This window comes from Actinomyces sp. HMT897 (genome assembly GCF_016626125.1).
Taxonomy (GTDB): Bacteria; Actinomycetota; Actinomycetes; order Actinomycetales; family Actinomycetaceae; genus Actinomyces.
The window spans coordinates 2,876,143-2,933,813 of record NZ_CP067336.1; the positions used below are offsets into that span (position 1 = coordinate 2,876,143).

Sequence of the window (57,671 nt, forward strand, 5' to 3'; positions counted from 1 at the left end):
CCCGACCCCGGAGTGCCCCACGAGGACCGATACCCTGCCCGTCAGGGTGGAACGGACCGCCTCGATGCCGGTCGGGTCGGCCGGTCCGCTGCCAGCTGCCCCGGTGGTCCCCTCCGGGCCGGGGCCCGGGGCCGCCGGGTCCTCGATACCGGGTCCCGTGGTGCCGGTTCCTGTGGTGCCGGTTCCTGTGGTGCCGGTTCCTGTGGCACCGGGCCTGACGCCGTCGTCCTCGTCGCCGGCTCGGCCCCCTGGCCCGGTAGGCCCGTCGGGCCTGCCGCCGGGGGTTCCCGCGCCCTGGGCTCCCAGGCGGGTGGCCAGTGAGCGTACCCCCAGCGGCTCGTAGAGGCGCAGCAGCGGGGCGGCGTCGGCCAGGTCAGACTTGGTCAGCACCAGCAGCGGCTCCATCCCGGCGTCATAGGCCGCCACGAGGTAGCGGTCGATCATACGGGGGCGCGGCTGGGGGTCGGCCACCGCGGTGACAATGACCAGGAGGTCGGCGTTGGCCACCACGGGTCTCTCGGTGCCCGCGGCGTCGCCGTCCTCGGCGGAGCGACGCAGCAGGGTGCGACGCGGCAGGGTGCGCACCAGACGGGCCAGGGTGTCCTTGCGTCCGGACACGTCACCGACCACGGACACCTGGTCGCCCACCACCACCTTGCCCCGGCCCAGCTCGCGCGCCTTGACGGCGGTGATGTCCCCGCTGCCGTCCTGGGTGAGGCCGGTCTCCTCCAGGCGGACACGGTAGTGCCCGCGGTCGATGCGGGTCACCGTGCCCAGGTGCGCGTCCTCGTGCGCGGGGCGCTGCTTGGTGCGTGGGCGTGAGCCCCGGCCCGGGCGGACGCGCACCCGGGGGTCGTCGGTGCCGGTGTCCCGGCTGCCTCGGCGTGTCACTCAGCCGACCCCTCCGCACCCCGGGGCGTTAAGGCCGCTGGAGCGTCTGCCGGGGCGGGTGCTGCGGCCGCACCTGACGCCCCGGCGGATGAGAGCATGTGTGACCACATGGTGGGAAAGCCCGGCAGGGTCTTGGACGTCGCGGACACGTCCTCCACCTCCACCCCCGCCACCCCCAGGCCGACGACGGCGGCGAAGGTGGCCATACGGTGGTCGGCGTAGGTGCGCAGGCGGGCCGGATGCACGGGGGAGGGGTCAATGGCCAGCCCGTCGGCGACCTCGTAGGCGCTCCCGCCCAGCCGCCTGGTCTCCGCCACCAGGGCCGCCAGGCGGTCCGTCTCGTGCCCGCGCAGGTGGGCCAGCCCCCGTAGGCGGGAGGCCCGCCCCTGGGCGCCCGCGAGCACGGTCAGGGCAGCGACGGTGGTGGCCAGCTCCCCGACCTCACCCAGGTCCACGTCCACGCCCCGGAGCCTGCCGTCGCCGCGGACCGTGAGGGTCAGTGACCCGTCGGGCTGCCGCCTGGTGGTGACGTGCCCACCCATGCGGGGCAGGAGGCGGCGCCAGGCGTCACCGGCCTGGGTGGTGGCGGCGGGCCAGCGGGGGACGCTCACCCGTCCTCCCGCCACCAGGGCGGCCGCCAGGAAGGGGCCCGCGTTGGACAGGTCCGGCTCGATCACCACCCTCCCGCCCGACGGCGCCCCCGGGTGCACGCGCCAGGTGCGCTGCCCTGGGACCTGGGCGGGGTCGGGCTCGTCCACCACCACGCCACGGTCACGCAGGCAGGCCACCGTCATGGCGACGTGGGGCAGGGAGGGCACCGGGCCGGTGGGGGTGACCTCCAGGCCGTCCGGCAGGAGCGAGCCGACCAGGAGCAGCGCGGACAGCATCTGGGAGGAGTCCGAGGCGTCCACGTGGACCCGGGCCGGGCCCGCTATGGTACGCACCGCCGTCGGAGCGGTCCTGACGGCGGGCGCCACCGTGCCCGCTGCGGGTGCCGCACCGGGCGCGTGCGGTCCCTCGGATCCCGTGCGGACCGTTCTCGCGGCGAACAAGTACCGTTCTCGCGGCGAACAAGTACCGTTCTCGCGGCGAGGGCGGGGGGCGGAGCGGGGGGTCACCTGTACCGGCAGGTGACCGGCCTCACCCAGGTAGTCGATGCCAGCCCCCAGGTGCTCCAGGGCCTCCAGGAGGGGACCCAGGGGGCGCCGGCGGGCGGCGGCGTCGCCGTCAAAGGTCACGGGGGCGTTGGCCAGGACCGCCAGGGGCGGGACGAAGCGCATGACCGTCCCTGCCAGGCCGCAGTCCACCCGCGCCCCGCTCCCTACCGCAAAGGGGCGGGGCGCGGGCGTGACCCGCAGGTGCGTGCCCGCCTGGTCCAGGGGCTCCACCCGTGCCCCCAGGGTGGTCAGGGCGGCCACCATGAGGTCGGTGTCACGGCTGCGCAGGACACCGACCAGCTCACTGGGGCCGCTGGCCACCGCCGCCAGGAGCAGGGCACGGGCCGTCAGGGACTTGGAGCCCGGCAGCTCCACCACCGCGTCCAGGGGGCCACGGGCCTGCGGGGCCGGCCACGGTACCGGCGCCCCGGTAGCTCCGGGTGCGCGCCCCACCGGCAGGGCCCCTGGCCCGCGGCGCACCGGTGCCCCCTGCCGTCTGTCAGCGGCGCTGACGCCTTCCTTTGGCCCGCGGCGCATCGGCGCGCTGTCGCCGGGCAGCCACCTGCCGGTACCGCTACCGGTGGTCGGGGTGCCTCCCACCACGTCCTCCGCGCCGTTCACAGGGCGTCAATGAGGGTGTTGAGGGTGGTGCTGGGACGCATGACCGCGGCCGTGGCGACCGGGTCGGGCCGGTAGTAGCCGCCGATGTCCACCGGGTGGCCCTGGACGGCGAGCAGCTCGGCCTGCACCTGGGCGCTGGTCGTCTCCAGGGCGTCGGCCAGGGGCGCGAAGGCCCGGGCCAGGTCGGCGTCGGCGTCCTGTGCCGCCAGGGCGCGCGCCCAGTACAGGGCCAGCCAGGCGTGCGACCCGCGGTTGTCGATCCCGCCCAGGCGGCGGGCCGGGGAGCGGTTCTCCTCCAGGAGCCTGCCCGTGGCGGCGTCCAGGGCGTCGGCCAGCACGGTGGCGCGGGCGTTGCCGCTCACCTCGGCCACGTGCCGCAGGGCCTCGGCCAGGGCCAGGAACTCGCCCAGGGAGTCCCAGCGCAGGTAGTCCTCCTGGAGGAGCTGACGCACGTGCTTGGGGGCGCTGCCGCCCGCGCCCGTCTCGTACAGGCCCCCGCCGTTCATCAGCGGCACCACCGAGAGCATCTTGGCGCTGGTACCCACCTCCAGGATGGGGAACAGGTCGGTGAGGTAGTCGCGCAGCACGTTGCCGGTCACCGAGATGGTGTCCTGCCCGCGCCGGGCCCGTTCCAGGGACAGGCGGGTGGCCGCCACCGGGTCGAGGAACCGGATGTCCAGGCCGGTGGTGTCCTCATCGGCCAGGTAGCGCTCCGCCAGGGTGCGGATGACGGCGTCGTGGGCCCGGGCGGGGTCGAGCCAGAACACCGCCGGCGCACCGGTGGCCCGGGCCCGGGACACAGCCAGGCGCACCCAGTCGCGTACGGCGTCGTCCTGGGTGGTGCAGGCCCGCCAGATGTCACCGGCGCCGACCGTGCTGGACAGCAGGACGCTGCCCGGGCGCGCCCCGGCGCCGTGGAGCACCACGACCTCCACGGTGCCCGGGGCGGGGACGACGAAGGTCTTGTCGTGGCTGCCGTACTCCTCGGCCCTGCGGGCCATGAGACCCACGTTGGGCACCGAGCCCATGGTGGCCGGGTCCAGGGCCCCGTGCTCCTTGCAGTCCTCGATGACGGCGGCGTAGACGCCCGCGTAGGAGGAGTCGGGGATGACGGCCAGGGTGTCCGCCTGCTGCCCGTCCGGCCCCCACAGCCTGCCGCCGGCCCTGATCATGGCCGGCATGGAGGCGTCGATAATGACGTCATTGGGGGCGTGCAGGTTGGTGACGCCGTGGTCGGAGTCCACCATGGACAGGCGCGGGCCCGCGGCCAGCTCCGCGGCGACGGCGGCGCGGATCTCCTCACCCTGCTCCAGGGCGTCCAGCCCCGCCAGGATCGAGGCCAGCCCGTCCTCGGCGCGCAGGCCCGCGGCGGCCAGGACGTCGCCGTAGGAGGAGAAGACGCCCGGCAGGGCGGCGCGCACCGCGTGGCCGAAGATGACCGGGTCGGAGACCTTCATCATGGTGGCCTTCAGGTGCAGGGAGAGCAGGAGCCCCTCGTCCCTGGCGGCGCGCAGCTGGTCGGCCAGGAAGGCGTCCAGGGCGGCGGCCCCCAGGTGCGTGGCGTCCACCACCTCCCCGGCGGTCACCGGCAGGGACTCCCGCAGGACGACCGTCTCGCCGCCCCCTTCCGGGCGCAGCCGGATCTGCAGCGTGCCCGCCTCGGGGACGATGACGCTGTGCTCGTTGTGACGGAAGTCGTCGGCTCCCATGGTGGCCACCCGGGTGCGGGAGGTGGGGGACCAGGCGCCCATGGGGTGCGGGTGGGAGCGGGCGTAGGCCTTGACGGCCGCCGGGGCGCGCCGGTCGGAGTTGCCCTCACGCAGTACCGGGTTGACGGCGCTGCCCTTGACGGAGTCGTAGCGGGCGCGGACCTCGCGCTCGGCCTCGGTGGCGGGGGAGTCGGGGTAGTCGGGCACGGCCACGCCCTGGGAGCGCAGCTCGGTAATGGCGGCCTTGAGCTGGGGCAGGGAGGCGGAGATATTGGGGAGCTTGACAATGGTGGCCCGGGGGGAGCGGGTCAGGGCCCCCAGGCGCCCCAGGTCGTCGTCAGCCAGGTCGAAGGCCGCCTGGATCCGTCCCGCCAGGGAGATGTCCGCCGTCCCCACGCTCACGCCGGCGACCTTGGCAAACCCTCGCACAATGGGCAGGAGGGAGTGGCTGGCGAGCATGGGAGCCTCGTCGGTCCAGGTCCACACAATGTCGCTGGGGCTGTCTGAGGGGGTTACGGTCATGGCTGGTCTCCCATCCTGTGGCGTACGGGTAGCCTGAGCGTATCGCGAGGGCGGGCTGGGCGTGCGGCGACAGGGCGCCCAGCTCGCGCACGGGGGCGGCCCCAGGCACAGGGTGGGAGCCAGGGCGGCCAAGAGCCCGCCCACTCCAACCCGGCGTCCGCCACGGGGTACGGGGCTGCGCGTGCGCGGCCAAGAGGTCCATAAGGAAGGCCCAGCTCGCGCACGGGGGTGGCCAGCGTCCTGGCCAGGACCCGACGGGTGGTCCCGGGCCCTGCCGGGGCGGCTCAGCGGGGCTGTGCGCTTGGGCCGTCCGGCGTCGGGCCGTCGGCCTGCGCCCCCAGGAGCCCGCCCTCCCGGTCCACGGCGGCCAGGAGCAGGCCCGCCCCGAGCGTGGCCCGACGTACCCAGCCCAGGACCGCCTCGCGCCACTCCTCCTGGTCGCGGGACAGCCACAGCGGGTGGTTGACGAGGGTGAGGGGGACATTGAGGGCGGCCAGGGCCAGGGCGCAGCTGCGTGGTGCCCGCCCGCTGGCCAGCCCCAGGCCCGCCGCGACGCTCACGACCCCCGCGGCCCGGGTCATCATGCGCACGTCGGCGTTCAGGAGCGGGGGCAGCCCCAGGCGCTCCCAGGGGGAGTAGACCCGCTGGAACCTGCGCACGTGGCCTGCGGGGCGGGTGACGGCGTCGACGCCCTCGACGACAAAGGTCGCTGCGAGGACGGGGCGGGCGAAGGTGCGCAGGAGGTCCATGGACCAATCCTGGCCCACGCGCCCCCCGGCAGGAGGGTACTTCAGCCAGTCCCCGCCGTTCGTGTCGCCGGCACCCGCGGGGCCCGTGGCGCCGCCGCCGGAGGCGGGGGCCCCACGGTGGTCGCTCTGGCGTGCGCGGGGGACCGTGGCGCCCAGGACGGGGCCAGACCGTGAGCGCCCTGGTGTCGCCAGCGCCCGTGGGGGCCCGGCGTCCGATGGCCCCGCGGGCCGCATCCGCCCTGGTGGCCTCTCGCCGCCCCTGCGCCTGGTCCGTCCCGGCACCGCCGGCGTCCTGCGCTGCCGGGACGGCGGGCGGCACCAGGCCTCTGCGGGCACCCAGGACGAGGGGCACCCAGGACGAGTCCCGTCAAGGGCTTGACATCGTATAGGTGGTACCTCTACACTCGCCTCGTCCGAGCGGGCCGGAAGTGACCGGTTACCGTCGAAAGGACCAGCAGGTCCGGGGTTCGAGTCCCCGTCGGCGCTCGCGCCGGTAGCTCAGTAGGCAGAGCGGCTGGCAGTCCGGTCACGCCCACCATGACCGCCCGGGCCTCACCCCGTCCTCTGAGCCCTTTCTGGCGGGTTGCGTCCTTGATCCACGGCAGGTGCTGGCCTATAATGGTCCCTGCCCGGGCGGGACGAACGAGGGATGGTTATCGTCTCTTAAACGAAACCCAGCTTTCGGGGTTCAAGTCCCTGACACCAGGCTCGTAGCAGAGCGGCTGGTCTCCGCCCCTCAATTTCCACGACCGTCCGGGCCCCACCCCCAGGACACGCCGGGCTTTGACGCCCGCCAGGCGGAGGGGATACACTTGGGCGGTGTCCGGGCGGGCCGGAGATGGCCAGTTATCGCTGCAGGTTGAATCAGTTCAGGTCAGGGGTTCGAGTCCCCTGCGGCGTTACTGCTGTACTCACCGGTACCGCCGTGACCGGTAGTTCAGGCGCAGACGCTTACGTCTTATTCGTCGTTAGCTTAACGGTAGAGCGTTCTGATTCAGTTAGGTGGCCTCGGCCAGCTACCTTTAACGGTCATCACCTTACACGACCGCCCGGACACCACCCTTCTTCTTATCCCCCGGGCCGCACGTCCTGAGCTGATGCTGCCACTGCCCACACGCTCCTCGGCTCCTCCCTGACTCCAGACGTGCAGGGGCTTGCCCGTCAGGAAGGCTGTCGCGGTGAGGCTTGCCCTGCAGGTGTGTAGGGGTCTACACTCCTTGCCGTCGGCACAGACCGGCACCTGCGCGGGTGGCGGCGGGCCGGAGGCTCCCCGGTTATCGACTGGCACAGCTGGGTTCGATTCCCGGCCCTCTTCGGAGGAACTCGGGGACCACACCCACGCCCGCCACCACCCGCGCAGGTCCGCACGGCCGCCGTGCGGTGGGCCAGCTGGCTGCCGGGTGGCGCGCCTGCCGCGGCAGGTACGCAGCCCGGCAGCCGCCCAGGAACAAGTCGTCCGGAAGGGGAGGACGTGGACGTACTGAGGAAGATCAACATCCGGATTACGCCGCAGCAGCAGAAGGCCACCGCCAAGCAGGTGGCCAACTCAGCCGGCGGCTACGTCTTCGCCCTCGACGACGTCGCGCGCCTGCGACGCTTCCTCATCCTGGGCGTGGACGGCGGCACCTACTACACCAGCGCCCAGAGTCTGGCCGTTGACAACGTCAAGGTCCTGGAGCGCCTGGCCTCCGAGGACCCGCGCACCCTGGTCGACACGATCGTGCAGGTCTCGACCAGCGGCGCGGCGCCAAGGCAGAACCCGGCCCTGTTCGCCCTGGCCTACGCCACCTCCGTGCCGCAGTCCCGCGACGCCGCCCTGGCCGCGCTGCCCCAGGTCGCCCGCACCGGCTCGCACCTGTTCACCTTCGCCCGCTACGTCGAGCAGTTCCGCGGCTGGGGGCGCGGCCTGCGCCGTGCCGTCGGCTCCTGGTACACCGGCCGCGACGCCGACAGCCTCGCCTACCAGGCGGTCAAGTACCGTCAGCGCGAGGGCTGGAGCCACCGCGACCTGCTGCGCCTGGCGCACCCGCGCACCGACGACGCCGGCCTGCGCGCCACCTTCGACTGGATCGCCCACGCCGGCCTCGGGGAGGCGACCCCCGCCCTCATTGAGGGCTTCGTCAAGGCGCAGCAGGCCACCGACGCCGACGCCTGGGCGCGGATCGTCCGCGACTACCGCCTGACCTGGGAGATGCTGCCCACCGCCGCGCTGACCCAGCCCGTGGTGTGGGAGGCCCTGCTCGACGTCGGCGTGCCCATGACCGCCCTCATACGCCAGCTGCCGCGCCTGACCCGCCTGGGACTGCTGCCCGCGATCGGCGGGCGCACCCAGGAGGTCTGCGCGCAGCTGACCGACGCCAAGCGCCTGCGGGCCGCTCGTGTGCACCCGGTGAACGTGCTGGTCGCCCAGCGCACCTACGCCTCAGGTACCTCCTACCGCGGCACCACGAAGTGGACCCCCACGACCAAGGTCACCGACGCCCTGGACGCGGCCTTCTACGCGGCCTTCGGCGCGGTGGAGCCCTCAGGCAAGCGCACCATGCTGGCCCTGGACGTCTCCTGGTCCATGGGCATGTCGATCTCGGGTATGAGGATCAGCGCCCGGGAGGCCTCAGCGGCCCTGGCCCTGGTGCAGCTGGCCACCGAGCCGGAGGCGGTGGCCTACGGCTTCTCCGACGCCGGTAGCGGCATGTGGAGCGATTCCGCCCTGACCCAGCTGGACATCTCCCCGCGGCGCCGTCTCGACGACGCCCTGGCCGCGGTGGACGCCATGGACTTCGGCGGCACCGACTGCGCGCTGCCCATGCTGTACGCCATCAAGCAGGAGCTGGAGGTGGAGACCTTCGTGGTCTACACCGACAACGAGACGTGGGACGGCGAGGTGCACCCCTACCAGGCGCTGCAGCGCTACCGGGAGCGCAGCGGCATTGACGCGCGGCTCATTGTGGTCGGCATGACCTCCACGGGCTTCTCCATCGCCGACCCGGACGACCCGGGCATGCTCGACGTCGTCGGCTTCGACGCGGCGGTACCGAGCCTCATCGCGGAGTTCGCCCGTGGCCTCTGACCCGCTGAGTGGTGTACGTACCAGGGGGGTGGCCGTCCTGGTAGAGGACGGCCACCCCCCTGGCGCCCGGCGTGCTGCCTCAACGGTCCGCGGCCACGCCGACGTGGATGGTCCCGGCCGTGCCCGGGGCGGCGGTCAGGGCATCCTGCGGGACCGTGCGCCCCGCAGGGTGGGCAGCTCTGACCCCCTGGCGGCACGCGCTGCCGAGCTGCATACCAGGGCCCTCGAGGCCGACGCCCTCGCCGCCCGGTACCGGAGTGAGCGTGACGCGCTCATCTGGCGGCTGCGGGCCGACGAGCCGGGGCGCTGGTCCTACACGGCCCTCGCCCGGGCCCTGGGCTGCAGCCGCGAGCTCATTGCCCAGATCGTGCGCCGGGCCCAGTAGGGCAGGCGGCCAGGCGGCGCCAGGACCGACGCCGGTCGCAGCGGTGAGGGGCGACCAGCTGAGCAGGTCCCGTGGTCGGTGCGCGCCGGAGCCGGGCTCGGTACACGGACGGGGAATGAAACCGGGGTGAGTGCCGGTTGGCCAGGGTATGAGCGTGAACCACCCCTCCGGGCCGCCAGCGCCCCCGCGGCCTGCCACCTCCCGCCCCGCCTCCGGGACCCGGGCGGGGCGACCGGGGCAGCCAGGCAGGCGTCCGGGCCGACGCGCCACCCGCAGGGGGCGGTACGGCGGGTGCGGCCGACCAGGGCCGGGACCGCTAGGCTCGTGGGTGATGATGCCTACCAAGGACCAGACAGACCAGACCACCCCCGACGAGGTGGTCGATCCCCGGGACCCCGACGCCCCTGCCACCATGGGCGGGGACGTCACCGGCGGGGCCGACGCCCTGGTCGGTGCCCAGGGGGACGCCGGTGGCGCCGCGGACGCCGCCACCCACCAGGACGCTGACGTCCTGGACCGGGCCCCGGCCGACGAGGACGAGGCCGCCCGCGCAGCCAGGTTCGAGGTCGAGGCCATGCCCTACCTCGACCAGCTCTACGGCGCCGCCATGCGCATGACCCGCAACCCGGCCGACGCCGAGGACCTGGTCCAGGACACCTACGTGCGGGCCTTCGCCTCCTTCCACCAGTACCGCCCGGGAACCAACCTCAAGGCCTGGCTGTACCGGATCCTGACCAACACCTTTATTAACTCCTACCGCAGGAGGCAGCGTCAGCCGCTCCAGACCGACGCCGACGCGGTGGAGGACTGGCAGCTGCACCGGGCCGCCTCCCACGACTCGGTGGGCCTGCCCAGCGCCGAGTCCCTGGCCCTGGACGCCCTGCCGGACTCCGACATCAAGGACGCGCTGGGCCAGCTCAGCGAGGACCGTCGCCTGGCGGTCTACCTGGCGGACGTCGAGGGCTTCTCCTACAAGGAGATCGCCGAGATTATGGACACCCCGATCGGTACCGTCATGTCACGCCTGCACCGGGGGCGCCGCCAGCTGCGCGGGCTCCTGGCTGACTACGCGCGCGAGTACGGCTACGGGCAGACGGAGGGCAAGTGATGGCACAGGACATGGACCGGCCCGGCAGGACGGCAGGCACGGGCGCCGACCCCGGCTGCTCCTGTGCGGAGGCGCGCGCCCACCTGGAGGCGTTCCTGGACCAGGAGTGCACCGCCGACCTCACCGAGCGCCTGGCCCGGCACGTGGACACCTGCCCGCACTGCTCACAGGTGGCCGACGCCGAGCGGCACCTGCGTGAGATCCTGCGCTCGCGGTGCGCCGAGCAGGCCCCGGCGGCCCTGCGCGAGCGGGTCCGCTGGAGCCTGTCGGTCATGCGCAGCGAGTCGGTGACGGTCTCAGCGGTCAGGACCACTGGCACTAAGGGAGTGGTGGGTACGACGGTGACCGCCGTGGAGAGCGTCACCTACCGGCACCCCTAAAGCGCGGGGCCGCGCTCTCGCGGCCACCAGCCGCGGGCCGCACCCCGCCCCCGCCGCGGGCCCCGCCCCCAGGGTGCCAGGACGAGGGACCAGGCGGAGCCGGTCTGTGCCCTTAGCGGTGACTGGGGCAGGCGGCGGGCCGTGTCACCTTAACGGGCTGGCCCCGCCCGGGGCCGGGGGCGTCCGGACCAGGTGTGCCTTGGGGAAGACCTGGACGCACCCGACCCGGGGGAGGGCGCTGAACCTGACCCCCGGAGGCCCCGGACGTCAGTCTGCGACGAATACTCCGTCCTGGACCACGGTAAAGGCCCCGGACTCGTCAGTGCGCAGGAGGAAAGAGCTCTCCGAGTAACTACCATCCGTCGGGTTGGGGCTATTGTCTACTAGACAGATGAAATCCCCTGGCTGCACCTTGTTGCTGTATGTGATCGTGGTGACTTTGCGAGATACACCATTCACCTTCATGGGTGTTGTGTAGTCTGTGAATGCTTTGGTGTTGTCTAGGGGCGGGAATATGGTACAACCGGTGATATACCTGCCCGGCTTGGCGATGACAAAACGTGCCGAATAAGGAGTGGGACCGAAGTGCGGCAACTGAATAGTCTTGAGGAGCTCGGGATCCGTTATATCCGCCACGGCGTCGTCCTCCCCGGCGGCGACGTGGTCGTACCAGGTCTGGACGGCCTTGGTGCTGGGCGGACGCACGGTGCCGCGCGGCACCGTATAGGACAGGTCGATCCGGGTGAACGCGGTGCCGTCCCAGATGTAGGCCAGGTGCGCCGTGGCGCTGCGGGCGGCGGAGTGGGTGATGGAGTCGTCCCCGTAGATACCGAGGCCCGGCAGGTCGAAGGTGACCGTGGAGCCAATGACCTCCAGGTTCTGGACCAGGGCGTCGGGCAGGCGCCCGCCGACGTTGTAGCCGTCCTGGTCGATGCTGGCCAGCAGGGACAGGGAGGAGTCGTACAGGCCGATGGAGTTGTACGTGTAGGGGCTCCCCGTGTTGCAGCTCATGGCCACCAGGTTGAGGGTCCGGCCCTGGTGCACCAGGGGCAGGACCGTCTTGATCGTGGCAAAGGGCGGGATATTGGGGTTGCGGCTGGCGCTCCCGTCGCTGAAGGTGACCTGTCCTGAGCTGGGGACGCCGCTGAGGCCGTTCAGCCACGTCCGGCAGTACCCGGGCAGCTCCAGGGTGGCGTCCTTAATGTCCTCCATGGTCAGGCCCGGGTCCGGGGTGGAGACGGGGCCCGGGGTGGGCGTCGCGGCGTCGGCGCCAAAGACCGCCGAGGTCAGCCGGGAGCCGTCCTCCACCAGCAGGGTGTCGCCGTCCATGGCCCAGCTGGCCACCTGAGCCGGGACGTTCCAGGTGGTCTGGCCGGTGCGGGCGTCCACCCCGTAGACGCCGTCGGCCCGGGCCAGCACCAGTGTGCTCCCGCGCAGCTGGAGCAGGGGGGCGCTGTCCGTCCCCATGGCGTTGAGATCGGCCTCCGTGGACGACAATGACAGGGACCACAGGGTCTTGGAGCCCTCGGTGGCGGTGATGTCGGTGCCCTGGGAGCACAGCTGGACGGTGGTGGTGTCCACGGTCCGGCCCGCCAGGAGGGTGTCGACCTGGGCCTGCGCGCACCAGGCGGGCCTGCTGGAGGAGCCTGCGGCTCTGGTGAAGACGGTGTCCTGGTCCGCGGGCTGGTCCGAGGTGTCGGTGACCGGCTCCTGGTCGGCGGTGACCGTGCCGTCGGACACGGAGATACGCAGGGTGCCGCAGGTCAGGGAGGAGCCGTCAACGGCGCAGCTGGTGGTCGCCGGCGGCAGGGGCACGGCCCACTGCAGCGAGCTGCCCTCAGGCGGCAGGGCCACCACGACGTCCCGGGAGCCGTTGGTCATCCGGGCCACGGTGGTGCCCTCGACGGTGGCCAGCGTCTGGGAGGAGTCGCCGTCGTTGAGACGGCGCAGGTGGTAGTCGTGCAGCGCCTCCAGGCTGGCGGAGGCCCTGACCGCGGGCACGAGGCCGGAGGACCGGGAGGCGGTCGGCAGGGACAGGAACCAGCCGCCGCCGACACCCAGTGCCAGGCAGAGCACCATGCTGCAGGCGATGACCGCGATACGCCTGCGGCTGTAACGCCCCCGGCGACGTCCTGACCGCCTGCCCGGCGTCAGCGTGCCGGTCAGTGCGGCGTTCAGGGCCGGGTCCGTGCTGGCGGGCACCGCGCTGACCGGGGCGCCGGCTGAGTCGGTCGCGGCGGGGGCGGCGCTGAGGGAGTCCGTCCCCGCCGCCCCCGCCGCCTCTGCCGACGTGGAGGCGGCAGGTGCGGCCCCCGCCGGTGAGGTGGCAGCTGGCGCCTTGCCACCGGGAGGCTGCGGCCCGTCAGGATGCTGTGGCGAGGAGGCCGACGGCGCGTTGACGTCCGGGCCCTGGGCACTGACCTGGGCGCTGAGCTCGCCGGCGTGGACGGTGTCCTCCTCGCCGGTGGCCTCACCGGCCGGGGCCTGGAGTGGGTCCGGTGGGCCCTGGATCACGGACTCCGCCAGGCGCGCCTGGGCGGCCTGGGCGATCTGCGGGTCAGGGCTGGAGGCCAGCCAACGGACCAGGTCCTCGTAGGTGGCGGGGTTCGTGGCCAGCGCCAGGTGCAGGTCGGGACGCTCGGCAGCCAGCCGGGCGAGCTCGGTGACAGGGGTCTGGGGGTCGGCGGCCGCGCGGGCGTCGTCATCGGCGGGTGGGGAGGGCTCCTCGCTCATAGGGGACATTATCGGCGTCCCGGGCCCCTACGACGCCCATATACGCGGGTCAGTTCCTGCCTCTGACGTCATTTGTGCACGCCCGACGGTGGAGTGTGCCCGTTCCCACACCGGATCACGGGGGCTGGCTGGCCCCGGTAAACCCGGTTGTGCGAGAATCCCTCGTGTTCCGAGCCCCCTCGTGGGGCCAGTCCAGACACGAGGAGGCAGATATGAGCAAGCGTGGTCGTAAGCGCCGTGCGCGCGCCAAGTCCGCGGCCAACCACGGCAAGCGTCCCAACGCCTGAGCCGGGTCCCGCCGCGTACCCTGAGCAGCACGGCGGCCGGTCACCTCTGGGGGTGACCGGCCGCCGTCGTGTGCCGAGGCGCGTGACCAGCGGGCGCGGAGGCGGGTTCGCTCGGCCCCTGGGACTGATGGCGGGACCAGCAGGTGCGGGAGACGACGCAGCGTCCCCGGGCCAGCTGGTCCGGGCGGGGTGCGCTCCGCCCGTGCTCCGGGGCGGCCCCGCTAGCGTCCTAGGGCCCGCAGGATCGCCCGGACCTGGCCGGGGTCCGTGCCCGTACCGTCCGGGGCGGGGGCGCGCATGTGGACCTCCCTGGCGCCCGTGCGCTCCACCACCTGGGCCACGTTGCCCGCCCGCAGGCCTCCTGAGACCAGGACGGTGATCCGCTCCCCGGCCTGGCGCACCAACCCGGCCAGAGGACCCACCTGGGCCGCGCCGGGGTGGCCCCCGGTGGTCAGCACCCGGTCATAGCCCAGGGCAATAAGCTCCTCCAGGGCCCGCCCCTGGTCGGGCACCTGGTCAAAGGCCCGGTGGAAGGTCAGCGGGGCCGGCCCCGCGGCCTGGCGCAGGGCGTGGGCGGCAGCCGTGTCCACCTGGCCGTCGGCCCGCAGCGCCCCCACCACCAGTCCCAGTCTCACCGGGGCCCGGTGCCCCAGGGCGAGCAGCGAGGTCACGGTCCGGAGCATCTGCCCCACCTCCTGCGGGGAGTAGGTGAAGCCGCCGGGGCGGGGACGGACCAGGACCTGCAGGCCCCCGTCCGGGGCGTGGGCCAGGCACTCGCGCACCAGCCCCAGGGGCGGGGTGAGCCCGCCGCAGGACAGGTCCTGGCACAGCTCGACCCGGTCCGCCCCGGCCCGGCGGGCGACCAGGACCCCCTGAAGGTCCTCTACGCACAGCTCGACGAGCACACCCGCCTCCGCCAGCACGCCAGCCGCCCCCGCCCCCGGGGACGGGAGGGTGCCCTGGGCGGGGCGTCGGGCCCCCTGCCGTCCTACCGGAGCTGGTGCACCCCCAGCCACTCGTACCACCCCCTGTGCAGGACCAGCCAGGCCAGGAGCCCGTAGCCGGCCTGGCCCGGGTACCTCCCGCCTGAGGCGGCCACGTCCGTGCTCCACTGGTCGTGGTTGCGCAGCGGTGCAAAGGTCTCCACAAAGGGGATGCCGCGGCGGTAGCAGACGTCCTCGACGGCGCGCGACAGGGAGGCGGTCGCCTCCAGATCCGCCATAGGCAGCGGGGGAGGACCCACCACCAGGCAGGAGCGGCGCTCCCCCATGGCCTTGTCCACGATATTGGCCACCGCCAGGCGGCTGCGTGCTGGCGATACCCCGGCCATGACGTCGCCCATGCCGATACCCAGGACGAGTCGGTTGGTCCCGGCGTGGGTGGAGCGGGGCACGACCTCCGCCTGCCAGCGCTCGGCCAGCTGCGCCGTCGTCTCCCCGGGGATCGCCAGCGTGGTCCACAGGATGGTGCGCGGGGTGCGGGCCATGACCCGCCCTACCCAGCCCAGGGCGCGCGCGTCCCCGTAGCCGGCTACGAGCTCGTCGCCGACGAAGTGCAGCCTGTCCCCGTCCACGCATCCTCCTGGCTGTCTCTGCGACCCCCGGCCACAGTCTCTCACGCTGGCACCAGCGGGTCGCCAGCAGGCCGACGACGGCCGCCGGCCACGCCTGCGCCGGCCGGGCCTGTGCTGGCCACGCCTCAGGGACGCGCCAGGGCCCGCGCGACCAGGTTGGCCTGGCTGCGCCGGTAGGCCCCGGCCGTACCCACCGCCGGGGCCGCCGCCTCCGGGCGGCAGACGCTCCGCAGCCGCACGGCACCCAGGGACGTGGCGGTCAGGGCGTCAGGCAGGTGGAGCGCCAGGAAGGGCCAGGCTCCCTGGTTGGCGGGCTCGTCCTGGACCCAGGTGACCTCGGCCGGGGCGAAGGGAGCCAGGGCCTGGGCCAGGGAGGCGGCGTCGAGCGGGTAGAGCTGCTCCAGGCGGACCAGGGCGGTACGCACGCCCCCGTCCTGGACCCGCCCCTCCCGGCGCTCCCGCTCAGCCAGCAGGTCGTAGTAGACCCGCCCGGAGCAGACGAGCACCCGCTCCACGTCCCCGGCGTGGGCGAGCACCGCCTCCTGCTCCCCGATGACGGGCTGGAAGGTGCCCGTGGTGAAGTCCTCCACGGCGCTCGCCGCCGCCTTGAGGCGCAGGAGCTGCTTGGGGGTGAAGACGACCAGGGGGCGGCGCGGGCGCCGGTAGGCCTGCTCACGCAGCAGGTGGAAGTGGTTGGCGGGGGTGGAGGGCTGGGCCACCCACAGGTTGTCCTGGGCGCACATCTGCAGGTAGCGCTCGATCCGGGCCGAGGAGTGGTCCGGCCCCTGGCCCTCCTGGCCGTGGGGCAGCAGCATGACCAGGCCGGAGCGCTGCCCCCACTTCTGCGCGGCGGAGGTGACGTACTCGTCGATGACGCTCTGGGCGCCGTTGGCGAAGTCCCCGAACTGGGCCTCCCACACGGTCAGCCCCTCGGGGCGCTCCACGGAGTAGCCGTACTCAAAGGCCAGGGCCGCGTACTCGCTGAGCAGGGAGTCGTAGATCTCCAGGGGCGCCTGGTCGGGGGTCAGGAAGCTCAGGGGGGTCCACTCGGCCCCCGACTCGTGGTCGTGCAGGACGGCGTGGCGCTGGGCGAAGGTGGCACGCCGAGCGTCCTCCCCGGCCAGGCGCACCGGCACCCCCTCCATGAGCAGGCTGCCCAGGGCGATGAGCTCGCCCAGGCCCCAGTCGATCCCGCCCTCGCGGCTGGCGGCCTGACGCCGCTCCAGCATGGTGCGCAGTTTGGGGTGGACGGCAAAGCCCCGGGGCCAGGCCACCTGGGCGTCGCCGACGCGCTGGACCACGGCGCGGTCCACGGCGGAGGTCCAGCCGATCATCATGCCGGCCCCGGCCTCCTGGCTGGAGGTCACCTCCAGGCTGGAGCGGGGCACACCCACCTGCGTGGGGTCGTTGAGGTCCGTGGGCTCCTCGGGGCCCGGTGCCGGCCCCGAGGCGGCGTGGTGCTCCCGGGTCTCGGTGAGGATCCGCTCCAGCTCCTCGTGGTAGGAACGGGTAATGGCCTGGGCCTGCTCGGGCGTGATCTCCCCGCGCCCCACCAGGTCGGTGGTGTAGACCTCGCGCGTGGAGGGCAGGGAGTCAATGAGACGGTACATGACCGGCTGGGTCATTGAGGGGTCGTCACCCTCGTTGTGGCCCCGGCGCCGGTAGCAGATAATGTCGATAATGACGTCCTTGTGGAAGGCCGCCCGGTACTCGTAGGCGCGGCGGGCGGCGCGCGCCACCGTCTCGGGGTCGTCGGCGTTGACGTGGAAGATCGGCACCTGCAGCCCCTTGGCCAGGTCCGTGGCGTAGGTGGTGGAGCGCGCCGCCGCGGCCCCCGTGGTGAACCCGATCTGGTTGTTGACAATGACGTGGACGGTCCCGCCGGTGCGGTAGGCGGGCAGCTGGCTCATGTTGAGGGTCTCGTAGACCACCCCCTGCCCGGCGAAGGCCGCGTCACCGTGGACCAGGACCGGCATGACCGTGTACCCTTTCTCACCCAGGCCGATACGGTCCTGCTTGGCGCGTACGATCCCCTCCACGACGCCGTCGACCGTCTCCAGGTGGGAGGGGTTGGCGGCCAGGGACACCCGGGTGCTCACCCCGTCGGTGCCGGTGAACGTCCCGGCCGTGCCCAGGTGGTACTTGACGTCCCCGGTGCCTGCGCCCTCGATGACGGCGTTGCCGTCGAACTCGTCAAAGACCTGGCTGTAGGACTTCCCCGCGATATTGGTCAGCACGTTGAGCCGGCCGCGGTGGGCCATGCCGATGACCACCTCGTCCAGGCCGTCGTGGGCCGCGGCGTCCAGGAGCCGGTCCAGGGCCACGATGAGGGACTCCCCGCCCTCGAGGCTGAAACGCTTCTGGCCCACGTACTTGGTCTGCAGGAAGGTCTCAAAGGCCTCGGCCTGGCCCAGCTTGGTCAGGATCCGACGGCGCTCGCCGGCCCCCACCGCGGACCACTCGCCCTCCAGGCGCTCCTGCCACCAGCGGCGCTGCGCCGGGTCCTGGATGTGCATGTACTCAATGCCCGCGGTGCGGCAGTAGGCCTGGCGCAGGCGGTCCAGGATCTGGCGCAGCGTGGCCCGCTCGGTGCCGCCCAGGCCCCCGGTGGGGAAGGTGCGGTCCAGGTCCCACAGGCTCAGCCCGTAGGAGGAGATGTCCAGGTCCGGGTGACGGCGCTGGCGGTAGGTCAGGGGGTCGGTGTCCGCCGCGAGGTGCCCGCGCTGGCGGAAGGCGTGGATGAGCTCGGCCACCCGGGCTGGCTTGCCGGTCTCCAGCTCGGGGTCGTAGGTGGCGTCCCGGGCCCAGATAACGGGCTCGTGGGGGATGCGCAGGGACTTAAAGGCCCGCTCCCAGAACCCGTCCAGCCCCAGGAGCTTGCGCTCCACCAGGCGCAGGAACTCCCCGGACGCCGCGCCCTGGATGACCCGGTGGTCGTAGGTGGAGGTCAGGGTCACCGTCTTGCCGATCCCCGCGCGGGCCAGGGTCTGCTCGCTGGCCCCTGCCAGGGCCGCCGGGTAGGCCATGGAGCCCACCCCCACAATGAGGCCCTGACCGGGCATGAGACGCGGCACCGAGTGCAGGGTGCCGATCATGCCGGGGTTGGTCAGGGTCACCGTGGTGCCCCGGAAGTCCTCCACCTCCAGGCGGCCCGTGCGCGCCCGGGCCACCAGGTCCTCGTAGGCGGAGACGAAGCCGTCCAGGTCCAGCAGGTCGGCGCGCTTGATGCTGGGTACCAGCAGGCGGCGCTCACCGCGTGCCCCCGGCACGTCGACGGCCAGGCCGAAGGCCACGTGCGCGGGCTCGCGCAACGCCGGACGACCCTGCTCGTCCAGGGCGTAGGAGACGTTCACGGCCGGCATCTCGACCAGCGACTCCACCACGGCCCAGCCAATGAGGTGGGTGAAGGAGATCTTGCCGCCGCGGGTGTGGGCCAGGTGGTTGTTGATGACCGACCGGTTCTCAATGAGGACCTTGGCAGGCACGGCCCGGGCCGAGGTCGCCGTCGGGATCGCCAGGGAGGACTCCATATTGGCCGCCGTGCGGGCGGCGGCCCCCTTAAGACGGGTGCTGGTGTCGGCGCAGGCGCCGTCCTCCGGGGAGGGGGCGTGCGGGTGGGGCAGGCGCCGTACGTAGGGCGAGGTGGGCGGGGCGGTGTCCGACGCCGGGGCCAGCGGCAGGTCCGAGCGGGTGACGTCCTGGACGGTGCCGGCCCCCCGGCGCAGGACGGACCCGGGACGGCCCCCCGACCCCGGGACGGCGGGGTCGGGGGTGCGCACGGTGCGGGGGAGGGGGGCCACGGTGCCGGCACCGTCGGCCGGCCGGGAGGCGGGCTCCGGGGCGAGGTCCGAGGCTCCGGCCCTGACCAGGGCGGGGACCTCGTCGTCCCCGGTCCGGGGTGGTGGTGTGGCGGCCGGGTCCCCGCCCTCAAAGAGGGCACGCCACTGGGGTGAGACGGAGCCCGGGTCAGCCTGCCAGGCCTCGTGCATCTCCTCCACCATCCACTTGTTGGCGCCGAAGGCGGACTCCCAGGAACCGGTGACGTTGCTCGACACAGCTCGAAACTCCTCAACTGGTCTTGTGGTTCGGCGGCACGAGGCGGCCTGGTGGCGCGCACCATCTTACGGTCCCCGCCACACGAACCACGCAGGAACAGCGGCTATGTCGCACGGCCGGCGGGGACCGGGTGACGCCGCTGGCGGCATCGGCGGATACCAGGTCTGGGTCGCACGGCCGGCAGGGACCGGGTGACGCCGCTGGCGGCATCGGCGGATACCAGGTCTGGGTCGCACGGCCGGCAGGGGCCGGGTACCGGCCGGGACCCGCGCCATCGGGTGCCTGCCGGAGCGCGGAGCGGAGTTCGCCCAGAGGGTGGGGCGACCCCCTTAGTCGCTCCTGCCTGTCAGGCAGTGACGGTGATAACGTGCAAGGTACTATGCGACAACGCCGCCGAGCCCGCCGACGCTCCGCCAGCCACCCCACGCCCCACGCCGACCGCCCCCACCTCGCGCCCGCCCACCCGGTGCGGTACCCGGGCGCCCCCGCAGGAGGGGACACCCCGTGACCCACGTCCTCATGATCCTCCTGGGCGTCCTGCTCACCGCCGGCACCGCGGTCTTCGTGGCCGCCGAGTTCGCCCTGGTCACCCTGGACCGTGCCACCGTGGAGACCCGGGCCGCCAGCGGGGACCGGCGCGCCGCCCACCTGCGTGGCTCCCTGTCCCGCCTGTCCCTGCTGCTGTCCGGGGCGCAGGCCGGGGTCACGCTGACCACGGTCCTGCTGGGCTACACGGCCCAGGCCGCGCTCGCGGACCTGCTGAGCCAGGCCCTGGGCCCTCTCCTGGGGACGGTCGCCGCCGCCACCGCGGGGGTGGCCATCGCCCTGGTGGTGGTCAACGCCTTCTCCATGGTCTTCGGCGAGCTCGTCCCCAAGAACGCCACCCTGGCCGACCCCCTGCGCGCGGCCGGCTACGTGGTGCCCGTCCTGGAGTGGTTCACCGCCCTGACCAAGCCGGTGGTCCTGGCGCTCAACGGCACCGCGAACTGGGTCCTCACCCGCCTGGGCATCACCCCGGCCGAGGAGATCTCGGGCACCCGCAGCGCCGCCGAGCTGGCCGCCCTAGTGCGGCACAGCGCTGAGGAGGGGACCCTGGACGTGTCCACCGCCGCGTTGCTGACCCGTTCCATCGGGGTGGGTCGGCTCACCGCCGTGGACGTCATGACCGACCGCGGGCGCCTGCACACCGTGGACGAGGAGGACACCGCCGCCTCCGTCATCGCCCTGGCCCGCGTCACCGGCCACTCCCGCTTCCCGCTGATCGGCCAGGACGTGGACGACGTGCGCGGTATCGTCCACCTGCGCCGTGCTGTGGCCGTGCCCTACGAACGGCGTCACGAGGTCTCGGCGGCCTCCTCCTCCCTGGTCACCCCCGCCCCCCGGGTACCCGAGACCATGCCCCTGGCCAGCCTGCTGCTGGAGCTGCGCGCCCAGGGCAGCCAGATGGCCGTCGTCGTCGACGAGTACGGGGGTACCGCCGGGGTGGTGACCCTGGAGGACGCCATTGAGGAGATCGTCGGGGATGTGGCGGACGAGCACGACCGCCGTCGTGCCAGCGCGCACGCCACCCACACCGGGGACTGGATCGTCCCGGGCTGGATGCGCCCCGACGAGCTCGCCACGCGCGCGCGCATCCACCTGCCCGACGACGGCCCCTACGAGACCCTCGCCGGCCTGGTCATGACCAGGCTGGGCAGGATCCCCCAGGTGGGGGACGAGGTCAGCGTCGCCCAGGTCGTGCTGCGGGTGGAGGCCATGGAGGGGCGCCGGGTCACCCGCCTGCGGATCGTCCCCACCGCCCCGCCGGACGACGCCGAGAGCGCCCCGGGGCACACGGGCGCCCCCGGTACCACTGGCAGGAGGGGACAGTGAGCTCAGTGGCAGCCCTGATCACGACCGTGCTCCTCCTGGCGGGCAACGCCTTCTTCGTAGGTGCCGAGTTCGCGGTCACCTCCGCGCGGCGCGCCTCCCTGGAGCCCCTGGCCCAGGCGGGTGACAGGCGTGCCCGCACCGCCCTGTGGGCCCTGGAGCACGTCTCACGCATGCTGGCCACCGCCCAGCTCGGCGTCACCCTGTGCTCCACCACCCTGGGCATGGTGGCCGAGCCCGCCATCGCCCACCTCCTGTCCGCCCCGCTCCGGGCCCTGGGGGTGTCGGCCTCCGGGGCCCACGGCGTGGCCGTGGTCCTCGCCCTGCTCCTGGTGGTCTACCTCCACGTCGTGGCCGGTGAGATGGTGCCCAAGAACATCTCCATCTCCTCCCCGGAGAACGCCGCCCGCTGGCTCGCCCCGCCCCTGGTGGCGCTCTCGCGCCTGTTCGGCCCGGTCATTACGGCCCTCAACGGGTACGCCAACTGGCAGCTGCGGATGCTGCGCATTGAGCCGCGCGAGGAGGTCCCGGCCGCCTTCACCGCCCAGGAGGTGGCCTCTATCGTGGAGATGTCCACCGCCGAGGGAGTCCTGGAGGACGACTCCGGCCTGCTGACCGGTGCCCTGGAGTTCTCCGAGGAGACCGCCGGCAGCGTCATGGTGCCCCTGGACCACCTGGTCACCCTGGACGAGGGCTGCACCCCCCAGGACGTGGAGGCCGCGGTGACCGCGACCGGCTTCTCCCGCTTCCCGGTGGTGCGCCGCCCCGCGGCGTCGGCGCCCGCCCCCCAGGAGGCGCCCCAGGAGCAGGCGGCTCCGGTCATTGTCGGCTACCTGCACCTCAAGGACGTGCTGGACGCGGACGGCCCGGCCCGTCACCGTCCGGTCCCCGCCTGGCGGGCCCGGGCCCTGGTCCAGGTGGGCGCGCAGGAGGAGGTCGAGGACGCCCTGGCGGCCATGCAGCGTTCGGGCGCGCACCTGGGCGCGGTCCAGGACGAGACCGGTGCCACTGTCGGCGTCGTCTTCCTGGAGGACATCCTGGAGGAGCTCATTGGTGAGGTGAAGGACTCCATGCAGCGTGACGACCACCAGCGCCGTTAGGGCGACTCGGCCCGTGGAACCCGGCCCGTGGCGGTCCCGGCCGGGCCTGGCGTGCCCGCGGGTCGTCCGCTCCTGCCGCGGGCCCGGCCCGGTGGCCGCCCGTGAGCGGGGACGGCGCGGCGGTCCTGCAGCGGGTGTGAGCAGGAGTCCTGGCGTCCCGGGGCGTACCTGGCTACTCTAGGAGGTGTCCAGGGCGGTGCGGAGGGCCTTGGGCAGCCGTCCGCGGACGGCTCGGTAGGAGCAGTGAGGGGGACCACAGGCGTGAGTACGCAGCCCGAGCAGCCGCTCACCCGGCGGCAGCGTCGTGAGCTTGAGCGTGCGGCTGAGGCCGCAGCAGGTCAGGCCGACACCCAGGAGGCCGGTGCCTGGACGCCCTCCTCGACGAGAACGTCAGGACAGGATCCCCACCCCGTCACCCCGTCCGCTCCGCCCGAGCCGGGGCCACCGCCGCCCGGGCTCTTCCGCTCCGCCCCGTCCCCGGACCTCCTGGGGCCCCCCGAGCCGCCAGCGCCTCCTGAGCCGCCAGTGGCCCCAGAGCCACCGGCGCCCCCGGGCGGTCGTCCCACCAGCTCCCTGGCCCCGCTCCCGCAGCCACCGGGGTCGGCCCGTGCGCCCCGTCGCGCGGACCAGGAGCCCACGCTGAAGGTCCCGCCGCCCGGACTGGCCTCCCTGGAGGGCCGCTACGACCGTCTCGGCGCCGCGAGCGCCCGGGACGCCCGCCAGCGTGAGGCGGACATCGCCTGGCTGCGTGAGCACCGCCGGACCGGTATGGGGACCCTGGCCCGCACCGGCATCCTGGCGGCCCTGGCCGCGGTGACGGTGGTGGCCCCCCTGACCAGCTACTCGGGGCTGGGGGCCTCGGCCACCACCGTGGGCCCGGCCCAGGCGCGTGCCAGCGCGCGGGCCTCCTCGGTGGCCGCCGCCGTGCTGGGGTCGGACGCGGACATTGACTCCTCGACGGACAACTCCATGAACAACGTGCCTGACGCCGCCACCCTGGCACGTATCCGTGACGCCTACGCCAACGCCAAGGCCACCTGTACGGCCCCGGCCCCGGGGGCCAGTGGTGAGATGGCGGCCTTCAGCCCCGCGCCCTCCCTCGTCTACCCCATGGTGGAGGGGACCTACACCCTCTCCTCCCCCTACGGCTACCGTCTTCACCCCACCCTGGGGGTGCTCAAGCTCCACGCGGGGATGGACATGTCGGCCCCTGCGGGCACCCCCATCTACGCGGCGGCGGCGGGCACGGTGGTGGAGGCGGGCATGGTGGACGGTACCGGCACCGTGACCATCCAGCACGAGATCGACGGGAAGACCTGGTACACGAGCTACCTGCACATGTACGAGGACGGGATCTACGTCAAGGTCGGTGACAAGGTCAAGGTGGGCCAGCTCATTGCGGGCGCGGGGTCGACCGGCTACTCCACGGGGCCCCACCTGCACTTTGAGGTCCGCACCGCCAATGACACCTCTGACGAGACCACCGTGGACCCCGCCGCCTGGCTGGTGGAGCACAAGGCCGCCCAGCTGACCACGGACTGCCTGTGAGGGGCGTGGTACGACGTCGTTCCTCCCGTCCCGTGGAGGTGGTGGCGCACCGCGGCGGCGCGGCTGAGGCCCCGGAGAACACCTGGTCCGCCGTGGAGCACACCGTGGACGCGGGTCTGACCTGGATGGAGACGGACCTGCGCGCCACCGCTGACGGGGTGGTCCTGCTGTGGCACGACCCGGACCTGGTGCGTACCACCGGGGTGGAGGGGGTCCTGCGCGACCTGACCTGGGAGGAGGTCTGCGAGGTGGACGCGGGGGACGGGCGGGCCCCGGTGCGGCTGGCGGACGTCCTGGCCTCCTTCCCCTCCCTGGGCCTGAACGTGGATCTCAAGGAGGACGCCGTGGTGGCCCCGGCCCTGGCGGCGGTCGGCCGGGCGGGGGCCTGGCGGCGGGTGCGGTTCGCCTCCTTCTCCTCCCGGCGCCTGTGCCAGGTCCGGCGTCGGGAGCCCAGGGCCCGTACCAGTCTGGGTACCACGGAGGTGGTCGGGCTGGTGTCTCGCTCGGTCAGTGCCGTGGGGGTGGGTGCCCTGAGCGGGCGCGGGCTGCTCCAGGACCCCGGTACGGGGCGGTGGGTGAGGCCGCGGCCCGGGGTGGTGCGTCGCCTGGTCCGGCCGTCCTGGCTCGGACGGGCTGACGCCGTCCAGGTCCCTGTCAGGCGGTCCGGGGTGGTCGTGGTAGGGCCCAGGGTCGTGGCGGCCGCTCACGAGGCGGGTCTGGAGGTCCATGTCTGGACGGTCAACGACCCTGCCCAGATGCTCTGGCTGGAGCGTATGGGGGTGGACGCCGTGGTCACGGACGTGCCCACCCTGGCGCAGGAGGTCCTGGGCGGCTAGGTCAGCGGGGTCCGGGCGAGCTGGCACCCAGAATGACAGGTGCTGAGCGGAGAAGGCAGCTTTCGGTCGGGAGTGATCAGATGTATGCTGTTCGCTGTGACCTGCCTGACCGTCTGCGGGTCACTCGTCGCATGGAGACCGCCACGCGAGCACAGGATTTGTGAGGTATGACGCACGTGACTACGGCTGCTGACATCGTCCCCATCAGTTTCGGAACCGGCGGCTGGCGCGCCGTCATCGCCGACGGCTTCACCCGCTTCAACGTCGAGCGCGTGGCCCAGGCCCTGGCGGACCGTATCCACGCCGAGGGCGTGGCGGACAGGCCCGTCGTCATCGGATACGACCAGCGGTTCCTCTCCCCGGAGTTCACCTGGTGGGCCGCGGAGGTGCTGGCTGGCAACGGTATCCGCGCCCACGTCATCGACCGCGCCGCCCCCACACCCATGATCATGTGGACGGTCCGTGACCTGGGCTGCGCCTACGGCGTGGCCGTGACCGCCTCCCACAACCCCGCCACCTACAACGGCCTGAAGATCTTCACCGCCGGGGGCCGTGACGCCGAGGTGGAGGTCACCACCCCGCTCCAGGAGCACGCCAACACCCTCCACGCCCCCGACGTCAGGCGCCTGGAGCGCAGGACCGCCCTGGCGCAGGGGGCCATCACCACCCAGACCTCCATGAACTGGTACATCGACGCCATCCTGGACGCGGTGGACCTGGAGGCGATCCGCCACGCGCACCTCAAGATCGTCCTGGACCCCATGTTCGGGGTCTCACGCACCTGCCTCCAGACGATCCTCATGACGGCGCGCTGCGACGTGGACACCATCCACGAGCGCCGCGACACCCTCTTCGGCGGACGCCTGCCCAGCCCGTCGAGCGCCACCACCTTCGCCCTGGCCAAGGAGGTCCTGGAGCGCGGCGCGGCCCTGGGTATCGCCACCGACGGCGACGCCGACCGCCTGGGGGTCATTGACGACACCGGCGCCTTCCTCCACCCCAACCAGATCCTCGTCCTGCTCTACGACTACCTCCTGGAGGACAGGGGCTGGCACGGCCCGGTGGTGCGCAACGTGGCCACCACCCACCTGCTGGACCGGGTGGCCGCCGAGCACGGCGAGACCTGCTACGAGGTCCCCGTGGGCTTCAAGTGGGTCTCCGCCGCCATTGACAGGTACGACGCCGTCTTGGGCGGGGAGTCCTCCGGCGGTCTGACGGTGCGTGGCCACATCGCCGGCAAGGACGGCATCTACGCGGGCGCGCTCCTGGTGGAGATGGTGGCCAGGCGGGCCAAGCCGCTGTCCCGGATCTACGCCGACATCGTGGCACGCTACGGCCGTCTCGAGATGGTCGAGTCCAGCCTGGAGTTCGACCCCGAGGTCAAGGAGCCCCTGACCCGCCGCATTATGGTCCAGCGGGACCTGCCCGACTTCGGCCTGGAGGTCAGGACGGTCTCCACCGCCGACGGGTGCAAGGTCGTGTTCACGGACGGCAGCTGGGTCATTACCCGCTTCTCCGGCACCGAGCCCCTCCTGAGGGTCTTCGCCGAGGCCGGGACCACCGAGCAGGCCCAGCGCCTGGTGGACACCGTCCAGGACTACTACCAGCTGCACTGAGGTGCCGGGAGGGCCGTCCCGTCCCGGCGGCCCTCCCGACGTCGGGGGAGGATCCTGCCCGCGCCGCGGGCCCCTCAGGAGTAGTACAGGGCCAGGCGGTGCCCGTCGAACTCGCGCACCGTTATGGCCTGGCCGTAGATCTGCTCCAGCACCGGGGTGGTCATAATCTGCGCGGGTGTGCCGTGGGCGGCCACCCGCCCGTGGCGCAGGGCCAGGATGGAGTCGGCCCACACGGAGGCGTAGTTGACGTCGTGCAGGACCAGGACCACGGTCCTGCCCAGCTCGTCGGCGGCCGCGCGCAGACGGCGCATCATCTGCGTGGCGTGGGTCATGTCCAGGTTGTTGAGGGGCTCGTCCAGGAGGACGTAGGGCGTGTCCTGGGCCAGCACCATGGCCACGAAGGCCCGCTGACGCTGCCCCCCGCTCATCTGGTCCAGGCGGCGGGTGGCCAGGGCCTCCAGGTCCATCCACTCGATGGCCTTCTCCACCGCCCTGTGGTCCGCCTCGGTGGGCCGTCCCCCGTTGTGGGGGAACCGGCCGAAGGACACCAGGTCACGCACGGTCAGGCGGACCGTGAGCTGGTTGTCCTGGCGCAGCACGGCCATGGTGCGGGCGAGCTCGCGGGTGTCGGTGCGGCTGACGTCCAGGCCGCCGACCGTCACGGTCCCGGCGTCGGCCCCCAGCAGGCGGGCGATAATGGACAGCAGCGTGGACTTGCCCGCCCCGTTGGGGCCGATGAGGCAGGTGACGCCGCCCGCGGGCAGGTCCACGGTAATGTCGTCGAGGACCAGGGAGCTTCCGTAGGACTTGGAGACCTGGTCGATGGAGATCACGAGTGCCTTCCTTCCCGCACGAGGAGGGTAATGAGCAGGAGCCCCCCGAGGAGCTCGACGATGACGGACAGGACGGTGGACCACTTCAGGACGTGCTGGAGCACGGTCTGGCCCCCTACCAGGGTGAGGACCGCGCACAGGGCGGACGCGGGCAGGGTGACACCGTGGTGGTAGGTCCCCGCCAGGCGGTATCCCAGGTGGGCCACGAGCAGCCCCAGGAAGGTGATCGGGCCGACCATGGCGGTGGACACCGACACCAGGACCGCCGCCAGGACCAGGACGAGGCGCGTCTGGCGGTCCACGTCCACCCCCAGGGAGGCGGCCAGGGGGCGGCCCAGGAGCAGCACGTCCAGCACGTGCCGCCGGTGCCACAGGGCCAGGGAGGTCAGTGCCACCACGGCGCCGCCGGCCCACAGCAGGTCCGTGCTCACGTTGCTGAAGGAGGCGAAGAGCCGGGACTGGAGGATGAGGTACTCGTTGGGGTCCAGCAGGCGCTGGATGAAGACGACCACCGAGCGCAGGAGGGTGCCCAGGATGACGCCTGCCAGGACCAGGACGTGGATCTCCCGGCCGCTGCCCAGCAGCGTGCTGACGAGGAGCACGGAGACGACGACCATGACCAGGGTCGTCAGGGCGAACTGGGCCAGGGAGGGGATCCAGGCCAGGGCGGCACCACCCAGGACGAGCACCACGAGGGTCTGGACCATGGCGTACAGGGCGTCCAGCCCCATGATCGAGGGCGTCAGGATGCGGTTGCCGGTCACGGTCTGGAAGACGACGGTGGACACCGCCACGGCCCACCCCACGATCCCCAGGGCGGCCAGGGTCGGCAGGCGGAAGCGGAGCGTGAGGGAGGGGTTGGGGGAGCCCACCAGGAGGAAGGCGGCCACGGCGAGGGCCGCCAGGAGGGTCAGGAGCGCCAGGCGCACGGCGGGACGGGCGGTCATCGGGTGCTCCTGAGCAGCATGATGAGGAAGAGGAGGGAGCCGACCACACCCATGACGAGCCCCACGGAGATCTCGTAGGGGCGGTTGACCAGGCGCCCCAGGACGTCGCAGGCCAGGACCATGACGGCGCCGCCGACGGCCATCCACGGCAGGGAGCGGCGCAGGCTGTCCCCCGCCACCAGGGAGACCATATTGGGCACCACCAGGCCCAGGAAGGGCAGGGAGCCGACCACCACCACCGTGACCGCGCTGGTCAGGGAGACGATCACCATGCCCAGGGCCATTGTGCGGTCGTAGGCCAGGCCCAGGCCCACGGCCCGGTCCCGCCCCAGCCCGGCCACGGTGAAGCGGTCCGCGGCGAACCAGGCCACCAGGGTCATGACCCCCACCCCCCACAGGAGCTCGTAGCGTCCGGCGACCTTGCCGGAGAGGTCGCCGCTGGTCCAGGCCCCCAGGGTCTGCATGAGGTCCAGGCGCCAGGCCACGAAGGTGGTAGCGGCCTCGACGACGCCGGCGAGCATAATGCCTACCAGGGGTACCAGGACGTCGTTGGGGCGGTGCACGGGCAGACGGCGCAGCAGCCACAGGAACAGGGCCGAGCCCACGGCGGCGCTCGCCGCCCCGGCACCCATCTTGGCGGTCATGCTGGCGGAGGGCGCCAGGACGGTCGCGGCCAGGATGCCGGCGGTGGCGAACTGCACGGTCCCGGTGGTGGAGGGGGCCACGAAGCGGTTGCGCACCAGCAGCTGCATGAGGGCCCCGGCGGTGGCCATGGCGGCCCCGGCCAGGGCGGCGGCGGCGGTGCGGGGGATCCGGGACTCGACCAGGAGCGTGGTGTCCTGGGGCCCCAGCCTGCCCAGGAGCAGCTTGACCGGGTTCAGGGTGACCACGCCGGTGACCAGGGACAGGCCCACCAGCACCACCAGGGCGACCAGGAGGCGGATCAGCACCTGGGAGCCCCCTCGGGAGGCGGTCCCCGCTACCGCGGGCTCCTGCCCCGGCGACGCGGGCCGGGTGGGGGCGGACGGGGGGACGGGCCCCGGCCCGGGGGACGTGGCGGGCACGTCGTCCCGGGCCGGGGTGGCGGGGGAGGCGGTCATGCGCCGATGGCTTTGCCGACCTCGTCCACCATGGCGGGGGCGTTGTGGAGCCCGGCGCCGATGATGTACCAGCGCTGGCCGTCGAGGTAGGCCACCTGGTTCTTGGTCCAGGCGGTGGTGGCGGTGACCAGGTCGGTGTTGAGCACCTCCTTGGCGGCCTGGCCGCTGTCGCCGATGGCGGCGTCGCGGTCGACCACGAACAGCCAGTCGGGGTTGGACTGGCTAATGAGCTCAAAGGAGATGGACTCCCCGTGGGTAGCGGCCTCGACGTCCTCGATGGCGGGGGCGATCCCCAGCTGGTCGTGGATAATGCCGAAGCGCGAGCCCTTGCCGAAGGCGGTGACCTTGCCGCCGGAGGTCATGAGGACCAGGCCCTTGCCGACGGTGGTGCCCTTGGCCTTGACGCGCTCGACGTCCTTGTTGTAGGTCTCCAGGGCCTTGGCGGCGGCGTCGGCGGCCCCGAAGATCTTGCTCATGAGGTCGGTGGTGGTGGTGAGACGCTCCTCGAAGGAGGTGGAGCGGTCCCCGGGGATCAGGATGGTCTTGCCCTCGAAGGCGGCGGCCACGGAGTCGTAGGTCTTGGCCGAGCGTCCTCCCACGATGACCAGGTCGGGGTCCAGGGAGGCGATCTTCTCCTGGTCGGGCTCCTGGAGGTTGCCCACGACGGTGGCCTTGGAGTAGTGGTCGCCCAGGTCGGTGGGCAGGGTCTCGCCGTTGCGCACAATGCCCACGACGTGGTCGGCCACGCCCAGGGCCACCAGGGTGTCCATGGTGGTGATGTCCAGGACGACGACCTTGCTCGGGGCGGACTGGAAGGTCATCTCGCCCTTGCCGTGGGTCACGGTCACCGGGAAGGCGGGGGCGCCGGAGGAGGCGCCCTGCGAGGCGGACGTGGAGTCCGCGGCGCCGGAGGCGGTCTCCGGGGCGCCGGAGGCGGAGCTGTCGGACGGCTTGTCGGAGGAGCAGGCGGTCAGGATCCCGGCGGTACCGACGGCACCCAGTGAGAGGAGAGAACGGCGGGTAATCATAAGGCTCCTTCGAGCGTGACAGATGGTGTGGGGATACGGGCACCGCCTCGATCGGAGGCAGGACCACCATTTAGGCTAGCCTCGTCTAGCCATATTCTCTATCAGGACTTATGTCACAATCTGGGGGGCGTGAGGGGGCATGGCGATGTGATCGAATGTGCGCGAATCGTGTCTCGATCGCATAAGATGGTGCACATGTCTTCGACGACCGCAGGCTCTGCCCCCTCCGCCCCCCTACCTGTCACCAAGGCCGTTGTCCTCGCGCGCGGCCTGGGTACCCGTATGCGCGCCGCCTCCCCGTCCTCGGCGGGCGCCCCCGCCGTCACCGACGCCGCCGTCGAGGCCGGCGCCAAGGGCATGATCGACGTCGGACGCCCCTTCCTGGACTACGTCGTCTCCGCCCTGGCCGACGCCGGCATCACCCGGATCTGCCTGGTCATCGGCCCGGAGCACACCATGTTCCGGGAGCACTTCGACTCCCTGGCCGCCAGCGGCGAGCTGGCCCGTGTCACCGTCTCCTACGCCGTCCAGGCCGAGCCCCTGGGCACGGCCGACGCGGTCGCCGCCGCGAAGGACTTCGCCGCCGGCGACCGCGTGGTCGTCATTAACTCGGACAACTACTACCCGGTACAGGCCCTGCGCCAGCTCGTGGCCCTGCCCGGCGCCGGGCTCATCGGCTTTGACCGCCAGGCGCTGCTGGCGCGGTCCAACATCCCGCCCGACCGCATCGCGGCCTTCGCGGTCCTGGAGCAGGAGCGTGACGAGCAGGGGCGCCTCCTCATGCGTGACATCGTGGAGAAGCCCACCGCCGACCAGCTCGCGTCCCTGGGCCCCCAGGCCCCGCTGTCCATGAACGCCTGGCTGTTCACCCCCGGGATCTTCGCCGCCTGCCGGGACGTCACCCCCTCGGCGCGCGGGGAGTACGAGATCACCGACGCCGTCCGCCTGGACCGCTCCCGGGGCACCGAGTACCAGGTCGTGCCGGTGGCGGCGGGCGTGCTGGACCTGTCGCGCCGGGACGACATCGCCTCGGTGCGGGCCGCCCTGGAGGGCGTGGAGGTCTCGCTGTGACCCCGCTGCTGAGCACCCCGACCCCGGGGACGGCCGTCCCCCGCCTCCAGGGCGCCGACGCGGCCCCGGGCTCCCTCCAGGGACCCCTGAGCTCCCCCGCCACGGCCGTGACCTGGTTCGTCCCCGGACGCATTGAGGTCCTGGGCAAGCACACCGACTACGCCGGGGGCCGCTCCCTGCTGGCGGCCGCCTCCCACGGCATCACCTTCACCGGCCGCGTCATCGACCCGCCCGTGCTGCGGGTGACCAGCGAGGTCATCGGCCAGACCGTGGAGATCCCCTACGACGGGGACACCCGGGACTGGCAGGGCCACTGGGCCGGGTACCCGGCCGCCGTCTGCGCCCGGCTGCGCAAGAACTTCGGGGACGTCCTGCGCGGCGCCGAGGTCACGGTCTCCACGAACCTGCCCCTGGCCTCGGGCATGTCCTCCTCCTCGGCGATGATCGTGGGCCTGGCGCACGTCCTCATGGACCTCTCCGGCATCGAGTCCCTGCCCGTCTTCAGGCAGAACGTGCACACCACCGAGGAGCTCGCCCACTTCATGGCCTGTATCGAGAACGGGCAGACCTTCGGCACGCTGCCCGGGGAGCAGGGGGTGGGGACCTTCGGCGGCAGCGAGGACCACACGGGCATGATGTGCTGCCACGCCGGCAGGCTCAGCCAGTACTCCTTCTGCCCCACCCGCCTGGAGCGCGAGGTCCCCTTCCCTGAGGACCACTCCTTCGTCATCGCCGTCTCCGGGGTCCTGGCCGAGAAGAGCGGCCGTGCCCGGGACCTGTACAACCGCGCCTCCCTGTCCACCCGGGAGATCGTGGCGCTGTGGAACCAGGCCACCGGCCGCCAGGACGTCTACCTGGCCGACGCCGTGCGCTCCGGCACCGACGCCCCCGAGCGCATACGCCAAGTCGTGGCCGGTCACGACTACCTGCCCCAGCGGTTCGAGCAGTTCCTGACCGAGTCCGAGCAGATCGTCGGGCAGGCCGGGGACGCCCTGGCGGCCGGGGACATGGAGACCTTCGGCGAGCTGGTGGACCTGTCCCAGAAGTGGACGGACGAGGGCCTGGACAACCAGGTGCCGCAGACCCGCGCCCTGGCGCGCCTGGCCCGTCGGCAGGGGGCCGTGGCCGCCTCCGCCTTCGGTGCGGGGTTCGGGGGCTCGGTGTGGGCGCTGGTGCCCACCGCCGGGTCCCAGGCGTTCGCCGGGCGCTGGCTGAGCGCCTACGCCCGGGAGTTCCCCGAGACTGCGGCGCGGGCCGTCACGCTGGTCACCCGCCCCGGTGCCCCCGCCCGCCGTCTGGCCCTAGAGACGTGAGGAAGACGACAGCGTCGGTGTGAGCCGGTGGCCGGCCGCGTGCTGGTACGGGCGCCCGGCACGGGGCCGCGGCCGGGCTCCTGGCCCGGCGGGCCGGGCCCGGCCGGGCGTGCTCCGGTGGGGGCCGGGTGGTCCTGCCTCAGCGGGGACCTCCCGGCCCCGGTGCTGCCGGTCCCGTTTCCACACTCGGCCGGAGCCTGGTACAGTGCTCCGCGGGCCCCGGTAGCTCAGTGGATAGAGCGTCTGCCTCCGGAGCAGAAGGTCGCAGGTTCGAATCCTGTCCGGGGCACCACACCACCCTGGCCAAGGCCCCGCCACCCGTGGCGGGGCCTTCCTCGTGCCCGCGCACCGAGGGGCAGGCCACTGGTGGACGCCCTGGGTATGAGGCCACGGCTCAGGGCCCTGACCATGACGTCGCACGCGGGCCGGGCGGTTCGGTGGGGTCACCCAACCGGGCCCGTGGTGGCCAGGTAGGCCTCGACGGCGTCGCGGATGACCGCGCTGGCGGTGGTGTTGTGTTCGCGGACGTAGGCGTCCAGGGCGTCGTTGGTGGACTCGGGCAGACGCACCTGGCGGCGCGGGGAGCGGCCGGTGCCGGTGGCGTGGTCCCGGCCGAGGCCGGGACGACCACGCAGGATGGCGTCGAGCTCGTCATCGCTGATGCGCGAGCCGTCGCGGGGGGTGCCGCGCCGGACGGTGCCGATACGACCGGTGGTGACGTCCTCGTCAAGCTGGCTGTAGTAGGCCTGCTCGGCGGCGGTGAACTGGCGGGTGCTGTCCATGTCTGTCATCTCTTGATCATCTCGTTGGCTGCTTTGTGGCCGCTCTGTGTGCGGGGTACCGCGGGAGCGGGTCAGACGTGCCCCGGCGGGGTGCGTCTGACGTGTGTTGGGTAGGACTGTCAGCGTTCGCTGGGCGGGACGAGGTGGCGGTAGAGGTCAGTGACCTCCATGGCGTGGAAGATGGTGCGCCGCCCGGTGCCGTCGACGCTAACGCCCACCTCGAGGTAGCGCAGGGCGTCAGGATCTCGCGTGGGGCCGTCCGCGGCCATCCGGTAGCCTGTGCCCGTGACCCCAGAAGAGCTTGCCGCAGCGATCCGCTCCGTCCTCGTCTCCGCCGTCGCCTCCGGGCAGATCGCCCTGGACGGGGAGATTCCCGTACCCCACGTGGAGCGACCCCGCAACCGCGACCACGGCGACTGGGCCACCAACGTCGCCATGCAGCTGGCCAAGAAGGCCGGGACCAGCCCGCGCGCCCTGGCCGGGGTCCTCGCCACCGGCCTGGAGGCCGTTGACGGCATCGCCTCGGTGGAGGTGGCCGGACCCGGGTTCCTCAACGTCCGCCTGGATGCGGCCAGCGCCGGCGAGCTGGCCCGCACCATTGTGGAGGCGGGGGAGGCCTACGGGCGCAACGAGACCCTGGCCAGCCAGCACGTCAACCTCGAGTACGTCTCGGCCAACCCCACCGGGCCGGTGCACCTGGGCGGGGCCCGGTGGGCCGCCGTCGGCGACTCCCTGGCCCGGATCCTGTCCGCCTGCGGGGCCGCCGTGACCCGCGAGTACTACTTCAACGACCACGGCACCCAGATCGACCGCTTCGCCGCCTCCCTGCTGGCCAGCGCCCGCGGCCAGGCCACCCCCGAGGACGGCTACGGCGGCGACTACATCGCCGAGACCGCCCAGGAGGTCACGGCCGGTGAGCTGGCCGCCGGGCGCCCCGACCCCGCCACCCTGCCCGAGGCCGAGGCCGTCGAGGTCTTCCGCGCCCGGGGCGTGGACCTCATGTTCGCCGCCGTCAAGGCCGAGCTGCACGCCTTCCGCTCCGACTTCGACGTCTTCTTCCACGAGGACTCCCTGCACACCTCCGGGGCCGTGGAGCGGGCCATTGACCGCCTGCGTGAGCGCGGCGTCATCTTCCAGGCCGACGGCGCCACCTGGCTGCGCACCACCGACTTCGGGGACGACAAGGACCGCGTCCTGATCAAGTCCGACGGCGAGGCCGCCTACTTCGCCGCCGACCTGGCCTACTACCTGGACAAGCGTGAGCGCGGCGCCGACTGCGCCGTCTACCTGCTGGGCGCGGACCACCACGGCTACGTCGGTCGCATGATGGCCATGTGCGCCGCCTTCGGGGACATCCCCGGCGTCAATATGCAGATCATTATCGGCCAGCTCGTCAACCTGGTACGTGACGGCGCCCCGGTACGCATGTCCAAGCGCGCCGGCACCATTGTCACCCTGGAGGACCTGGTGGACGCCGTGGGCGTGGACGCCGCCCGCTACGCCCTGGCCCGCTCCTCCATGGACTCCATGATCGACATCGACCTGGACCTGCTGGCCTCCACCTCCAACGACAACCCCGTCTACTACGTCCAGTACGCCCACGCCCGCACCCGCTCCGTGGCCCGTAACGCCGCCGAGCACGGGGTGAGCCGGGACCCCGAGCAGGCCGTCTTCGAGCCCGCCGCCCTGGACGACCCGGCCGATGCCGCCCTGCTGGGCGCCCTGGCCCAGTTCCCCGCCACCGTGGCCCAGGCCGCCGCCCTGCGCGAGCAGCACCGCCTGGCCCGCTACCTGGAGCAGCTGGCCGCCTCCTACCACGCCTGGTACGGGGTCACCCGCGTCACCCCGCGTGGCGACGACCCCGTGGGCCCCGGGCACGTGGCCCGCCTGTGGCTCAACGACGCCGTCGGGCAGGTCCTGGCCAACGGGCTGGGCCTGCTGGGCGTCAGCGCCCCGGAGAGGATGTGAGCGCCGTGACCGCCCCCGACTCCGCCAGCCGTGTCCCCGCCGGGGAGGCGCCCCTGGGCGCCCTGGTCTGCCCCGAGCCCTCCGAGCGCCCCGACCTGTGGCCCACGACGGTACGGCGTACCGCCTCCGGCGAGCTCGCCCTGGGGGGCCTGGGCGTCTCAACGCTCCTGGAGCAGGCCTCCACCCCCGTCTTCGTCCTGGACGAGGCCGACTTCCGGGGCCGCGCCGCCACCTGGAGCGCCGCCATGGCCGAGGAGTTCTGGGAGGGGTACGGCATGAGGGGCGGTGAGGCCTTCTACGCCGGCAAGGCCTTCCTGACCACCTCGGTGGCCCGGATGGTCCTTGAAGAGGGCATGGGCATTGACACCGCCTCGCGCGTCGAGCTGGCCGTGGGCCTCAAGGCCCTGGTGCAGGTCGACGGCCCGCAGGCCGCCACGGCGGCCCGGCGCCTGGGGCTGCACGGCAACGGCAAGACCGCCCAGGAGGTGGCCTCAGCCGTGCGCCACCGCGTGGGCCACCTGGTCATTGACTCCGCCGAGGAGGTCGGCCACGCCGTCGCCGCCGTGCGCCGGCTCAGGAGCAGCGGCGACCTCGGGGCGGGGGAGCGCGCCGGGGTCATGGTGCGTCTGACCACCGGCATCCACGCCGGGGGGCACGAGTACGTCGCCACCGCCCACGAGGACCAGAAGTTCGGCCTGTCGGTGGCCACCGGCGCCGCCCGCCGCGTCATTGACGCCGTCCTGGCCGCCGAGGAGCTCACCCTGACCGGCCTGCACTCCCACATCGGCTCCCAGATCATGGACCTGGCGGGCTTCCGCAAGGCGGTCGAGGTGGTGCTGCGCCTGCGTCACGAGGTCGCCGCGGAGGGCGGCTGCCTGTGCCCGGAGATCGACCTGGGCGGCGGCTACGGCATCGCCTACACCGGCGCCGACCCGGTGGCCCCCACGGCGGCCGAGGTGGCCCGCGCCCTGGCCGAGGCCGTGCGCACCACCTGCGCCGAGCTGGGCGACGAGCCCCCCCGCGTCTCGGTGGAGCCGGGCCGGTGCGTCGCGGGCCCCAGCCAGGTCACGTTCTACACCGTCACCGGGCTCAAGCGCGTCGAGCTGGGGGAGGGGACCTGCCGGCTCTACGTCAGTATCGACGGGGGCATGAGCGACAATATCCGCCCCGCCCTGTACGGGGCCGCCTACACCGCGCTGCTCGCCAGCCGCCGCCCCGACCCGGCAGCCGGCCTGGTGCGCTGCCGCGTGGTGGGCAAGCACTGCGAGTCCGGCGACGTCGTGGTACGGGACGTGGACCTGCCCGCCGACCTGGCCGTCGGCGATGTGCTGGCCGTACCCGCCACGGGGGCCTACGGGCGCTCCATGGCCTCCAACTACAACCTCTTCACCCGCCCCGGTGTGCGCTGGGTGCGCGAGGGGCGTTCCGGTTGGGTCCTGCGGCCCGAGACCGTGGAGGACCTGCTGGCCCTGGAGGGGTAGGGTTACCCTGCCGACCTCGGGGGTGACGTGTGCCGTCCCGGGAGCGGGCCGGAGGCCTCCGACGGGGCGGCCCTCCCCACCACAGGGCCGGCGGGGGTGGGTGAGACTCAGGGATGACCTCAGGGATCTCCCCTACTCCTTGAGGAGGAGACATCTCCGGGATGAAATCCTCCCTTTGGGGCTGTCAGGGGCGGGGCGGCCCTGGACATACTGGCGTCATGAGCGCCACACTGTCCTCCCTCGAGTCCACCATTGACCCCCGTACCGTCCGCGGCTGCCGTGAGCTCGCTCTTCAGCGCGCCATTGCCGAGGGCGTGGCCGCCGGCAGCGTCGTCGGCCTGGTTGCTACCGCCCTGGCGTTTGCCATCTTCCACGTCACCATCGGCATTGTCGCCCTGCCGGTGGGTATCGCCCTGTTCGTCACCGCCTACGTGTGGCCCCTGACCCGCGGCTCCCGGCCTCGTAGCGCCCGCCGCCACTGACCGCCCGGGGAGGGACGGCGCCGCGGGCTCGGCGCCACACTGCCGACGCCGCCCCTCCCCGGGCCCGCACCCCCGGGGACTCCCCGCACCTGCCGGGGAAGCACCCGGGTGAGGTGCAGATCGCACTGGTAGAATCCTCGCCATGGGTGTTACCGACCGGGAGTACCGCAAGGCCTTCTATCGTGCCGTCAACCTCCATCAGGGAGCTCACATGATGACCGAGGAGGAGCAGTTCGAGCGGTACTACGTGCCCGTCTACGCGCACGACGACGGCCCTGCCGGACCAGACCTGGTCAAGGAGATGGCGACGGCCATTGACTTCACTGTCGGGGGCTCGGTACAACTGCTGTCAGGCTACCGCGGAGCCGGTAAGACCACCGAGCTCATGCGCCTGCGACGCGACCTCGACCGTGACGCCTACGTCCCCGTGTACATGGATATTGAGGACTACCTCAATACGGAGCTCCCCCTTGACGGCGGTTCTCTTCTTATCGCGCTCGCGGCAGGTTTTGTCGACAACTGCGAGGAGGCTGCTGTCCCACGGCAGAGGCTCGTCGCGCGGATGAAGACCTTCCTTGACCGCCTTGACATCAGGGGGGAGGCTGATGCGGCGGCGTCGGCGGGTCCGGTCGGTCTCGACATTAAGGCCACCCTGCGCGACGACGAGAGCTTCCGGGCCCGGGTCGCCAAGGCCCTGGAGTCCAATCGGAAGGCATTCAAGAAGGAGATGCATACCTTCTTCCAGGGGGTGGTCGCGGCCATGCCCTCCGGGAAGACCCCTGTCTTTATTGTTGACTCTATTGACCACTATCGTGGGAGGGCGGCGGTCTTCAACGAGGTTCGCGACTCCGTCGAGTCGGTCTTCTCGACCTACTCCTCAGAGCTGGCGCTACCCGGTATGCACGTGATTTACACGGTCCCAATCTATGCTAAGCCCACAGGGTGGGAGGGGCAGATCTGGCCCGTCCTCAATGTCAAGGTTCAGGAGCGTAGTGGAGGTGACTGCCGGGAGGGGATGGACCTCCTGCGTCAGGTACTGGTCAGGCGTGCCCCGGATGGTGACCTGAAGCGGCTCCTGGGAGACCAGGCCGACCGGGTTATACGAGCCTCAGGCGGCTTGTTTCGCGAGCTCTTCCGTCTGGTGTCCGCGCTTCTGCTGAAGGACGGTGCGCTTCCGGTGAGCACGGGGGATATTGACCAGGTAGAGCGTCAGCAACGTTCATACGCGGCCGCGGGGCTCACGGAGGAGCAGTGGGACATTCTGCGAACAGTACGTCAGACCGGACAACTACGGGTGCCGCGTGAGCGAACCTCCGAGGCGTGGACGCTTCAGGCCCTTGGGTATGTCCTGTGCTATCGTAACGGGGTGGTTGACTGGTACGGCGTCCATCCTCTTCTGGACAAGCTCCTGGACGAGGCGTGATATGCCGTCTCAGGAATCTTCCGAGGCGGTCAGTGCTGACCAGGCCTGGTCGGACTTGCGTCACCACCTGGAGTGGACCAGGCACGAGCCTACGGTTGTGTTTATTGCCGCTCAGTCTCGGGACCAGTCTGATGACCTAAGGAATAGGACTGCCTTGTGGTGTCGTAGGAACCGTGAGCAGTGGACGCCACGTGAGGCAGAGGGATCTGCTGACTGGCTCCGACGCAAGCTGCCGATGCCGGGCGTCCTCTGGTTGGATCTCTGGGCGGAGGAGCGCTACCTCACGGAGAATCTCCACGTGCTCAACGAGCTGCGCATTCGCCTGTCCTGTCCGGGAGGCGGGTGCCTGGTCGTCTGCGGGCCGGTATCCCTGCTGAGGGAGACTGCTCGTGAGGCCGCGGACCTGTGGTCTGTGCGTTCCTTCGCACATATTGTGCGTACCGCGCTCCCGCCCCTTGTCTCCGCGCGTCCGGCAGTCGATAGTGCGAGCTGGCAGGAACTCGCGGGAGGTGAGAAGTACAGTCTTACCTGGCGTCTGACGGTCCCGGAGCAACTGCGTACTCCCGAAGCTAGTGCGGCACTGCAGGAGGTCAGTCGGTCCCGCTTCCTGCTGCCCGCGGATCCTGCGGGAGCCCGTCAAGTCCTGGATGATGCCAGGGTCGGAAAATCCCTGGTCCAGCGTATTGTCTTTGGTCTTACGCGAGCAGAGGTTTCTGGCTTGCTCGGTGACGGGGTTGGCGTCGAGGCAAACCTCGCCTCTGTCGTCTCCGTCCTACAAGAGCTTCCACGCGGCTTTCGTGCTGACGTGTCCGGTGTCGTGAGACAAATTGGGGAGGTCTTTGGCGCTTATAATGCAGCCGCTGAGGCTGCAAGAGATTCCCTGGGGGTTGCGCGTGAGTTGGTTGAGCTGCTGGGTACGCCGGAGTCGCGCCGCGACCTGTCCTTCTCATTGAACAATGTGGGGCGTGTGGCGGAGCTGCGTGGTGATCTCGGTGAGGCCGCCGACTGCTTCCAGGAGTCTCTGGGGGTTGCGCGTGAGTTGGTGGAGCTGCTGGGTACGCCGGAGTCGCGCCGCGACCTGTCCGTCTCATTGAACAATGTGGGGCGTGTGGCGGAGCTGCGTGGTGATCTCGGTGAGGCCGCCGACTGCTTCCAGGAGTCCTTGGGTGCGCGCCGTGAGTTGGTTGAGCTGCTGGGTACGCCGGAGTCGCGCCGCGACCTGTCCATCGCATTGGACAACGTGGGGAGTATGGCGCGGCGGTGTGGTGATCTCGGTGAGGCCGCCGACTGCTTCCAGGAGTCCTTGGGTGCGCGCCGTGAGTTGGTTGAGCTGCTGGGTACGCCGGAGTCGCGCCGCGACCTGTCCATCGCATTGGACAATGTGGGGCGTGTGGCGGAGCTGCGTGGTGATCTCGGTGAGGCCGCCGACTGCTTCCAGGAGTCTCTGGGGGTTGCGCGTGAGTTGGTTGAGCTGCTGGGTACGCCGGAGTCGCGCCGCGACCTGTCCATCGCATTGGACAATGTGGGGCGTGTGGCGGAGCTGCGTGGTGATCTCGGTGAGGCCGCCGACTGCTTCCAGGAGTCTCTGGGGGTTGCGCGTGAGTTGGTGGAGCTGCTGGGTACGCCGGAGTCGCGCCGCGACCTGTCCGTGTCCTTGGACAATGTGGGGCGTGTGGCGGAGCTGCGTGGTGATCTCGGTGAGGCCGCCGACTGCTTCCAGGAGTCCTTGGGTGCGCGCCGTGAGTTGGTGGAGCTGCTGGGTACGCCGGAGTCGCGCCGCGACCTGTCCTTCTCACTGAACAACGTGGGGCGTGTGGCGGAGCTGCGTGGTGATCTCGGTGAGGCCGCCGACTGCTTCCAGGAGTCCTTGGGTGCGCGCCGTGAGTTGGTGGAGCTGCTGGGTACGCCGGAGTCGCGCCGCGACCTGTCCTTCTCACTGAACAACGTGGGGCGTGTGGCGCAGTGGCGTGGTGATCTCGGTGAGGCCGCCGACTGCTTCCAGGAGTCCCTGGAGGTTGCGCGTGAGTTGGTGGAGCTGCTGGGTACGCCGGAGTCGCGCCGCGACCTGTCCATCTCACTGAACAACGTGGGGCGTGTGGCGGAGCTGCGTGGTGATCTCGGTGAGGCCGCCGACTGCTTCCAGGAGTCCCTGGAGGTTGCGCGTGCGCTAGCGGACGAGCGGGGAACTCTTCAGGCTCTCAAGGATCTGCTGACAGTCTTGGCACACCGCTCCCGTATTGCCGATAAAGCAGGGGACACGGCAGTAGCCGGTCAGTTGACTGACGAGGCACGAAGACTCGATGCTGTCGTCACGGGCGGCTCCTGACCGTGCTCCGGCTGCGGTGGTTGCCAGCTCGGCCCCTTAAGTAGCCCGCCGGGCCTCGTCGGCGCCGTCGAGGGCGCCGCCCGTCCGGAAGCGGCACGAAGGCCCCCATGACGTCCCCAGAAGACGCATGTGCCGCCTCCCCCGGAGCGGCACGGCGGGCGCGGGTGGCCTGCTCGGCCTCCTCCAGGTGCTGCCTCCCTGAGGGGAGGCGCGGGCGAAGAGGCACCGCGAGCGGGCGCCCGCGTGGGCACGAGGCGGCGCACTGTGGTGTTGACCCCTATGCTGGGCCACGACGTCCTCGCCCTCCGGCGAACCCTCTCCTTCAAAGCAAGGTGGTCCCCCGTGACTGAGCAGCCCCAGCCGACACCCTCCCTGCCCAGTGGCCTACCCGTGCTGCGGGTCGGCGTCCTGGGCTCCGGCACCGTCGGCACCCAGGTGGTCCGGCTCCTCCTGGAGCAGGCCGACGACTTCGCCGCCCGCAGCGGCGCCCGCATGGAGATCACCGGCATCGCGGTGCGCGACCTGGGCGCCCCCCGTGACAGCGCCGTCCCCCGGGCCCTCCTGACCGACGACGCCACCGCCGTGGCCACCGGCAATGACATCGTCATTGAGCTCATTGGGGGCATTGAACCCGCCCGCACCCTCATCCTGGCCGCCTTCAGGTCCGGCGCCAGCGTCATTACCGGCAACAAGGCCCTTATTGCCGCCCACGGCCCCGAGCTCTACGACGCCGCGGCCGCCGCCGGCACCGACTTCTACTACGAGGCCGCCGTCGCCGGTGCCATCCCCGTGGTCTACGCCCTGCGCGAGTCCATGGCCGGGGACCGGGTCACCAGCGTGCTGGGGATTGTCAACGGCACCACCAACTACATCCTGGACGAGATGAGCACCAAGGGGCTGTCCTTTGAGCAGGCCCTGGCCACCGCCCAGGAGCTGGGCTACGCCGAGGCCGACCCCACCGCCGACGTCGACGGCCTGGACGCCGCCGCCAAGGCCGCCATTATCGCCTCCCTGGCCTTCCACACCCGGGTGGGTCTGTCCGACGTCCAGGTCGAGGGCATCCGCGGCGTTACCGCCGACGACATCCGCGAGGCCCACGCCTCGGGATGCGAGATCAAGCTCCTGGCTGTCGCCCAGTACCGTGACGACTCCCACGCCCGGGGCGTGTCCGTGCGCGTCCACCCCTCACTGGTGCCTGCCGACAACCCCCTGGCCTCCGTCCACGGAGCCTTTAACGCCGTCCTCATTGAGGCCGAGGCCGCCGGACGCCTCATGTTCTACGGGCAGGGCGCAGGCGGGGCGCCCACCGCCTCCGCCGTCCTGTCCGACGTCGTGGCGGCCGCCGCCCACCGCGTCCACGGTGGCCAGGCCCCTCGCGAGTCCAGCTACGCCGACCTGCCGGTCCTGGGACCCGAGTCCGCCATCACCCGCTACCAGGTCCAGCTGCGCGTGGACGACCAGCCCGGGTCCCTGGCCGCGCTCGCAGGTGTGTTCGCTGGCAACGGAGTGTCCATTGACTCGGTGCGCCAGAGCGCCTACGTCGGTGGACACGACGCCATTGTGACGATAGTCACTCATCCTGCCAGTGTCTTCCACCTGGACGCCGCCGTGGACGGCCTGCGCCGGGAGGACCGGGTGCTTGAGGTCGTCTCCGTCCAGCGCGTCGAGGGGCAGTGACCATGCGCCTGTCCGCTGAGCGTGCCGCCGTGCGGGTCCCCGCGACGACGGCCAACATGGGTCCCGGGTTCGACTCCTTCGGCATGGCCTTCCGCTACTACGACGAGGTCGAGGTTCGCCCCGTCGTGGGCGCCACCCACGTGGACGTCAAGGGGGTGGGGGCCGGCATGGTCCCCACCGACGACACCAACCTGGTGGTCCGGGCCCTGCGCGTGGGCCTGGAGGTGGCCGACGCCCCCCAGGCGGGCTTTGAGATGCGCTGCGTCAACCGCATCCCCCACAGCGCCGGCATGGGCTCCTCGGCCAGTGCCGCCCTGGCCGGCCTCCTGCTGGCCCGGGGCCTGATCAGCGAGCCGCAGGCCCTGGACGACGACACCGTCTTCGCCCTGGCCACCGACTTCGAGGGGCACCCCGACAACGTGGCCCCCGCCCTGTACGGCGGGGCCACGGTGGCCTGGGTCGACGCCGAGGGGGCGCCCCACGCCGCCCCCATGCCGGTGGACTCCCACCTGCCCGTGAGCCTGCTCGTGCCGCCGGACACCACGCGCCTGTCCACCGAGGAGGCCCGCATGGTCCTGCCCGACCTCGTCCCGCGCGCCGACGCCCTGTTCAACACCTCCCGGGCCGCCGTCCTCATGCTGGCCCTGGCCTCCCGCCCCGACCTGCTCATGGCAGGCACCGAGGACCGCCTCCACCAGGAGTACCGACGCGGCGTCCTGCCCGCCTCCATGGCGGTGGTGGACTCCCTGCGCTCCCAGGGCTACCCGGCGGTCGTCTCCGGAGCCGGTCCTACCGTGCTGGTGCTGGCCACGCTCAGCGACCAGGTGTGCTTCTCCCTGGAGCGCAGCGGCTGGCTGGTGCTGTCGCCCAGCATTGACATGACCGGCGCCGTCCTGGTCTAAGCCGACGGCGGGCGGACCGGCCCGCCGACCCGCTCAGTACCAGATCCGGCCGTCGTGCACCGTCCGGTCCGGGAGGTTCTCCTTCATCTTCCCGGTAAGTCCCCCGGACAGGAGCTGGCGGCGGCCGATCGTGTAAACCCCTGTATTGGGGTGGCCTCCTCCAGCGCGGCACGGGCCCACGGGGGCCGGGATCCCCGGAAGCGACGGGACCCTCGCGCACGGAGGACAGCGCCTGTTGCGTCGCTTCGAGGACCACGTAGTCGATTACGAGGTCGATTATTGGTATCCCTGGTGCTGGTAGGTAGTTGTGGCAGATAATATTCTATTATTCTACAGGCGCCCGGGCGGCAAAGCCCGGTACCCGGGACCTGTCGCCGACCGCGCCCGCGGTTCCGCGGGTTAGGGGAGACGGAGGTAGCCGCCTCCTGCCAGCAGGATTCCTCACCGTCCGGGCAGCCGTCGTAGGCGCGTATTAGTGAGGAAGGTCCGTACGGGCTGGGACTCACGTCCTCGCCGAGGCTGCTATTGTGGACCCCGACGACGCCTGCGGACCGAACCGCCGTCAGCACCAGGTCTGGCCACGAGCCGTTGATCCTCAGGGTGCGTGACTCCCCGTGAGACCTGCTCCGGGCAGTCCGTCGTCGATCCTTCCGCCAACGCCGTCCCGGCGTTCACCACATCGTAAGGACACTCGTGACCGAGACCTCTGCCGCCCTGTCCACCATGCGCCTGGCTGAGCTCCAGCAGCTCGCCGGCTCCATGGGCCTCAAGGGCATCTCCCGTATGCGTAAGAGCGAGCTCGTCGCCGCTATCCGTGATAACGGCTCCGCTGACGGCACCGCCGCCGGAGCCCCTGACCAGGCCCCGCAGTCCGCCCAGAGCGCGGCGGAGCCGACGGGCGAGGACGCTCCTGCCGAGCAGCCCGACGCCGTCGCCTCCACCGCCACCTTCCCCCTGGACCTTCCCGAGCCCGTGGAGCGCGCCGCCTACCAGGACCGACCGCGCCGTCGCCGCGCCGTCGCCGCCGCGGGCACGCCCCACCTGACGGAGCGCGAGGCCACCCCCGCCGAGGCCGACCTGCCTCGGCGCGACGAGGAGGACGCCCCGACCGAGGGCGCGGAGCGCACCGAGGAGCGCCGTCCCCGCCGTCCCCGTCTGGAGCGTGGCGAGGGAGGACGCCGACGCCGTCGGGCGGGGACCGACCGCCCTGAACGTGGTGACCAGCGCTTTGAGGGGCGCGAGGACCGTTTTGCCGACACCTCCGAGGACCACCTCGACGCCAAGGCGGCCCTTATGCGTGACCTCGCCGACGCCACCGGCACCCCCGCCGTCGAGCCCGCCGAGCGCAGCCGGGGCACCTTTGAGCGGGAGAACGAGGGCTACGACGAGGACGGCCGGGGGCGGCGCCGCCGGGGCCGCAAGCGTGGCCGGGAGCGCTACGAGGACGAGGGCCCCGGTCGCCAGGACCGGGACCGCGGGGAGCGTGGTGGGCGCACCAGCCAGCGTGAGGAGGAGGTCCTGCTGCCCGTGGCCGGCATTCTGGACGCCTCCGACCCCAACCACGCCTACCTGCGTACCTCCGGCTACCTGCCCGGCCCCAAGGACGTCTACGTCACCGCCGCACAGGTCAAGGACAACGGCCTGCGTCCCGGTGACGCCATTACCGGCTGGGTCCGCGAGGGCGGCGAGACCCCCCACTCTCACATGGGGGGCCAGGGCCGGGCCAACCGCCGCCAGAACCGGGCCGGGCGCGTGAAGTACAACCCGCTGGTCAGCGTCGAGACCGTCAACGGCATGGATCCTGAGCGGGCCCGGCGTCGTCCCGAGTTCGTCAAGCTCACCCCCCTGTACCCCCAGGAGCAGCTGCGCCTGGAGACCACGCCCAAGGCCCTGACCCCCCGCGTCATCGACCTGGTCTCACCCATTGGCAAGGGCCAGCGCGGCCTCATTGTCTCCCCGCCGCGCGTGGGCAAGACGATCGTGCTCCAGCAGATCGCCAACGCCATCGCCATTAACAACCCCGAGGCCCACCTCATGGTCGTGCTCGTCGACGAGCGCCCCGAGGAGGTTACCGACATGCAGCGCACCGTCAAGGGCGAGGTCATTGCCTCCACCTTCGACCGGCCCGCCTCCGACCACACCATTGTGGCCGAGCTCGCCATTGAGCGGGCCAAGCGCCTGGTGGAGCTGGGGCAGGACGTCGTGGTGCTGCTGGACTCCATCACCCGGCTCGGGCGCGCCTACAACCTGGCCGCCCCGGCCAGCGGCCGCATCCTGTCCGGTGGCGTGGACGCCTCGGCCCTCTACCCGCCCAAGCGGTTCTTCGGCGCCGCCCGCAACGTGGAGAACGGGGGGAGCCTGACCATCCTGGCCACCGCCCTGGTGGAGACCGGCTCCAAGATGGACGAGGTCATCTTCGAGGAGTTCAAGGGCACCGGCAATATGGAGCTGCGTCTGAGCCGCCAGCTGGCGGACAAGCGCATCTTCCCGGCCGTGGACGTGGCCGCCTCCGGCACCCGCCGTGAGGAGCTGCTCATCGACCCCGCCCAGCTCAAGATCATGTGGCGCCTGCGCCGCCTCTTCGCCGGCATGGAGCAGCAGCAGGCCATTGAGATGGTCCTGGGTCGCCTGAAGGACACCGGCTCCAACGCGGAGTTCCTCATGAGCCTGGCCAAGTCCGCCCCCATGCAGCAGGCCGACGCCGAGGAGTAGTACCCCCTGAGGGATCGGGCCCGGGCGTGTCAGGGACCCGGGGACCTGCGGTGGCGCCGTCCTCAGGACGGTGCCACCGCAGGTGTAAACGGCCTGGTGGGGTGCGTTATGACGCACGTGTGTGCCAGCTGTGGGACACCTGTGTGAGAAGGGGTTTCCGTCCGAGGTCAATGTGATAAAGGTTACAGGCGACTAGGCCTTAGGTCACGGAAATATATACAGGTTTTTGTCCTTGTGGACCCTGACGGCGCCTTGGTGTCATGGAGGGGCAGACACCTCGAGTCTGCTCCCAACCCCAGAACAAAGGACACTCTCTATGCGACGCAGCATTATCACCAGTGCGGCTGCCGCCCTTCTTGTCGGTTGCGTGATGGCTCCCGCCTCCGCCGACGAGGTGACGGACACCGCCCCTGCCGCGGCCGAGGAGCTGGCGGCCGACCAGGGTGGTGCCCCTGCGGCCGAGGAGCCCGCCATTGACCCCGCTCCCGTGGCCGACCCGGCCCCCGCGCCTGAGCCTGAGCCCGCTCCCGCGGCCCCGGTGGAGGAGGAGCCCGCCGCTCCCGCCCCCGCGCCTGAGCCTGAGCCCGCACCCGTGGTCCCGGTGGACGAGCCTGCCGCCCCCGTGGCCGACCCGGCCCCCGCGCCTGAGCCTGAGCCCGCTCCCGCGGCCCCGGTGGAGGAGGAGCCCGCGGCCCCCGCCCCCGCGCCTGAGCCTGAGCCCGCTCCCGCGGCCCCGGTGGAGGAGGAGCCCGCCGCTCCCGCCGCTGCGGCCCCCGCGGCCGAGCCGGCAGGTGCCGCCGCTGAGCCCGCTGCTGCGGCTGCTGCCCCTGGTGCCGCCGCCTCCGAGCCCGCCGCTGCCCCTGCGGCTGAGCCGGCTGCTGCCGCCGCCCCTGCCGCCGACCCCAATGGAACTCTCGTTGACCTCAGTGAGACCACGTATCGGTTCCTGATCAATTCGTCCGTGCTTCATGACGCAGTGCTTCTCCAGGTTGAGCGTGATGGCTGCCTGCTGACCCTTACGGTCAAGATCCAGGCTGACGGCTCCTACACCCTCGAGGTCTGGGACGACCAGGTGCTCATTGGCTCGCTGCCGTTCTCCGGCAGCGCCGGGGACATTCGCACGCTCCAGTACCTTATGACCGCCAATGTCGGGACCCTGTGGTCGGGCTATGACTTCACTATTCGTAACGCTCGAGACCAGTTGGTCTCTGCGTACGACTGGGACTTTGAGGGCTCCCAGCACGTCATGGACGAGTGCCACCAGCAGGCCTGCGCCGGTGGTGGCGGGACCGGTGGGACCGGCGTGACGGGGACCGGTGTGGCCGGGACGGGCACGCTGGCCGAGCCCCTGGCCGCCGCGCCCGCTGTCGCTGAGCCCGCTGCTGCGCCTGCCGCCCCGGCTGCTCCTGCCGCCCAGCCTGCCGCTCCCGCCGTCGCGGGTTCCGAGCTGGCCTACACCGGTGCGCAGACCCTGGAGCTGGGCACGGCCTCGGCGTTCCTCCTGGGCGTGGGCGCCGTCGCCCTCCACGCCAGGCGCCGTCGCGCCTGAGGGCGAACGCTCAGGGCGGGTGCTCCCGTCTTCTGAGAACTGAACTGTCCGGGCCCGGGGGAGTTGCCACGCCTCCCCCGGGCCCGGCGCTTCCCGTGCGCGGAATCACGCGGCAGCCACCGCCGCCACATTGTGCGCTGTTGCCCTACCTGGCAGAATCGTCGGCTGGCCTCCGGTTCACCTGTGCCTCCGCACGGGACCCGGGACCCTCTGATCGCCTAAGGAGACACCGATGAAGCAGGGTATCCACCCCGACTACGTGGCCACCACGGTCACCTGCACCTGCGGCAACACCTTCCAGACCCGGTCCACCGTCACCTCCGGTGAGATCCGCGTGGACGTGTGCTCGGCCTGCCACCCGTTCTACACCGGCAAGCAGAAGATCCTCGACACCGGTGGCCGTGTGGCCCGCTTCGAGGCCCGCTACGGCAAGCGCAAGCGCTGACCACCGCCCGACGCCGACGGACACCCTTGACGGGCCCGTCGGCGTCCTGGTACCCCGCCGCGAGTGCACGCCCCTGGTGGGGCGTCTTCTTGACGGCGGGCACTTCCTACCGTTGGGATGACCTCTATGACCCAAGGAGACTTCTCCGCCGTCCAGCCCGTCCTGGCCGAGTACGCCGCTATCGAGGAGCAGATGGCCGGCCCGGCCGCCGCCGACCCCGCGGTCATGCGCCGTCTGGGGCGCCGCTACGCCGAGCTGGGGCGGGTCGTGACCGCCTACCGTGCCTGGGAGGCGGCCAGTGCCGACCTCGCCGACGCCCGTGACCTGGCCGTGGAGGACGCCGACTTCGCTGCCGAGCTCCCTGCCCTTGCCGACGCCCAGGCGCAGGCCGCCGAGCACCTGCGCGAGGTCCTGGTGCCCCGTGACCCCGACGACGCCCGTGACGTCATTATCGAGGTCAAGGCCGGTGAGGGCGGGGAGGAGTCGGCCCTGTTCGCCTCCGACCTGGCCCGTATGTACGCCCGTTACGCCGAGCGTCAGGGCTGGGTGGTGGAGGTCATGGACTCCACCGCCTCCGACCTGGGCGGCTACAAGGACGTCCGGCTGTCCATCCGCTCCCGGGGCGCCGTCGAGCCCGGTGGGGGCGTGTGGGCGCACCTGAAGTACGAGGGCGGCGTCCACCGCGTCCAGCGCGTGCCGGTCACCGAGTCCTCCGGACGCATCCACACCTCGGCCGTCGGGGTCCTGGTCATGCCGGAGGCGGACGACCCCGGTGAGCTCCAGATCGACGCCTCCGACCTGCGCATTGACGTCTTCCGCTCCTCCGGGCCGGGGGGGCAGAGCGTCAACACCACCGACTCCGCGGTGCGCCTCACCCACCTGCCCACCGGGATCGTGGTGTCCATGCAGAACGAGAAGTCCCAGCTGCAGAACAAGGAGGCGGCCCTGCGCGTGCTGCGCGCCCGCCTCCTGGCCGAGCGGGCCGCTGCCGCTGCCGCCCAGGCCGCCCAGGCGCGTCGCAGCCAGGTGCGCACCGTGGACCGGAGCGAGCGCATCCGCACCTACAACTTCCCTGAGAACCGTATCGCCGACCACCGCACCGGCTACAAGGCCTACAACCTGGACGCCGTCCTGGACGGCGACCTGGGGCCGGTTGTCGCCAGCGCGATCGAGCTCGACGAGGCTGAGCGACTGGCGGCCGCCTCCGAGCGGGCATGAGCCCCCACCCGCCTCCTCCCCACACCCCTTCTCGCGAGAACGGTACTTGTTCGTCGCGAGAACGGTACTTGTTCGTCGCGAGAACGGTACTTGTTCGTCGCGAGAACGGTAGGGGCGTTGACAGCGCCCACCGGAACCAGCTTGGCCTGCAGGGGGCTCCCGGCCAGTGGGCGTGGAGGCGGGCGTGGGGCCCGGCACCTGTCGGGTGCGTGGACGGTAGGGGTGTCGGGTGTGCGGATACTAGGGGCTCGCGACCGGTGCGTGCCCGGGAGGCCTCGTGAGCGCGCCGGATCCGCCCGGGCCCCCGTCCCTGGACCGCTACCAGCTGCGCGCTGCGGTCCGCTCCGCCGCAAGGCGTCTGGCCGCCGCGGGCGTGGCCTCGCCCGAGGTGGACGCGCGCCTGCTCGCCGAGCACCTGCTGGGGACCTCGCTCGTCCTGTCCGACGGCGCCGGGGAGGACTTCCTCCCCGCCTACCTCGCGCTCGTGGGGCGTCGGGCGGGGCGCGAGCCGCTCCAGCACCTCCTGGGTGTCATGTGGCTGCGCGGGCTCGAGCTCCGGGTGCGCCCCGGCGTCTTCGTCGTCCGCCCTGAGACGGAGGTGGTGGCGGGGGAGGCCGTTGAGGCCGCACGCGCGCTGCCCACCCCGCTCGTGGTGGACCTGTGTACCGGCTCGGGCGCCATTGCCGCGGCCGTGGCGGTGGAGGCGCCGGGGGCCCGGGTGGTCGCCGTCGAGATCGACGGGGCGGCTGCGGCCCTGGCCCGGGAGAACTGCGAGCGCCTGGCCCCGGGGCGGGTGGAGGTGGTGGGGGCCGACGCCACCGCCCCGGGCACGCTGGCGGACCTGGACGGGTGCGTGGACGTCGTCGTGTCCAACCCGCCCTACCTGCCGCCCGGGTCCGTGGAGGACGCCGAGACCGCCCGCTACGACCCGCGTGCGGCCCTGTTCGGCGGGGGGCGGGACGGCCTGGACGTACCGGTGGCCGTGGTGGGACGGGCCGCCGCCCTGCTGCGTGGCGGGGGGGTGCTGGTGCTGGAGCACGACCCCGGCCAGGGGGCGGTGCTGCGCCAGGCCGCCCGGGCCGCCGGGTTCGCCACGGCGGCCACCGGTCAGGACCTGGCTGGCCGGGACCGCTACCTGCGCGCGGTGCGCTGACGGGCGGGCACGTCCGGGATGCCGGGTCGGACTGGCTACCGGGCCGGGCCGCCAGGCCGGGCAGCCGGGTCACCTCGACTGCCGGGTTGTGCCCAGACGGCGGGCCTTCCCTGCCGCCCCGAACCAGGTGAGCCAGCTCACCTGGTTGTTGGGTGTATCCCGGGACCGCGCCTTCCGGCAAGAGGTACGCTTCTTTGTACGTTTCATTGAGGGGGTTGCCGTGAAGATCATGAGCTACACCGAGTCCCGCGCCCACTACGCCGAGGTACTGGACTCCGTCATCGACGACTGCGAGGAGGTCGTCATCACCCGGGCCGGGCGCGCCCCGGCGGTCATTGTCTCGCTGGCGGAGTACCAGTCCCTCAAGGAGACCGACTACCTCCTGCGCAACCCCGCCAATGCCAAGCGCCTGCTGGAGGCCGTTGCGCACTCCCGGGCCGGTCAGGACACCTACCACGATCCTATTGAGGTCGACTGAGGTGGCGATCGCATGGGACGACTCGGCCTGGGAGGACTACCTGTGGTGGCAGGCCCATGACCGCAAGGTGCGCAGGCGCATTAACCTGCTCCTGCGCGACATCCAGTGCTCCGGCCACGAGGGGATTGGCAAGCCCGAGCCTTTGCGGTACCAGCTGACCGGCCACTGGTCACGGCGCATTACCGACGAGCACCGCCTCGTCTACCGCATCGATGACGGTGGGGACATCCACATCGTGGCCTGCCGCCACCACTACGGCGACTGACCCGGCCAGCGGGCCCGTGCGCGCTGACCCGGTGCGGCCGGTGAGCGTGATGGTGATCCGCTATGGTGCCGACATGACCCCACTGGCTGCCCGGCTCACCGAGGAGACGGACGCCCTCGTCCGCGACCTGCGCGAGGCGCTGGCCGCAGCTGGCGACCCCGCGCGGGCCGAGCAGCAGCGCCGCTACCTCAAGTCGGCCATGGAGATGTACGGCGTCGGCGTTCCCCGGACCCGCCGCATCGCCCAGGCGGTCGCCGCCTCCCACCCCTGCCTGTGGCGCGACGCCACCGGCTGGGAGGCCGCATTGCGCCGGGTGTGGGACACGGCCGAGCACCGGGAGGAGCGGTTCGCGGTGCTCGCCATTATCCGCTCCAGGCACTCCGCACCCCACGCCGACCGTATCGAGTCCCTCGCCTTGTACGAGCACCTGCTGCGCACCGGGCAGTGGTGGGACCTGGTGGACGAGGCCTCGCACGCCGTCGGCCTCGTGGTGCGGGCGCATCCCGCCGCTGCCGCCCGGATGCGCGCCTGGGCGACTGATGCGGACCTGTGGGTGCGCCGCAGCGCGATCATCTGCCAGCTCCAGCACAAGGAGCACACCGATCTGCCCCTGCTCAGCGACGTCATCGAGGCCAACCAGGACGACGGCGAGTTCTTCATCCGCAAGGCGATCGGCTGGGCGCTGAGGGACTACGCCCGCACCGACGGCGCCTGGGTGCGCGCCTTCGTTACGAACCACCCGCGCCTGTCCCCGCTGAGCCGGCGCGAGGCGCTCAAGCACCTGTGAGCTGGCGCCTTGCGAGGCCAGCGGCCCGTCGCTGGCCCGGAGAGTCTCCGCCCCGGTGCGCGTCCGTGGCATGGGCTGGGCTACATTGCGGGCCGCTACGGCAGCCCCCGCTCCCGGTGCGCGTCCGTGGCATCCGGCCTCGCACCGCCGGCCCCGCTCCTCTTTCCCGGGGCGACGGCGAGATTCTCCGGCGGCGGGGTTCCCGCCGCTGAGCCCATAGAACGTGCGAGGATGCCCTCATGAGCCTGACCGTCCCCGCCGGGTCCTCCCACCACCGAGACATGAGACTTAAGTCTCATGTCATCCTGTGGAGGGCGACGCCCTTGCTCGACGAGATCCTGCCCGTCACCACTGCGGTGGCAGCCATATCGGTGCGTGTCCGTCTGGATGAGGAGTGAGACGTGCCCACTCTGGTGATGATCAACGTCAAGGACGGCATGGACTCGTCCATGAACAAGAAGGCGTACGCCTTCCTGGAGAAGCTCAGGGCCGATGACACCCTTCCCGGCCTGCACATTGAGCCCATCCAGTCGGCCGCCGACCCCCGGGTGCGCACAGGCAGGGTGGACCGCAATTTCCGGGCCGTCCTGTTCAAGGTGGACAGCAGCTTCGGTCCCGTCTACGGATTCTACGGCATCTGGCCGCACGACAAGGCCATTGAGATAGCGCGCACCACCCGCCTGACCACGAACCGCGTCAACGGGATCCCCGAGATTCACCGCATTACCGATGCCGTCGAGGCGCTCGCCGAGGACGCCCCGGTCACCGGCGCCCCAGCCGAGGCGCCCGGCAGGTCCTCTGCCTCCCCGGCTCCTGAGGGTATCCCGGTGCAGAGCGCGAACGTCATGGGGAAGGCCCCCAGCTGGGAGCCGGGCCTGACCGTGCAGATCATCCACGACCGTCTCGGTGTAGACGAGGATCTCGCCGCCCGTGCGCTCGCCGCGCCCACCGAGGACGCTCTGGAGGACATTATTGTGTCCGCGAGCGTCGTGGCCTGGCAGGCCGACGCCCTCCTGGAGCTGGCGACCGGTACCCCGCTGGAGCAGGTGCGCAGCGACCTCGCCCTCGACCAGGGCGCCGTCATCGAGGGCACGGAGGACGAGAAGTTCCTCGCCGGCCTGAACCTGCCCGCCGCCCGCATGACCTTCTACAAGGTCGAGGACAATGACGAGCTGCGCCGGATTATTAATAGCGGGGACTTCGGTGCCTGGCGCATATTCCTCCACCCCCAGCAGCGCGAGTACGCGGAGAAGTCCCGTAACGGCTCCTTCCGCCTGTCCGGGGGCGCGGGCACCGGCAAGACCGTCGTCGCCGTCCACCGCGCCCGCAACCTGGCCCGGGCGAACCCCCGTGCGCGCGTGCTGCTGACCACCTACACCCGTAACCTGGCCGACGACCTGGCCTCCCAGGTCCACCAGCTCTCCGGCGCGCAGACGGTAAAGCGGCTCGATAGGCCCGGTGTCTACGTCAGCGGTATCGACCAGCTCGCCTGGGCCATAATGAAACGGGCTCGCTCCGGTATTGCCGACGCCGTCAAGGACGTGCTCGGACACCCCCGGGAGGACCCGCTGAAGTCCTCCGACGTCAGCTGGGACCAGGCCATTGACGAGGCCGGACGGATCCTTCCCGCCGAGATCGCCACCACGGCCTTCTTCGAGGCCGAGTACGAGACCGTCATCCTGCCCTACCGGGTCACCACCGAGTCCCAGTACCTGAGCGTGCGGCGTCAGGGCCGGGGAATATCCCTCAGCCGGGCCAGGCGGATGGCGGTCTGGAAGGTGGTCGCGGCCTACCGGTCCGCCGGCCGCGCGGAAGGGGGGACCAGCTTCGCGGAGAAGGCGGCGATCGCAGCCGCGTGGCTTGAGCGGACCGGTCAGCACCTCTTTGACCACGTGATCGTCGACGAGTCCCAGGACCTCACCCCCGCACACTTCCAGCTGCTGCGTGCGCTGGTCGCCCAGGGACCCGACGACCTCTTCCTGTGCGAGGACTCCCACCAGCGCATCTACGGCCAGAAGGTGACCCTGTCCCACTACGGGATCGAGATCCGCGGGCGGGCCCGCCGTCTGACGCTCAACTACCGGACCACCGCGCAGAACCTGGCCTGGGCCGTGAACGTGCTCGAGGGCGGCTCCTTCACCGACCTGGAGGGACTGGTCGAGAAGCACCCCTACCGCTCCTCACGCTCCGGGCCGCTGCCGTTCCTTGCCCGTGCGAGCTCACCGCACGAGCAGATACTGTGCGTCACCGCGATCGTGCGCAAGTGGTTGCAGACGTCCGCGGCCGAGGAGACCGGTGCCGGGGCCCCGGCACCCGAGACGATCGCCGTCCTCGTGCCCGACAAGCGCCAGCGCGACCAGGTGGCCGCCGCGCTGGGCGAGCAGGGCCTGGAGGTGCAGGTCGTGGACCGTGAGGAGGTCAGGCCCGGCAGGCCGCTGATCATGACCATGCACCGCGCCAAGGGCCTGGAGTTCACGCACGTGCTCCTGCTCGACGTCAACACGCTCCTCGACCCCCGGCGCCGCTACCGGGAGCCCCTGGACAAGACGGCCCTGGCTGACTGGCGGCTGCGTGAGCGCTCGCTGCTGTACGTGGCGGCCACGCGGGCGCGCGACGTGCTCGCGGTCGTGCCCACGCCCATGCCCAGGAGGTAGCCCGTACCGGCCGGGGGACGTCAGGTAGCCGTTTGCCCGGAGGGGGCGGTGGAGGCAGTGGCAAGGTCGGTTTCATAAGAAGGGTAATGAGATGACCTGGTTGTGGTGGTGCGCCGCGGTGGCGGTACTCGTCCTGGTCGACCGCCTCGCGACCTGGGCCGAGGGCCGCGGCTGGATCTACTGGCGCAGACGCCGCCCGTCAGCCGGTGGTGGTGCCGGGGTGCTGGGCGGGGTCGCCGACGTCTTCCACCCGGCGCAGGGTGTTACGGTCCAGGAGCGCCGCTACCAGGACCTCAGGGTCGACGAGTCCGGCTCGGGCGCGCCCGCACGCTCCACCGGCGCCGCCCCGGGCGTCCCCGACAGCGAGGGTGGTACGCCATCGACCCGGGTACTGGGAGGGCCTGGCAGCCTCAGGGCCGTAGGGGCAGACTCGGGGCATGACCGCACACGCACTCGCTGATACCCGAGGTGACGTCTCATGACAACGGTTCTCGTCATTGGTGCAACCGGCCAGGTCGGCCGTCTGGTGGTTGAGGAGGCCCTGGGGCGCGGCCTGAGCGTGCGGGCCCAGAGCCGTGACGCCGGGCGGGCCCGCGGCGTGCTGCCCGCGGGTGCCGAGGTCGTCCAGGCCTCACCCGCGTCCGCCGCGGACCTGCGCCCCCTGGTGGAGGGGGTGGACGCCGTCGTCCTGACCCACGGCGGGGACGTGGACGGTCGTGGGGGAGTGAGCTTCTACGAGACCGTCCTGGCGGTCCTGGAAGCCCTGGAGGCCGGGACCCACGTCAGCCTCATGACGGCGATGAACACGAGCCGCTCGGCGGGCCGCAGCCGCTACGGCTTCGTGGAGTGGAAGCGGCGGGCCGAGCGCCTCGTGCGCGTCAGCGGCCACCCCTACACAATCGTGCGGCCCGGCTGGTTCGACTACCAGGGCCCGGGCGACCGACGTATCGACCTGCGTCAGGGGGACACGGTCACCGGCCGCCCCGGCGTGGACCGCCGCCACATCGCCCAGGTCCTCCTGGAGGGTGCCGCCGTCCCCTCCGGGGCCCGACGCACCGTGGAGGTCTTCAGCACCACCGGCGCGCCCGTGACCGACTACGAGGCCCTGTTCGCCGCCACCCGGGCGGACGAGCCCGGCGCCCTCGACGGCGTACTCGACGCCAACAACGTGCCGCTCACCGACGAGCCCGCGTCCGTCCAGGCCGATATCGCGCGACTGCGCAGGTGAGCAAGGAGCAGGCGCACGGGTGGGCGTCCAGTGCGAGGGCGTCCGGGGCCGTCGGTGACGGCGCCAGCCTGCCTGGAGCAGGGGTGAACCGACGCGGTGAGGCCTGGACCGGAGCGGTCGTCTCCTGGCATCAACTGCTAATTCAGGCTAGATTAGCAGTTGTTAGCAGTTAGCCGTCCTGAGGAGCCGGACATGAAGACGCCCGTGCCGCCACCGTCGCTGGAGGCGGTCACCGCCTCCCTGCGGGGGACGTCCCGGTACCTCGAGGTCCTCCTCGACCAGCGACTGCGAACGGATCCGGACTACCACCCGTGGGACTGGTTCCTCCTCCCGGCTGCTGCGACGCGCCCCCGCACGCTATGCGCGCTCCTTCCTGTACACCGAGCAGGACCAGGGTGATCTCACCTACTTCCTCCTGGAGCAGGCCAGGGTCGTGGTCCGGGCTGTCAACGAGCTCGACGCCTACCTGGCGCGCAAGACGGCGGAGCTGCGGTCCGCCGACGTCCTCCTACGCGGGCTCGGGCTGAACTACCGCCAGACGGACGTCCTGGGGCGGTTTCTGCGCGACCCTGGGCTGTCAACCAGCGTCGCGGACCACCAGGCGCGCTACGGCGTCGTGGCACAGACGGCCCGGACCGACCTGACCGACCTCGCCCGGCACGGTTACCTCGACTCCTCCAAGCAGGGGCGGCGCGTGGTGTGGCACCCAGTGGGGGACCTACCAGCACGCCTGGGAGCGTAGCGTTCCGCGATAGCGTCGTCGCCAGCCTCCTCGGCGGTACCGCCGTGAGCGGGGGAGGCGATAGTGCCAGCTCGGCAGGGCGTCCGGGGCCGGGGCCCGCGGTGCCGCCCTTAGGCTGGTATAGGCTGGCCGTGAGATGAACGCGATCGACTCCCTCTTCGGCTCCCTGCCCGTCTCCGGCGCACAGGTGCGCCCCGGTGCGCAGGCGCCGGCAGAGGCGGCCCTGCCCAGCCTGCCCGACCCGGCCGACGACTCCTGGGCCGACGTCGAGCCCCCCGCCGAGGACTGGGAGACCGAGCCTCCCGCCGAGGAGGCGCCCCCGGACCTGGGCGCCGTCGCCCCCACCTGGGAGGAGCACCAGACCGGCGTCTCCGCCCTCGTCGCCCGTGCCCGGGCGAACGCCGCCCGTGCCCGCGGTGCCGGGAGGCGCGAGCCCGCCGGGGGTGGGGCCACGGCGTCGGGCCCCGGGGACGCGGCCCGCCCCTACGGCCCAGGCCCCCTCCCCGGGCTCACCGTCGCCGACCCCACCACCCTCCTGGCCGACCTCAACCCCGCCCAGGCCCAGGCCGTCACCCACGCCGGCAGCCCCCTGCTCATAGTGGCCGGCGCCGGCAGCGGCAAGACGCGCGTGCTGACCCGCCGCATCGCCCACCTGCTGGCCACCGGTCGTGCCCGGCCCGGGGAGATCCTGGCCATCACCTTCACCAACAAGGCCGCCGCCGAGATGCGCGAGAGGGTCACCGCCCTGGTGGGCCCGGTGGGGCAGCGCATGTGGGTGTCCACCTTCCACTCCGCCTGCGTGCGTCTCCTGCGCCGCGAGCACGCCGCCGCCTCCCTGCGCTCCACCTTCTCCGTCTACGACGCCGCCGACTCCGCACGCCTGATCACCCTCGTGGTGCG

At 71.9% G+C, this 57,671-nt stretch carries 47 protein-coding genes and 1 tRNA gene (2 of these 48 only partly in view); 34 read left to right on the top strand and 14 right to left on the bottom strand.

Going from position 1 to position 57,671, the window contains the following annotated elements:
- The 4 genes from JJJ15_RS11175 to JJJ15_RS11190 all read right to left on the bottom strand — a co-directional run.
- Positions 1–891 carry the 5' portion of a ribosome small subunit-dependent GTPase A gene (locus JJJ15_RS11175; protein WP_246742048.1) on the bottom strand. It extends 408 nt beyond the left edge of the window, so 891 of the gene's 1,299 nt are visible here — the first part of the coding sequence; its start codon is at positions 889–891; its stop codon lies beyond the left edge, outside the window.
- On the bottom strand, positions 888–2,501 hold the full coding sequence (locus tag JJJ15_RS11180; RefSeq protein ID WP_281433046.1) for a 3-phosphoshikimate 1-carboxyvinyltransferase: 1,614 nt from the start codon (positions 2,499–2,501) through the stop codon (positions 888–890). The genes JJJ15_RS11175 and JJJ15_RS11180 overlap by 4 nt, the downstream gene beginning before the upstream one ends.
- 164 nt (positions 2,502–2,665) lie before the next feature.
- The gene (locus JJJ15_RS11185; protein WP_200510786.1) at positions 2,666–4,900 is read right to left on the bottom strand and encodes an NADP-dependent isocitrate dehydrogenase; all 2,235 of its coding nucleotides are present in this window, start codon (positions 4,898–4,900) and stop codon (positions 2,666–2,668) included.
- A 284-nt stretch (positions 4,901–5,184) separates the two neighbouring features.
- Positions 5,185–5,649: a DoxX family membrane protein gene (locus JJJ15_RS11190; RefSeq protein WP_200510787.1), complete on the bottom strand. Its 465-nt coding sequence runs from the start codon at positions 5,647–5,649 to the stop codon at positions 5,185–5,187.
- Positions 5,650–7,120: 1,471 nt separating this feature from the next.
- Between JJJ15_RS11190 and JJJ15_RS11195 the strand changes: the two genes are divergently transcribed.
- The 4 genes from JJJ15_RS11195 to rsrA all read left to right on the top strand — a co-directional run bounded on the left by JJJ15_RS11195 (position 7,121) and on the right by rsrA (position 10,589).
- A complete protein-coding gene (locus tag JJJ15_RS11195; RefSeq protein ID WP_200510788.1) occupies positions 7,121–8,716 on the top strand; it encodes a TROVE domain-containing protein in 1,596 nt (531 codons plus the stop codon).
- Positions 8,717–8,885: 169 nt separating this feature from the next.
- Positions 8,886–9,101 (top strand): hypothetical protein, encoded by a 216-nt coding sequence (locus JJJ15_RS11200; RefSeq protein WP_200510789.1) that lies wholly within the window; start codon positions 8,886–8,888, stop codon positions 9,099–9,101.
- Positions 9,102–9,435: 334 nt separating this feature from the next.
- The gene (locus tag JJJ15_RS11205) at positions 9,436–10,209 is read left to right on the top strand and encodes a sigma-70 family RNA polymerase sigma factor (RefSeq protein ID WP_348641475.1); all 774 of its coding nucleotides are present in this window, start codon (positions 9,436–9,438) and stop codon (positions 10,207–10,209) included.
- Complete coding sequence (gene rsrA / locus JJJ15_RS11210; protein ID WP_200510790.1) at positions 10,209–10,589, top strand: mycothiol system anti-sigma-R factor; 381 nt, start codon at positions 10,209–10,211, stop codon at positions 10,587–10,589. Before JJJ15_RS11205 ends, rsrA begins: the two co-directional genes overlap by 1 nt.
- Before the next feature lie 267 nt (positions 10,590–10,856).
- Here rsrA and JJJ15_RS11215 read toward each other — a convergent pair whose 3' ends face one another.
- The 4 genes from JJJ15_RS11215 to JJJ15_RS11230 all read right to left on the bottom strand — a co-directional run bounded on the left by JJJ15_RS11215 (position 10,857) and on the right by JJJ15_RS11230 (position 19,237).
- On the bottom strand, positions 10,857–13,322 hold the full coding sequence (locus JJJ15_RS11215) for a hypothetical protein (RefSeq protein WP_200510791.1): 2,466 nt from the start codon (positions 13,320–13,322) through the stop codon (positions 10,857–10,859).
- A 508-nt stretch (positions 13,323–13,830) separates the two neighbouring features.
- On the bottom strand, positions 13,831–14,514 hold the full coding sequence (locus JJJ15_RS11220) for a copper homeostasis protein CutC (protein ID WP_200510792.1): 684 nt from the start codon (positions 14,512–14,514) through the stop codon (positions 13,831–13,833).
- Between the two features lie 83 nt (positions 14,515–14,597).
- Entirely contained in the window at positions 14,598–15,182 is a 585-nt protein-coding gene (locus tag JJJ15_RS11225; RefSeq protein WP_106108725.1) for a GDSL-type esterase/lipase family protein, read from the bottom strand.
- A gap of 125 nt (positions 15,183–15,307) precedes the next feature.
- Positions 15,308–19,237 (bottom strand): multifunctional oxoglutarate decarboxylase/oxoglutarate dehydrogenase thiamine pyrophosphate-binding subunit/dihydrolipoyllysine-residue succinyltransferase subunit, encoded by a 3,930-nt coding sequence (locus JJJ15_RS11230; RefSeq protein ID WP_281433024.1) that lies wholly within the window; start codon positions 19,235–19,237, stop codon positions 15,308–15,310.
- A gap of 505 nt (positions 19,238–19,742) precedes the next feature.
- Between JJJ15_RS11230 and JJJ15_RS11235 the strand changes: the two genes are divergently transcribed.
- The 5 genes from JJJ15_RS11235 (at position 19,743) to JJJ15_RS11255 (ending at position 26,207) form a co-directional block, all read left to right on the top strand.
- Entirely contained in the window at positions 19,743–21,110 is a 1,368-nt protein-coding gene (locus JJJ15_RS11235) for a hemolysin family protein (RefSeq protein WP_200510793.1), read from the top strand.
- On the top strand, positions 21,107–22,207 hold the full coding sequence (locus JJJ15_RS11240) for a hemolysin family protein (protein ID WP_200510794.1): 1,101 nt from the start codon (positions 21,107–21,109) through the stop codon (positions 22,205–22,207). Before JJJ15_RS11235 ends, JJJ15_RS11240 begins: the two co-directional genes overlap by 4 nt.
- A 261-nt stretch (positions 22,208–22,468) precedes the next feature.
- On the top strand, positions 22,469–23,755 hold the full coding sequence (locus JJJ15_RS13285; RefSeq protein ID WP_246742050.1) for a M23 family metallopeptidase: 1,287 nt from the start codon (positions 22,469–22,471) through the stop codon (positions 23,753–23,755).
- A gap of 5 nt (positions 23,756–23,760) precedes the next feature.
- The gene (locus tag JJJ15_RS11250) at positions 23,761–24,591 is read left to right on the top strand and encodes a glycerophosphodiester phosphodiesterase family protein (protein WP_246742051.1); all 831 of its coding nucleotides are present in this window, start codon (positions 23,761–23,763) and stop codon (positions 24,589–24,591) included.
- Positions 24,592–24,758: 167 nt separating this feature from the next.
- Positions 24,759–26,207: a phosphoglucomutase/phosphomannomutase family protein gene (locus tag JJJ15_RS11255; RefSeq protein ID WP_200510795.1), complete on the top strand. Its 1,449-nt coding sequence runs from the start codon at positions 24,759–24,761 to the stop codon at positions 26,205–26,207.
- Positions 26,208–26,281: 74 nt separating this feature from the next.
- Here the strand turns inward: JJJ15_RS11255 and JJJ15_RS11260 are convergent, their stop codons facing one another.
- From JJJ15_RS11260 to JJJ15_RS11275, 4 genes are read right to left on the bottom strand one after another with little or no spacing between them, the layout of a single operon-like run.
- Positions 26,282–27,040 carry an ATP-binding cassette domain-containing protein gene (locus tag JJJ15_RS11260; RefSeq protein ID WP_106108729.1) on the bottom strand — a complete coding sequence of 253 codons (759 nt, stop codon included), beginning with the start codon at positions 27,038–27,040 and terminating at the stop codon, positions 26,282–26,284.
- Positions 27,037–27,987, bottom strand: a complete 951-nt coding sequence (locus JJJ15_RS11265) for an iron chelate uptake ABC transporter family permease subunit (RefSeq protein WP_106108730.1) — start codon at positions 27,985–27,987, stop codon at positions 27,037–27,039. Before JJJ15_RS11265 ends, JJJ15_RS11260 begins: the two co-directional genes overlap by 4 nt.
- Positions 27,984–29,087, bottom strand: a complete 1,104-nt coding sequence (locus tag JJJ15_RS11270; protein ID WP_200510796.1) for an iron chelate uptake ABC transporter family permease subunit — start codon at positions 29,085–29,087, stop codon at positions 27,984–27,986. Before JJJ15_RS11270 ends, JJJ15_RS11265 begins: the two co-directional genes overlap by 4 nt.
- Positions 29,084–30,115, bottom strand: coding sequence for an ABC transporter substrate-binding protein (locus JJJ15_RS11275; protein WP_200510797.1), 1,032 nt, complete (start codon positions 30,113–30,115; stop codon positions 29,084–29,086). Before JJJ15_RS11275 ends, JJJ15_RS11270 begins: the two co-directional genes overlap by 4 nt.
- Positions 30,116–30,310: 195 nt before the next feature.
- Between JJJ15_RS11275 and JJJ15_RS11280 the strand changes: the two genes are divergently transcribed.
- From JJJ15_RS11280 to JJJ15_RS11290, 3 genes are all read left to right on the top strand, one after another.
- Positions 30,311–31,186, top strand: a complete 876-nt coding sequence (locus JJJ15_RS11280; protein WP_106110576.1) for a sugar phosphate nucleotidyltransferase — start codon at positions 30,311–30,313, stop codon at positions 31,184–31,186.
- Positions 31,183–32,499, top strand: coding sequence for a galactokinase family protein (locus tag JJJ15_RS11285; protein ID WP_246742052.1), 1,317 nt, complete (start codon positions 31,183–31,185; stop codon positions 32,497–32,499). Before JJJ15_RS11280 ends, JJJ15_RS11285 begins: the two co-directional genes overlap by 4 nt.
- Positions 32,500–32,715: 216 nt before the next feature.
- Positions 32,716–32,791 (top strand) — tRNA-Arg (locus tag JJJ15_RS11290).
- A gap of 151 nt (positions 32,792–32,942) precedes the next feature.
- Here the strand turns inward: JJJ15_RS11290 and JJJ15_RS11295 are convergent.
- Complete coding sequence (locus JJJ15_RS11295) at positions 32,943–33,290, bottom strand: ribbon-helix-helix domain-containing protein (protein ID WP_200510798.1); 348 nt, start codon at positions 33,288–33,290, stop codon at positions 32,943–32,945.
- 110 nt (positions 33,291–33,400) lie between these two features.
- Positions 33,401–33,550, bottom strand: a complete 150-nt coding sequence (locus JJJ15_RS11300) for a hypothetical protein (protein WP_200510799.1) — start codon at positions 33,548–33,550, stop codon at positions 33,401–33,403.
- A 16-nt stretch (positions 33,551–33,566) separates the two neighbouring features.
- On the opposite strand from JJJ15_RS11300, the gene argS reads away from it, so the two are divergent.
- From argS to JJJ15_RS11405, 22 genes are all read left to right on the top strand, one after another.
- On the top strand, positions 33,567–35,249 hold the full coding sequence (gene argS / locus JJJ15_RS11305) for an arginine--tRNA ligase (protein WP_106110578.1): 1,683 nt from the start codon (positions 33,567–33,569) through the stop codon (positions 35,247–35,249).
- 5 nt (positions 35,250–35,254) lie between these two features.
- The gene (gene lysA / locus JJJ15_RS11310) at positions 35,255–36,730 is read left to right on the top strand and encodes a diaminopimelate decarboxylase (RefSeq protein ID WP_106110579.1); all 1,476 of its coding nucleotides are present in this window, start codon (positions 35,255–35,257) and stop codon (positions 36,728–36,730) included.
- Positions 36,731–36,948: 218 nt separating this feature from the next.
- The gene (locus JJJ15_RS11315; RefSeq protein WP_106108732.1) at positions 36,949–37,212 is read left to right on the top strand and encodes a hypothetical protein; all 264 of its coding nucleotides are present in this window, start codon (positions 36,949–36,951) and stop codon (positions 37,210–37,212) included.
- 142 nt (positions 37,213–37,354) lie between these two features.
- The gene (locus JJJ15_RS11320) at positions 37,355–38,635 is read left to right on the top strand and encodes a hypothetical protein (protein ID WP_129591442.1); all 1,281 of its coding nucleotides are present in this window, start codon (positions 37,355–37,357) and stop codon (positions 38,633–38,635) included.
- A gap of 898 nt (positions 38,636–39,533) precedes the next feature.
- The gene (locus JJJ15_RS11325) at positions 39,534–40,961 is read left to right on the top strand and encodes a tetratricopeptide repeat protein (protein WP_200510800.1); all 1,428 of its coding nucleotides are present in this window, start codon (positions 39,534–39,536) and stop codon (positions 40,959–40,961) included.
- Positions 40,962–41,333: 372 nt separating this feature from the next.
- Complete coding sequence (locus tag JJJ15_RS11330; protein ID WP_246742288.1) at positions 41,334–42,638, top strand: homoserine dehydrogenase; 1,305 nt, start codon at positions 41,334–41,336, stop codon at positions 42,636–42,638.
- Positions 42,639–42,640: 2 nt separating this feature from the next.
- The gene (gene thrB / locus JJJ15_RS11335) at positions 42,641–43,540 is read left to right on the top strand and encodes a homoserine kinase (protein ID WP_106108736.1); all 900 of its coding nucleotides are present in this window, start codon (positions 42,641–42,643) and stop codon (positions 43,538–43,540) included.
- Positions 43,541–44,233: 693 nt separating this feature from the next.
- On the top strand, positions 44,234–46,252 hold the full coding sequence (gene rho, locus JJJ15_RS11340; RefSeq protein WP_200510801.1) for a transcription termination factor Rho: 2,019 nt from the start codon (positions 44,234–44,236) through the stop codon (positions 46,250–46,252).
- A gap of 316 nt (positions 46,253–46,568) precedes the next feature.
- Positions 46,569–47,801 carry a hypothetical protein gene (locus tag JJJ15_RS11345; RefSeq protein ID WP_200510802.1) on the top strand — a complete coding sequence of 411 codons (1,233 nt, stop codon included), beginning with the start codon at positions 46,569–46,571 and terminating at the stop codon, positions 47,799–47,801.
- Between the two features lie 232 nt (positions 47,802–48,033).
- The gene (gene rpmE / locus JJJ15_RS11350; RefSeq protein WP_106108738.1) at positions 48,034–48,246 is read left to right on the top strand and encodes a 50S ribosomal protein L31; all 213 of its coding nucleotides are present in this window, start codon (positions 48,034–48,036) and stop codon (positions 48,244–48,246) included.
- Between the two features lie 117 nt (positions 48,247–48,363).
- Positions 48,364–49,464 carry a peptide chain release factor 1 gene (prfA, locus tag JJJ15_RS11355; protein ID WP_200510803.1) on the top strand — a complete coding sequence of 367 codons (1,101 nt, stop codon included), beginning with the start codon at positions 48,364–48,366 and terminating at the stop codon, positions 49,462–49,464.
- 277 nt (positions 49,465–49,741) lie between these two features.
- Positions 49,742–50,617 (top strand): peptide chain release factor N(5)-glutamine methyltransferase, encoded by an 876-nt coding sequence (gene prmC, locus JJJ15_RS11360; protein ID WP_246742053.1) that lies wholly within the window; start codon positions 49,742–49,744, stop codon positions 50,615–50,617.
- A gap of 220 nt (positions 50,618–50,837) precedes the next feature.
- Complete coding sequence (locus tag JJJ15_RS11365; RefSeq protein WP_200510804.1) at positions 50,838–51,095, top strand: type II toxin-antitoxin system prevent-host-death family antitoxin; 258 nt, start codon at positions 50,838–50,840, stop codon at positions 51,093–51,095.
- A gap of 1 nt (position 51,096) precedes the next feature.
- Positions 51,097–51,360, top strand: a complete 264-nt coding sequence (locus JJJ15_RS11370; protein WP_200510805.1) for a Txe/YoeB family addiction module toxin — start codon at positions 51,097–51,099, stop codon at positions 51,358–51,360.
- Between the two features lie 73 nt (positions 51,361–51,433).
- A complete protein-coding gene (locus JJJ15_RS11375) occupies positions 51,434–52,147 on the top strand; it encodes a DNA alkylation repair protein (protein WP_200510806.1) in 714 nt (237 codons plus the stop codon).
- Between the two features lie 239 nt (positions 52,148–52,386).
- Complete coding sequence (locus JJJ15_RS11380) at positions 52,387–52,545, top strand: hypothetical protein (RefSeq protein WP_200510807.1); 159 nt, start codon at positions 52,387–52,389, stop codon at positions 52,543–52,545.
- A gap of 3 nt (positions 52,546–52,548) precedes the next feature.
- Positions 52,549–54,801 carry a UvrD-helicase domain-containing protein gene (locus JJJ15_RS11385; protein ID WP_200510808.1) on the top strand — a complete coding sequence of 751 codons (2,253 nt, stop codon included), beginning with the start codon at positions 52,549–52,551 and terminating at the stop codon, positions 54,799–54,801.
- Positions 54,802–54,892: 91 nt separating this feature from the next.
- Entirely contained in the window at positions 54,893–55,261 is a 369-nt protein-coding gene (locus tag JJJ15_RS11390) for a hypothetical protein (RefSeq protein ID WP_200510809.1), read from the top strand.
- Positions 55,262–55,279: 18 nt separating this feature from the next.
- Positions 55,280–56,029: an NAD(P)H-binding protein gene (locus JJJ15_RS11395; protein WP_200510810.1), complete on the top strand. Its 750-nt coding sequence runs from the start codon at positions 55,280–55,282 to the stop codon at positions 56,027–56,029.
- A 192-nt stretch (positions 56,030–56,221) separates the two neighbouring features.
- Positions 56,222–56,428, top strand: coding sequence for a hypothetical protein (locus JJJ15_RS12785; protein ID WP_210338792.1), 207 nt, complete (start codon positions 56,222–56,224; stop codon positions 56,426–56,428).
- A 34-nt stretch (positions 56,429–56,462) separates the two neighbouring features.
- Positions 56,463–56,771, top strand: coding sequence for a hypothetical protein (locus JJJ15_RS11400; RefSeq protein ID WP_200510811.1), 309 nt, complete (start codon positions 56,463–56,465; stop codon positions 56,769–56,771).
- 136 nt (positions 56,772–56,907) lie between these two features.
- On the top strand, positions 56,908–57,671 hold the beginning of the coding sequence (locus JJJ15_RS11405) for a UvrD-helicase domain-containing protein (protein ID WP_200510812.1). It continues 2,260 nt past the right edge of the window; 764 of the gene's 3,024 nt are visible here — the first part of the coding sequence; its start codon is at positions 56,908–56,910; its stop codon lies beyond the right edge, outside the window.

Excerpts from the sequence above, each read along its gene's own strand:
- JJJ15_RS11185 (WP_200510786.1), bottom strand. The coding sequence starts at position 4,900 with ATGACCGTAACCCCCTCAGACAGCCCCAGCGACATTGTGTGGACCTGG.
- JJJ15_RS11190 (WP_200510787.1), bottom strand. The coding sequence starts at position 5,649 with ATGGACCTCCTGCGCACCTTCGCCCGCCCCGTCCTCGCAGCGACCTTT.
- JJJ15_RS11205 (WP_348641475.1), top strand. The coding sequence starts at position 9,436 with ATGCCTACCAAGGACCAGACAGACCAGACCACCCCCGACGAGGTGGTC.
- rsrA (WP_200510790.1), top strand. The coding sequence starts at position 10,209 with ATGGCACAGGACATGGACCGGCCCGGCAGGACGGCAGGCACGGGCGCC.
- JJJ15_RS11215 (WP_200510791.1), bottom strand. The coding sequence starts at position 13,322 with ATGAGCGAGGAGCCCTCCCCACCCGCCGATGACGACGCCCGCGCGGCC.
- JJJ15_RS11255 (WP_200510795.1), top strand. The coding sequence starts at position 24,759 with ATGACGCACGTGACTACGGCTGCTGACATCGTCCCCATCAGTTTCGGA.
- JJJ15_RS11265 (WP_106108730.1), bottom strand. The coding sequence starts at position 27,987 with ATGACCGCCCGTCCCGCCGTGCGCCTGGCGCTCCTGACCCTCCTGGCG.
- JJJ15_RS11270 (WP_200510796.1), bottom strand. The coding sequence starts at position 29,087 with ATGACCGCCTCCCCCGCCACCCCGGCCCGGGACGACGTGCCCGCCACG.
- JJJ15_RS11275 (WP_200510797.1), bottom strand. The coding sequence starts at position 30,115 with ATGATTACCCGCCGTTCTCTCCTCTCACTGGGTGCCGTCGGTACCGCC.
- JJJ15_RS11280 (WP_106110576.1), top strand. The coding sequence starts at position 30,311 with ATGTCTTCGACGACCGCAGGCTCTGCCCCCTCCGCCCCCCTACCTGTC.
- JJJ15_RS11295 (WP_200510798.1), bottom strand. The coding sequence starts at position 33,290 with ATGACAGACATGGACAGCACCCGCCAGTTCACCGCCGCCGAGCAGGCC.
- JJJ15_RS11300 (WP_200510799.1), bottom strand. The coding sequence starts at position 33,550 with ATGGCCGCGGACGGCCCCACGCGAGATCCTGACGCCCTGCGCTACCTC.
- JJJ15_RS11315 (WP_106108732.1), top strand. The coding sequence starts at position 36,949 with ATGAGCGCCACACTGTCCTCCCTCGAGTCCACCATTGACCCCCGTACC.
- JJJ15_RS11320 (WP_129591442.1), top strand. The coding sequence starts at position 37,355 with ATGGGTGTTACCGACCGGGAGTACCGCAAGGCCTTCTATCGTGCCGTC.
- thrB (WP_106108736.1), top strand. The coding sequence starts at position 42,641 with ATGCGCCTGTCCGCTGAGCGTGCCGCCGTGCGGGTCCCCGCGACGACG.
- JJJ15_RS11345 (WP_200510802.1), top strand. The coding sequence starts at position 46,569 with ATGCGACGCAGCATTATCACCAGTGCGGCTGCCGCCCTTCTTGTCGGT.
- rpmE (WP_106108738.1), top strand. The coding sequence starts at position 48,034 with ATGAAGCAGGGTATCCACCCCGACTACGTGGCCACCACGGTCACCTGC.
- prfA (WP_200510803.1), top strand. The coding sequence starts at position 48,364 with ATGACCTCTATGACCCAAGGAGACTTCTCCGCCGTCCAGCCCGTCCTG.
- JJJ15_RS11375 (WP_200510806.1), top strand. The coding sequence starts at position 51,434 with ATGACCCCACTGGCTGCCCGGCTCACCGAGGAGACGGACGCCCTCGTC.
- JJJ15_RS11380 (WP_200510807.1), top strand. The coding sequence starts at position 52,387 with ATGAGCCTGACCGTCCCCGCCGGGTCCTCCCACCACCGAGACATGAGA.
- JJJ15_RS11390 (WP_200510809.1), top strand. The coding sequence starts at position 54,893 with ATGACCTGGTTGTGGTGGTGCGCCGCGGTGGCGGTACTCGTCCTGGTC.
- JJJ15_RS11395 (WP_200510810.1), top strand. The coding sequence starts at position 55,280 with ATGACAACGGTTCTCGTCATTGGTGCAACCGGCCAGGTCGGCCGTCTG.
- JJJ15_RS12785 (WP_210338792.1), top strand. The coding sequence starts at position 56,222 with ATGAAGACGCCCGTGCCGCCACCGTCGCTGGAGGCGGTCACCGCCTCC.